45 protein-coding genes (1 of these 45 running past the window's edge) are annotated in these 57,671 nt (G+C 59.5%); 25 read left to right on the forward strand and 20 right to left on the reverse strand.

All coding sequences use genetic code 11. The features are described 5' to 3' along the window. Positions 1-215: 215 nt before the first annotated feature. The 4 genes from rimM to GSQ91_RS13530 form a co-directional block, all read right to left on the reverse strand. The gene (gene rimM, locus GSQ91_RS13515; RefSeq protein ID WP_158822290.1) at positions 216-851 is read right to left on the reverse strand and encodes a ribosome maturation factor RimM; all 636 of its coding nucleotides are present in this window, start codon (positions 849-851) and stop codon (positions 216-218) included. A gap of 131 nt (positions 852-982) precedes the next feature. Then, positions 983-1,291, reverse strand: a complete 309-nt coding sequence (locus GSQ91_RS13520; protein WP_371417111.1) for a KH domain-containing protein — start codon at positions 1,289-1,291, stop codon at positions 983-985. Positions 1,292-1,346: 55 nt separating this feature from the next. Continuing rightward, entirely contained in the window at positions 1,347-1,664 is a 318-nt protein-coding gene (gene rpsP, locus GSQ91_RS13525; protein WP_158822291.1) for a 30S ribosomal protein S16, read from the reverse strand. A 220-nt stretch (positions 1,665-1,884) separates the two neighbouring features. Further along, a complete protein-coding gene (locus GSQ91_RS13530; RefSeq protein ID WP_158822292.1) occupies positions 1,885-4,053 on the reverse strand; it encodes a TlpA disulfide reductase family protein in 2,169 nt (722 codons plus the stop codon). A gap of 196 nt (positions 4,054-4,249) precedes the next feature. Between GSQ91_RS13530 and GSQ91_RS13535 the strand changes: the two genes are divergently transcribed. Continuing rightward, a complete protein-coding gene (locus GSQ91_RS13535) occupies positions 4,250-4,909 on the forward strand; it encodes a hypothetical protein (protein WP_158822293.1) in 660 nt (219 codons plus the stop codon). A 185-nt stretch (positions 4,910-5,094) separates the two neighbouring features. On the opposite strand, the gene GSQ91_RS13540 is transcribed toward GSQ91_RS13535, so the two are convergent. The 3 genes from GSQ91_RS13540 to GSQ91_RS13550 all read right to left on the reverse strand — a co-directional run bounded on the left by GSQ91_RS13540 (position 5,095) and on the right by GSQ91_RS13550 (position 12,268). After that, a complete protein-coding gene (locus GSQ91_RS13540; protein WP_158822294.1) occupies positions 5,095-7,092 on the reverse strand; it encodes an NHL repeat-containing protein in 1,998 nt (665 codons plus the stop codon). A 243-nt stretch (positions 7,093-7,335) separates the two neighbouring features. Beyond that, on the reverse strand, positions 7,336-10,713 hold the full coding sequence (locus GSQ91_RS13545) for a TonB-dependent receptor domain-containing protein (RefSeq protein ID WP_158822295.1): 3,378 nt from the start codon (positions 10,711-10,713) through the stop codon (positions 7,336-7,338). A 655-nt stretch (positions 10,714-11,368) separates the two neighbouring features. After that, positions 11,369-12,268, reverse strand: coding sequence for an alpha/beta hydrolase (locus tag GSQ91_RS13550; protein ID WP_254064577.1), 900 nt, complete (start codon positions 12,266-12,268; stop codon positions 11,369-11,371). A 57-nt stretch (positions 12,269-12,325) separates the two neighbouring features. Here GSQ91_RS13550 and GSQ91_RS13555 point away from each other — a divergent pair, with 57 nt between their 5' ends. From GSQ91_RS13555 to GSQ91_RS13580, 6 genes are all read left to right on the forward strand, one after another. Next, on the forward strand, positions 12,326-13,036 hold the full coding sequence (locus GSQ91_RS13555) for an esterase family protein (RefSeq protein WP_158822296.1): 711 nt from the start codon (positions 12,326-12,328) through the stop codon (positions 13,034-13,036). Between the two features lie 65 nt (positions 13,037-13,101). Next, positions 13,102-14,133, forward strand: a complete 1,032-nt coding sequence (locus GSQ91_RS13560; protein ID WP_158822297.1) for a hypothetical protein — start codon at positions 13,102-13,104, stop codon at positions 14,131-14,133. Continuing rightward, complete coding sequence (locus tag GSQ91_RS13565) at positions 14,134-14,517, forward strand: hypothetical protein (protein WP_158822298.1); 384 nt, start codon at positions 14,134-14,136, stop codon at positions 14,515-14,517. It begins immediately after the preceding gene. A 21-nt stretch (positions 14,518-14,538) separates the two neighbouring features. Next, positions 14,539-15,642, forward strand: a complete 1,104-nt coding sequence (locus tag GSQ91_RS13570; RefSeq protein WP_158822299.1) for a carboxylate-amine ligase — start codon at positions 14,539-14,541, stop codon at positions 15,640-15,642. Positions 15,643-15,904: 262 nt separating this feature from the next. Beyond that, positions 15,905-17,017, forward strand: a complete 1,113-nt coding sequence (locus tag GSQ91_RS13575; protein WP_158822300.1) for an aminopeptidase — start codon at positions 15,905-15,907, stop codon at positions 17,015-17,017. Between the two features lie 39 nt (positions 17,018-17,056). After that, on the forward strand, positions 17,057-18,280 hold the full coding sequence (locus GSQ91_RS13580) for a hypothetical protein (RefSeq protein WP_158822301.1): 1,224 nt from the start codon (positions 17,057-17,059) through the stop codon (positions 18,278-18,280). 113 nt (positions 18,281-18,393) lie between these two features. On the opposite strand, the gene GSQ91_RS13585 is transcribed toward GSQ91_RS13580, so the two are convergent. Beyond that, on the reverse strand, positions 18,394-18,903 hold the full coding sequence (locus GSQ91_RS13585) for a GNAT family N-acetyltransferase (RefSeq protein ID WP_158822302.1): 510 nt from the start codon (positions 18,901-18,903) through the stop codon (positions 18,394-18,396). A gap of 187 nt (positions 18,904-19,090) precedes the next feature. Between GSQ91_RS13585 and GSQ91_RS13590 the strand changes: the two genes are divergently transcribed. The 3 genes from GSQ91_RS13590 (at position 19,091) to GSQ91_RS13600 (ending at position 21,412) form a co-directional block, all read left to right on the forward strand. After that, positions 19,091-19,660 (forward strand): RNA polymerase sigma factor, encoded by a 570-nt coding sequence (locus GSQ91_RS13590; RefSeq protein WP_158822303.1) that lies wholly within the window; start codon positions 19,091-19,093, stop codon positions 19,658-19,660. 10 nt (positions 19,661-19,670) lie between these two features. Continuing rightward, a complete protein-coding gene (locus GSQ91_RS13595) occupies positions 19,671-20,015 on the forward strand; it encodes a hypothetical protein (protein ID WP_158822304.1) in 345 nt (114 codons plus the stop codon). Positions 20,016-20,341: 326 nt separating this feature from the next. Then, positions 20,342-21,412 (forward strand): IS5 family transposase, encoded by a 1,071-nt coding sequence (locus GSQ91_RS13600; RefSeq protein ID WP_158822305.1) that lies wholly within the window; start codon positions 20,342-20,344, stop codon positions 21,410-21,412. A gap of 259 nt (positions 21,413-21,671) precedes the next feature. Here the strand turns inward: GSQ91_RS13600 and GSQ91_RS13605 are convergent, their stop codons facing one another. Next, positions 21,672-23,531, reverse strand: a complete 1,860-nt coding sequence (locus GSQ91_RS13605) for an APC family permease (RefSeq protein ID WP_158822306.1) — start codon at positions 23,529-23,531, stop codon at positions 21,672-21,674. An 88-nt stretch (positions 23,532-23,619) separates the two neighbouring features. Here GSQ91_RS13605 and GSQ91_RS25700 point away from each other — a divergent pair, with 88 nt between their 5' ends. Beyond that, positions 23,620-23,808 carry a hypothetical protein gene (locus GSQ91_RS25700; protein WP_216845245.1) on the forward strand — a complete coding sequence of 63 codons (189 nt, stop codon included), beginning with the start codon at positions 23,620-23,622 and terminating at the stop codon, positions 23,806-23,808. A gap of 18 nt (positions 23,809-23,826) precedes the next feature. Here GSQ91_RS25700 and uvrB read toward each other — a convergent pair whose 3' ends face one another. After that, positions 23,827-25,818 (reverse strand): excinuclease ABC subunit UvrB, encoded by a 1,992-nt coding sequence (uvrB, locus tag GSQ91_RS13610; RefSeq protein ID WP_158822307.1) that lies wholly within the window; start codon positions 25,816-25,818, stop codon positions 23,827-23,829. Between the two features lie 32 nt (positions 25,819-25,850). On the opposite strand from uvrB, the gene GSQ91_RS13615 reads away from it, so the two are divergent. From GSQ91_RS13615 to GSQ91_RS13625, 3 genes are all read left to right on the forward strand, one after another. Then, the gene (locus GSQ91_RS13615) at positions 25,851-26,450 is read left to right on the forward strand and encodes a histidine phosphatase family protein (protein ID WP_158822308.1); all 600 of its coding nucleotides are present in this window, start codon (positions 25,851-25,853) and stop codon (positions 26,448-26,450) included. Beyond that, a complete protein-coding gene (locus GSQ91_RS13620; protein ID WP_158822309.1) occupies positions 26,451-27,248 on the forward strand; it encodes an ABC transporter ATP-binding protein in 798 nt (265 codons plus the stop codon). A 572-nt stretch (positions 27,249-27,820) separates the two neighbouring features. After that, positions 27,821-29,338, forward strand: coding sequence for an FAD-dependent monooxygenase (locus GSQ91_RS13625; protein ID WP_158822310.1), 1,518 nt, complete (start codon positions 27,821-27,823; stop codon positions 29,336-29,338). A gap of 77 nt (positions 29,339-29,415) precedes the next feature. On the opposite strand, the gene GSQ91_RS13630 is transcribed toward GSQ91_RS13625, so the two are convergent. The 9 genes from GSQ91_RS13630 to GSQ91_RS13670 all read right to left on the reverse strand — a co-directional run bounded on the left by GSQ91_RS13630 (position 29,416) and on the right by GSQ91_RS13670 (position 38,013). Continuing rightward, positions 29,416-29,976 (reverse strand): GNAT family N-acetyltransferase, encoded by a 561-nt coding sequence (locus GSQ91_RS13630; protein ID WP_158822311.1) that lies wholly within the window; start codon positions 29,974-29,976, stop codon positions 29,416-29,418. Continuing rightward, complete coding sequence (argH, locus tag GSQ91_RS13635) at positions 29,969-31,453, reverse strand: argininosuccinate lyase (protein WP_158822312.1); 1,485 nt, start codon at positions 31,451-31,453, stop codon at positions 29,969-29,971. The genes GSQ91_RS13630 and argH overlap by 8 nt, the downstream gene beginning before the upstream one ends. 99 nt (positions 31,454-31,552) lie before the next feature. After that, complete coding sequence (locus GSQ91_RS13640; RefSeq protein WP_158822313.1) at positions 31,553-31,858, reverse strand: H-type lectin domain-containing protein; 306 nt, start codon at positions 31,856-31,858, stop codon at positions 31,553-31,555. 82 nt (positions 31,859-31,940) lie between these two features. Next, positions 31,941-33,281, reverse strand: a complete 1,341-nt coding sequence (gene argG / locus GSQ91_RS13645; protein WP_158822314.1) for an argininosuccinate synthase — start codon at positions 33,279-33,281, stop codon at positions 31,941-31,943. Between the two features lie 26 nt (positions 33,282-33,307). Further along, a complete protein-coding gene (gene argF / locus GSQ91_RS13650; RefSeq protein ID WP_158822341.1) occupies positions 33,308-34,375 on the reverse strand; it encodes an ornithine carbamoyltransferase in 1,068 nt (355 codons plus the stop codon). 61 nt (positions 34,376-34,436) lie between these two features. Beyond that, a complete protein-coding gene (locus GSQ91_RS13655; RefSeq protein ID WP_158822315.1) occupies positions 34,437-35,702 on the reverse strand; it encodes an aspartate aminotransferase family protein in 1,266 nt (421 codons plus the stop codon). Beyond that, a complete protein-coding gene (argB, locus tag GSQ91_RS13660; RefSeq protein WP_158822316.1) occupies positions 35,699-36,481 on the reverse strand; it encodes an acetylglutamate kinase in 783 nt (260 codons plus the stop codon). Before argB ends, GSQ91_RS13655 begins: the two co-directional genes overlap by 4 nt. Positions 36,482-36,503: 22 nt before the next feature. Continuing rightward, entirely contained in the window at positions 36,504-37,580 is a 1,077-nt protein-coding gene (argC, locus tag GSQ91_RS13665) for an N-acetyl-gamma-glutamyl-phosphate reductase (RefSeq protein ID WP_158822317.1), read from the reverse strand. Then, positions 37,573-38,013: an arginine repressor gene (locus tag GSQ91_RS13670; protein ID WP_158822318.1), complete on the reverse strand. Its 441-nt coding sequence runs from the start codon at positions 38,011-38,013 to the stop codon at positions 37,573-37,575. The genes argC and GSQ91_RS13670 overlap by 8 nt, the downstream gene beginning before the upstream one ends. A gap of 202 nt (positions 38,014-38,215) precedes the next feature. Here GSQ91_RS13670 and GSQ91_RS13675 point away from each other — a divergent pair, with 202 nt between their 5' ends. Both GSQ91_RS13675 and GSQ91_RS13680 read left to right on the forward strand, forming a co-directional pair. After that, positions 38,216-42,763: a glutamate synthase-related protein gene (locus GSQ91_RS13675; protein WP_158822319.1), complete on the forward strand. Its 4,548-nt coding sequence runs from the start codon at positions 38,216-38,218 to the stop codon at positions 42,761-42,763. Positions 42,764-42,937: 174 nt separating this feature from the next. Further along, positions 42,938-44,089 (forward strand): PLP-dependent aspartate aminotransferase family protein, encoded by a 1,152-nt coding sequence (locus tag GSQ91_RS13680; protein ID WP_158822320.1) that lies wholly within the window; start codon positions 42,938-42,940, stop codon positions 44,087-44,089. Positions 44,090-44,211: 122 nt separating this feature from the next. On the opposite strand, the gene GSQ91_RS13685 is transcribed toward GSQ91_RS13680, so the two are convergent. Then, on the reverse strand, positions 44,212-46,380 hold the full coding sequence (locus GSQ91_RS13685) for a hypothetical protein (protein WP_158822321.1): 2,169 nt from the start codon (positions 46,378-46,380) through the stop codon (positions 44,212-44,214). 209 nt (positions 46,381-46,589) lie between these two features. Here GSQ91_RS13685 and GSQ91_RS13690 point away from each other — a divergent pair, with 209 nt between their 5' ends. From GSQ91_RS13690 to GSQ91_RS13730, 9 genes are all read left to right on the forward strand, one after another. Then, positions 46,590-47,738 carry an acyl-CoA dehydrogenase gene (locus GSQ91_RS13690; protein ID WP_158822342.1) on the forward strand — a complete coding sequence of 383 codons (1,149 nt, stop codon included), beginning with the start codon at positions 46,590-46,592 and terminating at the stop codon, positions 47,736-47,738. Between the two features lie 289 nt (positions 47,739-48,027). Further along, a complete protein-coding gene (coaD, locus tag GSQ91_RS13695) occupies positions 48,028-48,519 on the forward strand; it encodes a pantetheine-phosphate adenylyltransferase (protein ID WP_158822322.1) in 492 nt (163 codons plus the stop codon). Next, positions 48,519-49,145: a bifunctional 2-polyprenyl-6-hydroxyphenol methylase/3-demethylubiquinol 3-O-methyltransferase UbiG gene (locus GSQ91_RS13700; RefSeq protein ID WP_158822323.1), complete on the forward strand. Its 627-nt coding sequence runs from the start codon at positions 48,519-48,521 to the stop codon at positions 49,143-49,145. The genes coaD and GSQ91_RS13700 overlap by 1 nt, the downstream gene beginning before the upstream one ends. Positions 49,146-49,224: 79 nt before the next feature. Beyond that, the gene (locus GSQ91_RS13705) at positions 49,225-50,421 is read left to right on the forward strand and encodes a pyridoxal phosphate-dependent aminotransferase (protein WP_158822324.1); all 1,197 of its coding nucleotides are present in this window, start codon (positions 49,225-49,227) and stop codon (positions 50,419-50,421) included. A 56-nt stretch (positions 50,422-50,477) separates the two neighbouring features. Then, entirely contained in the window at positions 50,478-51,626 is a 1,149-nt protein-coding gene (locus GSQ91_RS13710; RefSeq protein WP_158822325.1) for a mannose-1-phosphate guanylyltransferase, read from the forward strand. 36 nt (positions 51,627-51,662) lie between these two features. Further along, positions 51,663-53,105: a phosphoglucomutase/phosphomannomutase family protein gene (locus GSQ91_RS13715; protein WP_158822326.1), complete on the forward strand. Its 1,443-nt coding sequence runs from the start codon at positions 51,663-51,665 to the stop codon at positions 53,103-53,105. After that, positions 53,102-53,770 carry an HAD-IA family hydrolase gene (locus tag GSQ91_RS13720; RefSeq protein WP_158822327.1) on the forward strand — a complete coding sequence of 223 codons (669 nt, stop codon included), beginning with the start codon at positions 53,102-53,104 and terminating at the stop codon, positions 53,768-53,770. Before GSQ91_RS13715 ends, GSQ91_RS13720 begins: the two co-directional genes overlap by 4 nt. Positions 53,771-53,898: 128 nt before the next feature. Next, positions 53,899-55,260 (forward strand): hypothetical protein, encoded by a 1,362-nt coding sequence (locus GSQ91_RS13725; RefSeq protein WP_254064578.1) that lies wholly within the window; start codon positions 53,899-53,901, stop codon positions 55,258-55,260. A 231-nt stretch (positions 55,261-55,491) separates the two neighbouring features. Then, positions 55,492-57,671 carry the 5' portion of an alpha-N-acetylglucosaminidase gene (locus tag GSQ91_RS13730; protein WP_158822328.1) on the forward strand. It continues 88 nt past the right edge of the window, so the window shows 2,180 of its 2,268 coding nt (coding positions 1-2,180); the start codon lies at positions 55,492-55,494; its stop codon lies beyond the right edge, outside the window.

The raw sequence follows: 57,671 nt of genomic DNA on the forward strand, positions 1-57,671 counted from the left end.
GTTGGGAAAGCTTAGCTTCTCCCCCGAGACCAGCCGTCTCATCCCATCTGAAGGGGCGATCTATTGGTGGTACCCGTGATAGATCGCCCTTTCAGGGCTCCATCTCTCTATGGCCCTATAACCCAGGGTTTCACCCTGGGCTTTGATGAAGCCGTCCCTTCGGGACTAATTCCGCGTTCTAGACCGGCCCTTGAGTAAGTCCTATTCATTTCTCTCTATTCACTCTCTTCTAGTGATCCTTCCGGAAGATTCATCACGATACGTTTTGCGGCTACATCGACGGATTCCAGATGAGCGCGGACGAAGGGAATCAACACGGGGTCGGCGTCCTCGATTGTGTTGCCGGAGAGATCGACGCAGAGCAGGGGAGCGGCATCAGGCAGGCGCGTCTTGCCGTCGGGAGTCGTTGCAAACTGCACATCGACGATGGTGCCGACTGCGTGGTCGCCGTCGAAGAGCGTACAGCCGAGCAGGTCGGCGACGTAGAAGGTGTCGGCGTCCAGATCCGGCAGTTCTGCGGCGGGGACCATCACCTGCTGCCCCGCGAGAAGCTCGGCCTGCGAGATGCTGTCGCAACCGGCCAGCTTCAGCACGATGCGTCCAGCATTTTTGCCGACAGGAAGCCAGTGGCCTTCGATCGCTACGGGAACGGCATCGGGCGGCGGAGACTTCGCCTCCTTTTTCGCCAGAGTAACGAGGCGCCCCTCCCGGAACTGATCCGTGAGATCGGTCAGAAGGTCGGAGAGCAACTCGCCTTTGCGCCCTTGCGGGCGCAGAAGGGTGGCGATTGCGACCCAGTCAGATTTGGAGGGGTTCGGTTGTGAGGGGTTCTGCTGCGAGTGATCCGTCATAGGGCATTTTTACTGTTACTGCGATCCAGCAAATATTGTGCAGTGTGGTTTTCCTTGGGAGAAAACCACGCAAACGCCGTTCGCTCCGGCTTCCACCCACAGTAAAAATGCGTCCTTATAGAACCTGAGGATTACTCTTCATCGGAGTTCTCAGCGTCTTCCGCTTCAATGATATCGAGCGAAAAGCGATGCCGATGCTTCATGCTGGCGGCGCCAAGGATCGTGCGCAGACATCGTGCGGTGCGGCCTTGCTTCCCGATCACCTTGCCGATGTCGCTGGGGGCCACGCGGAGACGAAGCACCGTTGCGCCCTCAGCTTCGGACGCTTCGACCTGAACCGCTTCGGGTTCATCTACCAAAGAGCGCGCAATCTCCAACACCAGGGTTTGCATGTCGGAGACGGCGGTATGGTTCGAGTTGGGCTCTGATTTTTCGGTCACTCAGTCACCTCTGGGAAGTCGACGTGTGCGACAAAATAGTCCATCGAAAGGGGCCCTAAGCAGCGGTGACCGGCTCAACAACCTCGGCGACCGGAGCAGCAGCAGGAGTGAGAGGCTTGGTGGTGTCGGTGACGGACTCTGTGGCGGGCTTGTACTTGGCCACCAGCTTACCGACGGTCTCGGAGAACTGTGCTCCCTTGCCGGTCCAGTAAGCGATGCGGTCTGTCTTGAGAGAGACGCTTGCTGGATTGGTGCGGGGATTGTAGGTGCCGACCACCTCGACCGAACGGCCGTTGCGGGCGCGGTCCTTTTCAATAACGACGACGCGATAGTGGGGCTGCTTGCGGGCGCCAACGCGCGCCAAACGGATCATCAACACAGGGGTAAATCCTCTCAAAAAACTCGAATGTCGTTCAGGGTTAGCCGCTGAAGCCGTGGATTTCAATCGACACAGCCGGCGGACGTGTAAGTCCGAACATCTAAGTATCTCGGATTTCAGGCAATTCCGCAATGGAAAAGCGAAAGAGCAGGGATTAGGGAACAGGGATTAGGGGCTAGAAGTGCCAGAAACCGGTCGCATAAACCTCGCTTACTTATTTGTTGGCAGGCACAGGGCTCAGCCGGGTCAGCATATCTTTCGAAAAGTCATCATAGCTCTCTGGTCCATACCCGATCTGTCGCCACAGCGAGGTTCCGCTGCGATCCAGGACCCAGTTCTGCGGGATGCCGTTGTCATTCACCGCATCCTCGATCTGTGCGGCGCTCACGATCGGCAATACCGGAAACGTATAGCCTTTGTCCTTCAGATACGGTCCAACCACGCCTGGATTGCTGTCGTAATCGAAGGTCAGTATCTGGATATCGTCACGGCCTTTCACCTGCTCATAAAGCTTCTGGAGATTTGGCAGCTCCGCCTGGCACGGACCACACCACGTGGCCCACACGTCGATCAGCACCGACTTTCCATTCAACTCCTTCAGCCGCCATGTCTTTCCTGAAAGGTCGGTAAGTTCGAAGGCAGGAATGGATTTCTTCGGTTTCTCCCACCGGCCCTCGGCCAGGATGGTCTTATCTGCGGCCGGCAACCTGCTCCAGGTGTCCCAGGCTGTTTCTGTTCCGCCCTGCTGCTTCCAGAGCACATGGGCTTCATCGCCTAAATCATCACGAAGCTTCCCCTCGGAGAGCTTTGGCGTTTCCTGGCGCGTCTGAAGAGCCATTTGGTAATACGCAAGCGCGTCGATCCTGTTGCCCGTCAACAGCGCTACGCGTGCGTGGTTCGTCCAGTACCCCTCCAACAGCTTCTTATCGTCTGGTGGCGGCGCTTCCACGGCAGTGCGCAACTCCGCCGCGATCTCGGGCTTATTCGCCTGTATCGCAGCCTTCAGCATCAGCCCATTCAGGTCCTGCCTATGTTGCCTCTTCCAGTCAAGACTTCGCTTCACTTCCTCATCGCTAAGGTTGTCGCTTTTTCCCTCGCGCGCCCAATTGGTCTCATACGTTGACTTCGCCTGTTTCAGCAGGTCGATCGCCCGGTCCGGCTCCAAGCCTCGCTCTACCAGAAGCTGAGCCGCCAGCGGGTAAAACGCCCATTGCCAATAGGGTCCAGAGTAGATATCGATCGCGCGCAGGTAAGCATCCAGCGCCGCAATGGTGTCTTCTTTTGAAATCGTGTCATCGTCCCGAACCGCAAAGAACCAGGCATTGCGCTGCATATAGGTGTCGTCCGGATAATCGCGAATCCATCCCTGCAATGCCGCCTCATAGTCTTTCCGATGTTTATTCCATGCGGCGACATCCGTCTGGTCCTGGGGGTCTGGGTGGGCCTTATCCCACCGGTCACTGACAATGTCGTATGCCTGATTGGAGTGGGGATGTTCCGCGATCAGCTTGTCCTCCAGCGCCACGATCTTTTCCTTCGGCGCACCGCTCTGCTTGTAGCCCTTGATCAGCAGAGCCTGCCACTCCGCATCTCCCTTCGGATGGATCTTCTCCATCCTCGCCAGGTCCTGGGTAATCTGCTGCCTCTCCGCCTCGTACTCCTGTGGCTTGCGCGTCTGGAACTCAAGAGTCCACAGTGCGCTATAGCCCTTCAACTCCTTCGGAGCGGTCTCTTTTTCAAGCCTGGTCCGCGACGCCACGACTCTGGCCGCTGCCACCTTCGGCTGCAACAGAGCGTCTGCTTTTGAAAGCAGATATAGTGCGTATCCATCTGAGGATGTAGGGCAAATCGCAAAAAAGGCGTCGATATTCTCCTTCGCCTTGGCCGGGTCCGCCAGCTTTCCATCTGAGTAGATGCCGGCCAAGTGCCTCGCAGCCCATGGAAACTGCGGAGCCTGCGCCCTGGCCGACTGCAGCAGGCGAATACTTTCCGGTGTATCTACCCCATTGAGCGCCTCGCCTGCCAGCAGAAGCATCAGTGGATCGTTGGGATGATCTTTTCCCACCTGTATCCAGCTGTCGCGCAGCTTCGGGTACTCATCGGGAGAGAATTGACGGAGCAAGTCTCGCAATCTGGTGTAGGGCTCAAGCTCTCGGGGATATTGGGCTATCAGCGCTTCCAGCGTCTTGCGTTGCAGCGCCAAGCGATCGACAAAGGTCATCCCGTCCAGCAGTTTCGAATCGAGTTTCTGGTCGATCACGTTCTGAACGTCTGGATTGACTTCGCATCCTGGAAGACGCGATGAGGATTGGGCCTTGAGTACAGGCGATAAGCCAGACAGAAGAACCAATAGCGGCGGCAACAGCGAAAGCGAACGATGCATTGTCCACACTCTTCAGATGAAGTTCACAACCTGTGAGGGTGTGAGCAAGCGATTATAGTTCTCCGGGTGTATCGTTCGCCCTCAGAATGCGGGATTGACGCAGAGCGCGCCACGCACATCTGCGCTACCAACTTAGAATCACTGCAATACAGCGCGAGATGCGAAGATTCGCCAGGGAGATACCGTGGCTACAACGATGAAAGAAAGATTAGCCTGTACCGCAGCCATTGCTGCTTTGGCGATCGGTTGTGTCACGTTTTTTTACCTGGGCCTTGGCTTGGTGCCCGTGTACATCATTGGTGGTCCAGGGCTTCTCGCAGTCTTCTTTTGGTATCGAACCTATCTAAAGCGTCCGACTGAACCGGCGATCATTGTGCCGCTGTTTCTGATGACCGCCGCCGGATTCGAGATTCACCTGATGGAGGAGTACCTCGGGCATTATGGGCCCGCGATCAGCCGTCTTTTCAATATTGGATGGACAGATCGGGTGTTTGTCGTGATTTGTTTCCTGCTTGCAGCCGCATTGTGTCTTGTCTCTGTAGGTCTCTACTACCGCAAGCCGGTGGCTGGCTTTGTGGCGTCGTTATTCCTCTTCACCCGCGTGGCTGAGCTGGGTTTGTTTGTCTTTCCTCTGCTCCGTCCTGCGCTTCGGCCAGAGGCAGCTCATCCGATCTCGCAATCGGTTGCGTCGGGAACTTTTGTGGCCGACATGCCAAACCACTACTGGCGGATAACCGGGAGCTATTACTTTCCCGGCATGTACACCGTAGCTTTGGCCATATTGCCCGCGCTCTACGCGCTCTACCGCGTCTGGCAAGCGCGGCCCGCTGTTAGCATCGCAAGCGTTAGTCCGTAGACCTGGAGTGTGCCATCCAACTCGGCTAAAGCATCGAGCCAAGTTGGATGACACACCCTAGAGCAAATCTCCTGTTACTGGGTAGTTGAATCGGGCTTGCAGTACCGTTTTCTAAAAAAAACGGCCATAAGCGTCGTGGCTTCGCTATACACCCACAGAAGATTTGCTTTGGCCCAGCGAAGCAGCTACGGGCGTGTGCCAAGATTGCTGGTTCCGTCCGTCGTTGGAATAACGGGCAGACCGGCAGCGATTGGAGTAATCACGGGGGTAGCGATGCCGATCATCTCGGTAACGGAGTTACCACTTTGATTCGCCACCCAGACGTTGCCCGAACTGTCGACCGCGATCCCAATTGGGAAGTTCAAATTACCGCCGGTATAGCCGTTGGATCCGGAGAGGCATGCTCCGGTGCTGGAAAGCTCGGTCACGAAACTGCCTCCGTAATTACTCACCCAGGCGTTACCCGAGCCGTCGATCGCGGTCGAGAACGCAAAGGCCTCGTTCAGGCAGCCGGTGTAGCCATTGGTACCGGATAGGAGTACCCCGGCGCTGGAGAGTTCAGCCACGGAGTTAAGGTTATCTGCCACCCAGGCGTTGCCGGAGCTGTCGACCGCGATCCCCTGTGGTCCGTTGTTCAGGCCGCCGCCGGTATAGCCGTTGGTTCCGGAGAGGGCTGTCCCGCTGCTGGAGAGCTTGCTCACGGAGTTAGTCGAATTCGACACCCAGGCGTTGCCCGCACCGTCGATCGCGATCTCTTCGGGATCATTCAGGCCGCCGCCGGTATAGCCGTTGGCTCCGGAGAGGATTGCTCCAGTGCTGGAGAGTTCCGTCACGGAGTTCTCATCGCCAATCGTCACCCAGGCGTTGCCCGAGCCGTCGATGGCGATCCCAAAGGGCGAGACCATGCCACCGCCGGTATAGCCGTTGGTCCCGGAGAGGATTGCTCCAGCGCTGGAGAGTTCCGTCACGGAGTTAGCTCCGTGATTCGTCACCCAGGCGTTGCCCGAGGCATCGATCGCGACCCCAACGGGCCGGTTCAGGCCGCCGCCGGTATAGCCGTTGGTCCCGGAGAGGATTGTTCCGGCGCTGGAGAGCTTGATCACGGAGTTACCGAAATTCGTTGTCACCCAGACGTTGCCCGCACCGTCGACCGCGATCCCAAATGGTTCCGTCAGTCCGCCGCCGGTGTAGTTGATACCGAGGGAGAGGTCGTTGGGAGAGCTAAGGGTCCCCTGGAAGGGACTGGTTGTCGTTACCAGGCCGAGCAGAGCGGAGACATTGGCTCCCGGATGTTGCGCGATGTTGATGGCCGCCGTTGCCGTATCGGTGGGCGCGGTGCCGTAGGTCGTATTGGTGAAGAGTGTGCCGCATCCAGACGAGCCGACACCGGTGGAGTTGACGCAGGCCGCCAGGATGTCCGCCATAGTGTTGATCGTGGTCACGGGAACTACGGCGTTGCTGTTGAGCGGCAACGTTGCATTGGGCGCTCCACTAGCCTGATTCACGATATTCAACGCGGTATTGAACGCATTGGCAATACCGGTTCCGGAGAGCGCATGGCCCGTTACCGCGCTGGGCGCTCCGATGTGCAGTGGATCGGTGGCAAAGCCTGCCAGAGCATACGCGGTCACAGCCGTGCTGACTTCATTCATTGCCACGAACGTAACTCCCGGGAACGCGCTGCTGGCAGTCGCGCTGGCGCAATCGCCCACCACAGCCAGCAGAGTTGCCGCGAGATTTGGTGTGCCGGCAACGCCTACGCCGCCCAACTGCGGGTCTCCGCCAGTCGAGTACAGGTAGACCTGTGTATTCGGAGTGCAGGAAAAAGCCCCATTGATATCGAAGTTGCCCCCTGTATCCGTAGTGACGTAGAAGTTTCCGTTCCCATCCGCGGGGTTCCCTGTTGCGGAGGTCAGCAATGAGGTTGCCGCGTTGCCGGTCGCACCGGAAGTAGGAGCAATGCCCTGGCCTCCATAAGCAGCCGTGCTGGCGGCATACATATACACATGCGCGCCATTGAGCGGCTGCTGGCCCCCATGAACCGCGCCCTTAATGTGCACCGCGGTCTGCGTCGAGGAATTGGTCGCGTCCCCGAAGTTCGCCGAGCAGCCGCTTAGCCCAAGAGCAAAAGCCACGCTCAGTACGCTGGCCACAGACGAGAAAGATAGACGATGGTCTCTCATTGGTCTCCCACACCGGAATGGTGGTTTTTATGCTGAAACGTACCGGGATTAAAGCTTCAACCCCAGATAGCTTAACAGTCGATGGACCGTTCTTTGAACATCGAGGGGTAAAGTTACCTCGGAAAGTTTGGCCCGTGTGTAACAAACGATGACGCCCCACTCCTGCGCAAAAGAACGGGCAGGAGTAGGGCGCCATAGGGGTTACCGATTGCAACAATCCAACAACAGCAGCCGCGAAGATTCTTAGAAGAGAATCTTCAGGGCAAGCTGGGTGTTGTACGGTTCGCCGGAGCCGATGCCGGGTGAGCCGGTGTAGACGCCGATGGTGGAGGTGCTCTGGCCGAAGCTGCCCGAGGCGAGGTTGTTGACCGGCGGTGCCAGATTGACGTGGTTGAGGACGTTGAACATCTCTACGCGAAACTGCGCGCGGATGCGGTCCTTGTAGAGGGGGATATTTTTGAGCAGCGACAGATCCACGTCTTCGAAGCCGGGTCCGGAGACCTGATTGCGGGCCAGATTGCCGTAGGTGCCAGCTGCCGGCAACGTGAAGCTGTTCGGGTTGAGGTACTGCGCATCAGAGTACTGCTGCACCGAGCGGTCCTTGTTGAGCGCAGGGCCCGTGATACTGGCACGGTCCTCGTTCTCGCCGGTACCGCTGTTGTCCTGGCCGGAGAGGATGTTGACCGGCTCGCCGTCCTGGAGTTTGAGGATGCCGTTGACCTCCCAGCCGTGAGTCAAAGCCGCTGGGCCGTGCGCGAAGCCAGGAATGGAGTAGTTGAGATAGGCGGTGAAGTGGTTGCGGATGTCATAGTTCGAGTTGCCCCAGTCGCCAGCCAGATTGGCCGAGTTCTGCGGGATGACGTTGAAGACGGTGGAGTCATCCAGATTGTGGCTCCAGGCATAGGAGAACTGGCTGGTAAGCCCATGCCACGCGCTGCTGCGCAGCGTGACCTGCAGCGAGTTGTAGCTGGCCGAGGCGGCGGAGTTGATCTGGTTGATGATGCCGAAGTTGGGGAACTTGTTGAAGTAGGGACGTGAAGCCTGCTGCGCTGTGAATATGTTGCCGGTCGCGGTGGTCACTGTCGCAGTGCTCTGGTCGAGTTGTTGTCCCGGAACTACAGCCGACTGGTTGATGTCCTGCAGAACGAGATTGTGGCGGCTGGCCGATCCAACGTAGCCGATATTCAACTGCCACGCCTTGCCCAGACTCTGCTCGACGTTCAGGCCGAAGAGTTCGAGATAGGGTGTTTTGAAGTTGCGGTTGACCGAGTAGATGGAGACCACGTTGCTGCCCGTGGGCTGCCCCTGGCTGGCCGTGAAGATAGGAGTTGTCTGGTTGTAGCTCCAGATGGGCGTCGGAGTACTGGTCGAGTTGATAACGATGGATTCGTTGGGCAGGGTGCCTGCCGGGTTGTTGTTGACGCCGCCGGCGCCGCCGTTGGGGATGCCGATATTGCCAAAGAAGGCCTGGCCGGCCGGCTGGTCGAAGTAGATGCCGAAGTTGGCGCGGATGACGGTGCCGGTGCGCGCCTGGTAGGAAGCTCCGATGCGCGGCGAGAAGTTGAGCTTGTTGCTGTTGTAGAAGTACTGCGGTGTACCTGAGCCCGAACCGGCTACCACCAGGCCCTGGTTGGGGTCGAAGAAGGATAGATTGGGGTCGTTGGTGTAGAAGGGCTGCTGGTAGTCATAGCGCAGGCCGAGGTTGACGTTCAGCTTCGACGTGGCCTGCCAGGAATCTTCCGCGAACGAGGTTCCAGTGTGGGTGTAGATGAAGCGTTCCTGGTTGCCGAGGGTGATGGTGGATTGGAAAGAGTAGCCGGCAAGGTAGTCGGCGAGGTTCTGGAGGTTGGTGTCGAGGTTTGCATCGTAGTACGGATTGGGAGTGCTGGTAGTAGGCGCAGTCGAAGCGATTGCCCAGGGCCCGAGTATGCCGCCGGTGCCGAAGTTGAAGGCGCCACGACCGGCAAAGTTGTAGTAAAGGTCGATGAAGGCGCGGCGATACTCAAGACCGAAGCGTATCTGGTGCTTGCCGACCACCCAGGAGATCGTATCGGCGATATGGCCGGTGATGTCATTGCGGCCTGAGGTTGGCGTGATGCCGATAGAGTCGAAGCCGTTGATGGCGATCTGCGGAGCGCCGGAGAGTGAAGCGCCGGTGTTGAGGCCGGCCAGCGTCAGGGGATTCTGGGTGTGCACCGCATCGGCAAAGCCCTGTGTGAAATAGCTGACGCCGGCAGCCAACTGGTTGCTCAGGTTGGGGCGGAGGCTGTAATTCCAGACCACATCGTAGTTCTGGATGTGCGAGGGAACGGTTTGGAAGTACTCCGGCAGATAAGAGCAGACAAAGATGCAGTCAGGAGCATCGGCGTAACCCTGGCCGAAGTACCAGCGTGCCGACAGATGGCTCTTCTCGCTGAAGTTGTGGTCGAGCTTGGCGACGATGTTGTGGCTGTAACCGCTTTGCGGTGCGCTGCTGGAGTAGTTGTTTGGCGTGCCGGGAAGACCGGCAATGACGCTCGGATCCCACATCGTGTTGAGGACCGCCTGCGAGACTTGGCTGGGCGCGACCGCAGCATAGGTGCCGTAGGGCTTGCCGGTGTCCGGGTTGGTGCCGTTGGCCAGAAGCGCGAGTGCCTCGTTTACATAGGCTGGTGAGGGTTCAGTGACTTTATTGGAGGCTCCAATGACGAACTTCTGCTCCTCGTAGGTAAGGAAGAAGAAGGTGTGGTCATGCCAGATGGGACCGCCGAGCGAACCGCCCCAGTTCTGGTTGCGTAGTGGGTTTGACGGCGAGCCGGGAGTCACAAAGGGTGAGGCTACGGCCAGTGCCTCATTACGGTTGAAGTAGAAGGCGGAGCCGTGGAATTGGTTGGTGCCGGACTTGGTGGTGACGTTCAGGTTGCCGCCTGGGCTTCGGCCGGCTTCGGCGTTGCCAGTGGTCTGTAGCGAATATTCCTCGAGCGCTTCGACGGGATAGATGACGCCGGCGATGCCGCTGATGCCGCCCTGGTTAACGGCGTCTGCGTTCAGGTAGAGATCGTTGTTATCCGTACCGTCGATGGTGTAGTTGATCTGGTTGTTGCGCGCACCGTTGACGGAACCGGTGTTGTTATAACCGGCAAAGGACGCGGAGGTGCCGAGAAGCTGCGTGAAGTCGCGGCCGTTCAACGGCACATCCTGCAGCGCCTTCGACGATAGGGTCGTGGTCTGCGTGACGGTGGTTGTGTCGAGTGAAAGAGAATCGGCGGAGACTTCGATCGTGGTTGACTGATTTGCGACAGCCAGTTTCACTGGAAGCGTATAGATCTTGCCGGCCAGCACCTGTACGTTTGCGATCTGGGTGAGCTGGAAACCGGAGACTACGACCTTGATGGTGTAGTTGCTGAGCGGGAGATCGCTGAATGAAAATTCGCCCGCGGCTGTGGAAACGGTATCGCGAACAGCCCCCGTGGCCACGTCAAGGGCGGTTACCTTTGCGCCAGAGACAATCGCGCCCGTGGGATCCGTGACGGTGCCGTTGATGCTGCCGCGAAAGGTTTGGGCCAGCGATGGCAAGGAATGAAGTAGCAACAGCGAAAACATGACGAAGACTATTCGCCGCCAGAATACGTTTTTTTGCATAAATACCCCCTATTGAAAAGTGAAGCAGATGGTGTGAGCTGTAGCGGGAACCGGCCGTAGCCGGAACAACCGCGGTTGAGTGTGTATATACAGAAGCGATCCGGAGGTCATCCTGGAGGCGCTTTTGGGAGACGCTTTTTGCGGGTACCGCTTTGTTGAAAGTTGCAACTACAACCGAAAGGCTTCTTCCCAGGGGAACGGCGGCTGGAATACCGCTGTCATGTCAACACTTGAAAGGAAACCGCGAAGAAACCAGGTTCGTTCAGAATTTCGGGATTTGAAGATGGCCGCCGGAGGGCTGACGGCAAAGGCATAGGCGTGCAGCAGCTAACGTTAACAGAAGTAACAACAGCGCGAAATTGTGGCCTTATTTAACACAAATTTGAATCGATAGTAACACGCAAAATGCGCTTGTCCGCAACAAGAACGCACTTTGTGATTGACGAAAGATTTTTGGACAGCGCGGAGTACATGTGAGTGCCCCATGATTTAGGTGGTGGGACACGCATCTGCGAAATACAGGGGTTTCTAGACGCAAAGCGCGCCACAAACATTTGCATCACGCTCTGCATCAAGGGGTTTCTCTGCTCCCGTTGGTCGGTCGAAATGACAGGCTTGTGGGCGAGGCGGAGCGGGTAGACCTAATCCCTGCTCCCTAATCCCTGCTCTTCGGGAACAGGAACCGGAGCACCTGGTCGAAGCGTGTGGCCCAGGACTCTTCGTCGTGCTGACCGCCGGGGACGCGCAGGTAGCTGAGATCGATACCATCGCGCCAGCCGCGCTGGAGCAGCCGTCGGTGCAGGAGATCGGTGTCGCGCAGGTGCCGCAGCCCTTCGGCCATGCCCATATCGAGCCAGATGCGCAGGTCCGGTTTGGGTTTGGCTTCACCTACCAGTGCCAGGATGCTCCGCTTGTTCCACCAGACGCTCGGGGAGAGTACGGCGATCTTCCCAAAGACCTGTGGATATTTGAGGCCGAGTGCCAGGGAGATGAGGCCTCCCAGCGAGGAGCCGCCAAGTGCCGTATGGGCGGGGTCGGGAAGGGTGCGGAAGCGGCGATCGATCAGGGGCTTCAGCTCTTCGACCAGGAGTCGGCCATAGAGATAGCCTTCGCCGCCACCGAGCCGCGCGTCTCGCGTTGGGGTGTACTCGGCCATGCGCCGCGCGCCGGTGTTGGCGATGCCTACAAGGATGACGGGTTCGATCAGTTCCTCGCGGGTGAGCCAGTCGGCGGTGGTATGGGCGCGCCAGGTGCGGTTAGCGGCGAAGGAGGTGCGGCCATCGAAGAGGTTCTGGCCATCGTGCAAATAAAAGACGGGAAAGCGCTTCCGGGGCTCGGTGCGGTAGGCTTCGGGGAGGTAAATTGAGATATCTCTGTTATCAGGCAGCAGTTGCGAGTGAAAGCCGCGGAGCACGCGATACCGTGGATTGCTGTCGAGGTCGTAGGGTGGGGTATCGGCGTCCGGCTCAGTCGAGGCGCCGTCAAAACGCAAGCCGAAGTCGTCAGCGGCAAGAGGCATGAAGTCGGGGGGAACAGTGATGAGTGAATCGTTCAAATCTAAAACACAACCCTGGTGTAGAAGTAAGGCCTCAGAGTATCAGAGGGCCAGGGCATGAAACGGGAATATCACAAGAGGTACTCGAGCGAACTCGGCCGCGAGATGGAGATGCTCGTGTTCGGGCACGACGGTCTGCCGGCGATTGTGTTTCCCACCTCGTGCGGGCGTTTTTATGAGTTTGAAGACCGCGCGATGGTCTCGGCTGTGCACGAAAAGATCGAAACGGGCCGTCTGCAACTCTTCTGCGTAGACTCGGTCGACGGCGAGAGCTGGTACAACCGCAATGTTCCGCCACGGTGGAGGATTGCGCGGCAGGTGCAGTATGAGAATTACATCCTGCGCGAGGTGTTGCCGTTTGTGCGCCAGCAGAACCGCCAGCCGCACCTGGTGTCGCTGGGCTGTAGCCTGGGCGGCTACCATGCGGCCAATATCGCGTTCCGGCATCCGAATCTTTTTACGGGCATGCTTTCGATGAGCGGTGCGTTCGACATGAAGAGCTTTCTGCGCGGTTACTACGACGAAGACTGCTACTTCAATCTGCCGCTGGATTACCTGCCCAACCTGCACGATGCGGGCATTCTGGATCGCATGCGGCGTAACACTTATGTTCTTGCCACGGGCGTTCACGACCATTGCTGGAACGATAACGAACGGCTCGCCACAGAGCTGCGGGCGAAGAATATTCCCGTGCGGCTGGATGTATGGGGCGACAATGCCGAGCACGACTGGCCCTGGTGGCAGCGCATGGTGCAGGTTTATTTATAAAGAGAACAAGCACGTTATTTCTGGATGGGAAATGAAATCGAGCGGTTCAACCTGGAGATAGGAACATGGCAGTGAAGAAGATTGGCGTGTTGTTTGGGATGGAGAACACCTTTCCCGGAGCTCTGGTCGAGCGCATCAACTCGTTGGATATCGAGGGGATTCGCGCTGAATTTGTCGAGGTCGGTGGCGTGGAGATGGCCAAGCCGAGTCCCTATGCGGTGATCATCGACCGCATCTCGCACGATATCCCCTTTTATCGCGCGTACCTGAAGAACGCTGCGCTGACGGGAACGCAGGTCATCAATAATCCGTTCTGGTGGTCGGCTGATGACAAGTTCTTCAACTACGCGCTGGCGGAAAAGCTCGGCGTGGCCGTGCCGCGTACCGTGCTACTGCCGCACAAGCACTATCCGCCGGACACCAATCAGCGCTCCATGCGCAACCTGCAGTATCCGCTCGACTGGGATGCGGTCTTTGAGTATGTGAAGTTCCCGGCGTTCCTCAAGCCGCACGACGGCGGCGGCTGGCGCGATGTCTACCACGTGCACAACCGCGATGAGTTCTTCCACGCCTATGACCAGACGGGCGAACTTTGCATGACGCTGCAGGCAGCCGTGAAGTTCAACGAGTACTTCCGCTGCTACGTCGTTGGGCAGGAGGAGGTGCGCATTATGCCGTACGATCCTCGGAGGGAGCACGCGCATCGTTACGTGCTCGACCCGCCGGAGTATCCGAAGGCGCTGCTGGCGCGCGTGAAAAAAGATGCGCTGACGCTCTGCCGTGCGCTGGGCTATGACCTGAACACGGTGGAGTTTGCGGTCGAGGATGGTGTTCCGTATGCGATCGACTTCATGAACCCGGCGCCCGATGCGGATCGGCACTCAGTTGGCGAAGAGAGCTTTGAGTGGATCGTGGACCGCGTCGCCAAGCTCGCGATCAAGAAGGCGAAGCTTGCCGGTGAGCCGCTGCAGGAGATGCGCTGGTCGAGCTTCCTGGGGGCTGAGCCGGCGAAGAAGGTTGCGCCGAAGAAGAGTGCTGCGAAGAAAGCTCCAGCGAAGAAGAGTGCTACGAAAAAGGCTGTAACGAAAGGGACGTAAATGACAGTACGTATGAAGTGGATGCCGGGACTATGGATTGCTTGCCTGCTTGTGACGAGTGCTTCCTGCTTTGGTCAGGCAAGCCCAACCACCAGCACGCAGCAGCGGGCTGAGAATCTGAGTGGAGTCGTTTACTCCGCGGATGCCGACGGAACGAAGCATGTGATGAGTGATGTTATCGTCGCGGAGTGCCTGTCCGGTTTCAGGAACTGCGTGATGGAGACTAAGACGGATGCAGAGGGACAATTTTCGGTCTCTTCGAAACAGAACACGAGAGTTCATTACCTGCAGTTTTTGTCGCCGGGCTGGAGTGAGTCCCAGGTGACAGTGAGACTGACCAAGGATGCCGGCAGGCTCAGTGTCACGCTTGTAGCTCGTTATTAGGTTCACCTAGAGGCATGAATCATGCGACCGACCTTTACGCTTGGAATCGAAGAGGAGTACCAAACGATTGATCCGGTGACGCGCGATCTCCGCTCGCATATTGCGACGGAGATGCTGGCCAAGGGCAAGCTGCGGCTGGAAGAGCGTGTGAAGGCTGAGATGCATCAGTCCGTCATCGAAGTCGGCACACGCATCTGCCACAACATCGGCGAGGCGCGTGAGGATATCTACGACCTGCGCCGGAACATGATCCGTCTTGCCGAGGAGCATGGACTGGTGCTGGTCGCGGGTGCGACGCATCCCTTCGCCGACTGGCGTTCGCAGGAGATCTATCCCGACCCGCGTTATGCGAAGGTGGTGGAGGATTTGCAGCTTGTCGCGCGGTCGAACCTCATCTTCGGCCTGCATGTGCATGTGGGGATCGAAGACCGCGAGGCGGCGATTCGCATCATGAACTCGCTGCGTTATTTTTTGCCGCATATCCTTGCGCTCTCGACGAACTCTCCGTTCTGGCTGGGGATGGAGACTGGCTACAAGAGCTATCGTGCGAAGGTCTTCGAGAACTTTCCGCGTACCAACCTGCCGGACACGTTCAATAGCTACTCGGAGTTTGAGAGTTATGTGAACCTGCTGATCAAGACCAACTCTATCGACAATGCGAAGAAGATCTGGTGGGATGTGCGCCCGCATCCGTTCTTCAACACGGTCGAAGTGCGGGTGTGCGATATCCCTCTGCGCGCGGAAGAGACGGTCGCGATTGCGGCGCTGATTCAGGCGACGGCGGCGAAGCTGTGGCAGCTTCATGAGCGCAATCTGGACTTCCGCCAGTACTCGCGCGCTCTGCTGATGGAGAACAAGTTTCGTGCCGTGCGCTATGGCCTGGAGGGCAAGCTCATCGACTTCGGCAAAGAGCAGGAGGTGCCGGAGAAGGAGCTAATTCTCGAGTACCTTGCGTTCATTGACGATGTGCTGGATGAGCTGCAGTGCAGGGATGCGATTGGGTACATTCACACGATGCTGAAGCAGGGTTCGGGGGCGGATAGGCAGCTCCGCGTCTTTCGGGAGACCGGGGATTTGAAGGCGGTGGTTGACTACATGGCTGCTGAGACGAAGGTTGGACTCTAGGGAAGCAGGGGTGGGACATCATTGAGCCAACTTGGAGAAATACAAGGGATAGATCTGGTGCAGCTTCAGGCGAAGAGCCTTTAACGCAGAGGTCGCTGAGGTTTCGCGGAGGCCGCCACGAATGCCGTCGCGGCCTCCGCGAGACCTCGGCGGCCTCTGCGTTAGAGATTTTTTCTCGTTGCTGCAAATCTTTTCTTGCGCAGATTAATCGCGCTTAACCGCTCATAGACACGTTATTCTAGTGTTAATGGTGGGTGAAGAGATGAAGACACTGGATCAACTGCAATCAGCCGGGATCGTAGCTGTGCCTGAAACTGCGCCCGTAGCCAAACCCAAAAATGGAACCGACTTGCGCACCGTGGCCTTTCCGGCGGAGTTCGCCGCCGGTGCACGCAATGCGGTCGTTACGTGCCTTAAGATCAAGCCGGATGAGAAGGTCACCCTCATCACGGACGAGTGCTGTCTCGAGATTGCGGCTTCGCTGGCCAGTGAACTCGACCGCACAGGCTGTGCGTGGAACGCCTTTGTACTCGACCAGATTGCGACACGACCGCTTGTGGGTATGCCTGAGGTAGTTCTCGCCGACATGGAGAGCTCGCAGGTCAGCATCTTCGCCGTGCAGGTGCAGCCGAATGAGCTGCGCAGCCGCATGGAGATGACCGACGTCGTAAACCGCCGCCACATGCGCCATGCGCACATGGTGAACATCACTCCCGAGGTGATGGTCGAAGGCATGCGCGCGGACTTCAACGCGGTCGATCGCCTGAGCCAGGTGGTGCTCGACAAGGTGCGCAAAGCGACCTATGTGCGGGCGACGACAACTGCCGGAACCGACATCCGCGCGGAACTCAATCCTGAGTACAAGTGGTTCAAGACCTCCGGCATCATCAGCCCGGAGAAGTGGGGCAACCTGCCTGGGGGTGAGTGCTTTACCGCGCCGGGTGAGGTCAATGGCGTCTTCGTTGTCGATGGCGTCGTCGGTGACTTTCTCTGCGCGCGCTACGGTATTTTGCGCGATACCCCGCTGACGGTGAAGATCAGTGAGAACCGCATCACATCGGTGTCGTGTGCGAACAAGGATCTGGAGCGCGAGTTCTGGAGCTACACTCACACGGACGAGAACTCGGACCGCGTGGGTGAGTTTGCGATCGGCACCAATATTGGTGTCTCGCAGGTGATCGGGAATATTCTGCAGGACGAGAAGTTTCCGGGGATTCACATTGCATTCGGCGATCCCTATGGGGCTCATACCGGAGCGCCGTGGAAGTCGACGACGCACATTGACGTGGTGGGACTTTCGTTCAACATCTGGCTGGGTGGGAGCGACGGAGAAGAGCAGATCATGCGTGAAGGCAAGTTTCTTGTCGCCGCGTAACGAAGCGTAAAAGCCCGCAAAGCCTATTCGGAAAGCCCGATGATCGAGCCTCTTCGCAGTGACTTCAATGCGCGTTTTACGCAGGCTAAGTATGCCGAGCTGTTGCAGCAGCTCAACCTGCGTACACGCACGCAGGTTGAGTTTCGCGTTGCGGAGACGCCGTGTTTTTTCGCGCCGGAGCTGATAGAGCGCATGGTGCGCGCGGGGATCGAGCTGACCTCGCAGCTGTTCGGCAACGTTCACTACATGCAGGAGTCGGCGTCGGCTGTTCCGGAAGCGTATCGCGTGCCCCATGAAGATGCGCACCCGCACTTCATGGCAATCGACTTCGGCCTGGTGCGCGATGAGTGTGGGGAGCTGCAACCGAAGCTGGTGGAGATGCAAGCCTTTCCTTCTGTCTTTGGGTATCAAGCGGAGTTGTCTCAGGCGTATATCGATATCTATGGTCTGGACTCAAATCTGCGCTACTTCCTAAGCGATCTGGACGAAGCGGGCTACTGGTCGTTGCTGCGCGAGACGATTGTCGGTAGGCACGATCCGAAGAACGTTGTGCTCGCTGAGGTCGCGCCGGAGACCCAGAAGACGCTGCCCGACTTTCGCGTGCATGATCAGAGGCTGGGCATCCAGACCGTCGATGTCGCGAGGTTGATCAAGCAAGGCAAGAAGCTCTTCTATCGCGACGGACACACCGGCCAACTGGTTCCGATCGACCGCATCTACAACCGCGTAATCGTGGATGAGATTGAACGGAAGGGAATCACGCTGCCCTTTGACTATCGCGATGACCTGGAGGTGGAGTGGGCGGGGCATCCGAACTGGTACTTCCGGGTGAGCAAGTTCTCCCTTCCGCATCTGGATCATCCGACGGTACCCGCGGCGGTGTTTCTGGACGACTGGTATGCGGGCGTGGGTGCCGACCGCCTGCCGGAGGATCGCAGCCAGTGGGTGTTCAAGCCGCTGTATTCCTTTGCGGGCAAGGGCATTCAGTTTGCGCCGACGGACGCGGACCTGGGGGCTGTGCCTGCTGAAGAGCGGCACAACTATCTGCTGCAGGAGCGCATGCGCTTTGAGTCGGTTATCCAGACTCCCGAAGGCCCGACACAGCCCGAGATCCGTATTCTGTACGTTTGGCCGGACGGAAAGAGCATGGTGCCCATGATCAGTCTTGTGCGGATGGGGCGCGGGCTGATGATGGGGGTCGATCACAACCGCGACCGTACCTGGGTGGGCAGTTCGGCTGGTTTATTTCTTCCGGCAACCTAGTTCAATCAAAAGCCTTGACGCAACGGGCGCAACGGTTCGCAAAGGAGCGCGACGGCATTTGTACTAAGCACTACAGCCGTTGCGTATCGTAGCGAACCGTTGCGCCCGTTGCGTCAAGGCTTTTGCAGCTGTTTTTCGTAGCAGAGAAATCGCAGGCCGGGACGGTGGGCCAGGGTGATTTCGCCTGCGAGGGTGTAGCCGAGTTTGGGGAAGAGGCGCTGGGTGACCTGGTTCTGGGTATTGGTGTCGATGCGCAGCTTTGCGATGCTGCGTTCGCGTGCGACATTCTCGGCCTGCTGCATGAGGGCTGCCGCGATGCCGCGGCCGGAGAACTCCGGGTGTACGGCGATGCGGTGCACAACGATGGCGGGCTCCGTGATGTCCCAGCCCACCTGCGCGTAGCCAGACTCTTGGTCTGTGGTGATGGCGGCCACACCGGCTACAGTGCCGTCGACTTCGGCCACCCAGAGCTGGCCGAGTTGCACGTCCTGCTGGAAGACCTCGGCGTTGGGGTAGATGTCATCCCACTGGAGATTGCCGGCGGCGCGCATAAGGGGAACAACGCCTCGTACAATCTGCATAACGTTCGGGATGTCATCGTTGGTGGCTAGTCGTATCTTCATCTTCACTAGCTTATATAGGGCGAGCCGATCCTGATTGGGCGGATAGATGTGTGGTCTGACAGCTCGTGGCCTGTAATCGGAGCGGGTCCTAAAAATTTCTCAGACTCATACAATATTTCTAAGTCCCATTCGTTAACACTGCATGACCTCGAGTGCGCACTCGTTACATCACTACGAGAGGAGCAGGATGCCCGGCAGAGAGTGGACGGTCGATGAGCAGGACCAGCTCCTTGCAGAGGCATTGAAGCGCGATGAACCACGGCTACGAAGCTTTATTCGCAAGCGCGTACTCGATACTGCGGACGCGGAAGATGTTCTACAGGATGTCTTCTATGAACTGATCGAAGCCTACCGGATGATGAAGCCGGTGGAGCAGGTGACGGCCTGGCTGTATCGGGTGGCGCGCAATCGCATTACGGATCTGTTTCGCAGGCAGAAGGCCGTATCGTTGAACGACCCTGTTGCTGACGGCGACGAATCTTTGGCCTTTGAGGACTTGCTGCCAACACCCGATGCCGGACCGGATGCGATCTATGCCCGCAACCTGCTGCTGGAGGCTCTCGAAGAGGCAATCGACGAGCTTCCCGCGAATCAGCGTGACGTGTTCGTGGCGCACGAATTGCAGGGACGCAGCTTCAAGGAGTTGTCGGAAGAGACGGGCGTGAGTGTGAACACTCTGCTTTCGCGGAAGCGCTATGCCGTGCTGCATCTGCGGCAGCGACTGCAGGAAATGGACGAAAGATTTGGAACGAAGTGAGGTGCGAGCGATGAAGGCATGGAAGATTTTGAAGATTCTGGTGATGGTTGTGCTGATATGCACAGTCGCCGGGTTTGTGGTGATGCACCTATGGAACTGGCTTATGCCCAGCATCTTTGGGCTGCGGGCGATTACCTTCGCCCAGGCCATTGGACTGTTGATTCTCAGCAAGCTGTTGCTGGGTGGGTTCCATCGGCATTCAGGTGGCCGCAACGGATGGAAGCGGCACATGAAGGATCGCTGGGAGAAGATGACGCCCGAGGATCGCGAGCGGTTTCGCTCTGGCATGCGTGGGCGCGATTGGTGCCGGTTTGACAGCTCGGATGTGACGGGTGCGGAACAAAGTGCGCGTTAGGCGCGTAAAGGATCGTAATGATTGTGAGCAGCATGAAGCTGGAGTTTTCGGATGCCAGTTGGGCTTTGCCTAGCAGGCCGAGTGAAAGTGTACGACGGATATTCGATCGCGTGGTTGGACGCGATGAGGTAAGGGCTATGGAGAATGTAGTGGAGCGGATGTCGTTAGCAGAGTTGTTGTATTACGTGCTGTTGGGTGAGGGCGCGTAGTTCCTGGGAGTAGCAGCGGCCTTTAGGCCGCGGAAACAGAGCAAATATTTCCTGGGCTGAAGAGGGTGCTGAAAAAGTCTCTAGGTTTTAAACAGGGTGATTTGGTAGGAAGGAGTCATGCGTGGAGACGAGCAGTGTCAGGAAGAGATGTTCAGCTACAGGAGCCTGAGTCAGCGAGTGCCGTTGGATCATCCATTGCGGCGAGTGCGAGCGATGGCCGATGAGGTGATGGGGAGCCTGGAGACGCGATTTGAGGGAATGTATTCGCGGATGGGGCGTCCGTCTGTTCCGCCGGAGCAGCTGTTGCGAGCGCTTCTTTTGCAGATGCTGTACTCGGTGCGCAGCGAGCGGATGCTGGTGGAGCAGCTGGAGTACAACCTGTTGTTCCGCTGGTTCGTGGGTCTGGGCATGAACGACCGCGTGTGGGACGCAACCAGCTTCACCAAGAACCGGGAGCGGTTGTTGTCGGGTGAAGTGGCACAGGTGTTCTTCTCTGCGGTGGTGGCGTCGGCGCGGCAGCTGCGGATGTTGTCCGATGAGCACTTCACGGTGGACGGCACGCTGATCGAGGCGTGGGCTTCGGAGAAGAGCTATCAGCCCAAGGCTGGACCTCGGCCGCCGAAGGGGAAGGGCTCAGGCCATGGTGGCAGCGTGTTGAAGTCTGACACCCACGAGTCGAAGACCGATCCGGAGGCGCGGCTGTATCGCAAGGGTATGGGGATGGGCTACCGTCTGCGGCACATGGCGCATGTGGTGAGCGAGAACGAGCATGGGCTGGTGGTGGCCACCGAGGTCACAACCTGTTCTCCCGCCCAGGAGCGGGTGGCCGCTGTGCGGATGATGCGGCGGCTGAAGCAGACGATGAAGCCGAAGATCGTGGCTGCCGACAAGGGCTACCACGAGCAGGACTTCGTAGGCGCGATGCGACAGATGGGAGTGGAGGCTCATGTGCCGAGATACAGGTGCAAACGGCCTTGCCTGGTCGATCCAGCGCTCTATGAACAACCTGAGTACGCCGTGAGCCAGAAGAAGCGGAAGTGGGTGGAGCGCTTCTTCGCATGGCTCAAGACCACCGCGAACCTGAGCAAGACGCGCCACCGAGGTCACCGCAAGCTGCACTGGAACTTCACCCTCGCCGCTGCCGCTTACAACCTCGTACGCATGGCCAATCTCACCGCGGTCAGCTGAGCTCCAACCGCACCAAACACCGCTCTCGAAAACACCCAAGCGGCAAACTCAGCAAAAATAACCCTCAAATCCTCAACCCCAAAAAGCCGTCAGCCATCTTCGATAAAGAAAAAGCCACTTCTTCAGCACCCTCTAAAGCCCCGGGCTTTTCGCCACTATAGGCAAGAGTCCCAGGGCTAAAGCCCTTTCTGGTTGGACCTTGTTTCCGCGGCCTAAAGGCCGCTGCTACTCCGAAGAGCAACAACAAAGGCAATACCCGCTACAGATACCAAGGGATATTGATCACCATGATCCGCTGATTGCCACGAAGGAGTAGCAGCAGCTTGAGCAGTTGCGAGCGCTGGTTGTGGAGGGGTGTCTGCCACCAGTTCTTGACGACCAGTTCAGGAATCAGGACGGCGATCTGGCGTTCCGGGTGGTTGCGCTCGAGCTGGAGAATGTGGTCGACCAGCGGAAGCAGGACGAAGCGGTAAGGCGATTCGACGAAGACGAGTTCGGGGACGATGTGTCCGGCGCTGCGAAGCGGAAGAGCGACATCGCGCTCCCACAGTTCGGCGACCTGCTCGCGGCAGTCCTCGGCATCGACATGCACGGCCTCAACGTGGTCGCTTAGTTTCAGGGCAAAGCGCAGGCCCTTTTCAGAGATGCGGGTCCAGCCATCGAGCGGAAGAACGACGAACGGATGGGCAAGGTTGTCGATATTGAGCGGCCTATCGATGGCGATCTCGCTGCGGACGCTGCTGTAATGGCGCTTGATGGAGACCATCAGCAGGATGAGCGCGGGGACGAGTAAGGCCGTGATCCATGCGCCATCCTTGAACTTGGCCACCAGTACCACGATGAGCGTGATGCCGGTGGCGAAGGCCCCGATGCCGTTTACGATCATGCGGTGGAGGTGATTGCCGGGCTGACGCTTCCAGTGGACGACCATGCCGGCCTGCGAGAGTGTGAAGGCCAGGAACGCACCGATGGCGAAGAGCGGAATGAGGCGGTCGGTGACACCTCCGAAGACGATCAGCAAGGCGGCGGTAAAGCCGACCAGCGCGACGATGCCGTGGGAGTAGAGCAGGCGGCGGCCCCGGATCTGGAAGACGTGCGGAAGATAGTCGCGCTGGGCGATGGCGCGGGTGAGGCGAGGGAAGTCGGCGAAGGAGGTGTTGGCCGAGAGCGCCAGCACGGCGAGAATGGAGCCGATGCTGACGTAGTAGAACCAGCCTCGTCCCATGACGGCGGATATGAGTTGCGAAAGAATGCTTTGGTAGCCTGCGCCAGTAGGATCGGTAGCGCCGATGTTGTAAGCGCGGCAGAGAAGAGCGATGCCTGCGAGGAAGATCATCAGCAGAACGATGATGATGGTCAGGGTGCGCTTTGCATTTTTCTGGATGGGCTCGCGAAAGGCGACGACGCCGTTGGAGACGGCCTCGACGCCGGTCATGGCGGTGCAGCCGCTGGCGAAGACCTTGAGGATGAGCCAGAGCGAGATCATCGAGGTAGCTGCAGGAAGGTGTGGCGGCACGATGACCGGCACGGGGTGGCCGTGGGCCGTGATCGCACGGAACGCGCCCACGCCGATGACCAGCAAAAGAGTCCCGAGGAAGAGATAGGTGGGGATGAGGAAAGCTGCTCCGGCGTCCTTAGTGCCGCGCATGTTGATGAGCGTGAGCAGGGCAAGGATGACGAGGCAGAGAGCGAGCGTGTGGGGCTGGAGTTTGGGGAAGGCCGAGACCAGCGCGCCGACTCCGGCGGAGATGCCGACCGCCGCGTTGAGGATGTAGTCGATCATCAGCGCCGCAGCGGCGAACAGGCCGGCCGTTTCGCCCAGGTTTTCAGAGGCCACGGTATAGCTGCCACCACCGTGGGGATACGCATCGATCGTTTGGCAGTAGGAGAAGAAGACGATGGCCAGCAACGCGATGATGGCGAGGCTGATCGGAACGATGTGGGCGATGCCCGCCATGCCGAGCGGGATGAGCAAAGTGAGTGCGGCCTCAGGGCCATAGGCGGCGGAACTGAGGGCATCCAGGCCGAAGACAGGGATGCCGGCAATAGGGCCGATACACTCAGCGCGCTCCTCAGAAGAGGCGAGAGGTTTGCCCATCAGGAAACCTAAAAACGACATCTACCACCCCGCCAGACCAGGATGCGGCTACGTTCGATCCGCACCCAAGAATAGTGGAGCGGGGGTCAAGAAGCTATAAAGATTGGTGGTGGCGATTAGTGACGCGGCAGCGATGAAAGGTGCTTTTGTTTTTCTAGTTGTCATTCCCGCAGGGAATCTGCTTCTTGCTCGCTGCCGCAAATGCCGTACCGGGGCCATCTGTAAGCAGATTCCCTGCGGGAATGACAACCAGAAAAACAACGGCAAAAAACAAAAATGCCGTCACTTTTTGACCTAATCGGCGGCACTACCCGGTTTACGTGAACAAGAACTCTTTCGTACGAAGCTCCTTGACCGTATCGCGCAGCTTGGCCGCTTTCTCGAACTCGAACTTCTTTGCCGCTTCGCGCATCTCGGTTTCGAGCTTGGAGATGTAGGTGTCGAGTTCGGCCTGATTGGCGATGTCGGGCATGCCGGTCTGGTCTTCTTCGGTGAGGTCGGCATAGTCGGCCTTGAGTACAGTTGCCAGCGAGTCGTTGATGGCGCGGATGACAGTCTGCGGCGTGATGCCGTGCTCCTCGTTATAGGCCTCCTGCTTTTCGCGGCGGCGGTCGGTCTCGTCGATGGCGCGGCGCATGGAGTCGGTCATCTTGTCTGCGTACAAAATCGCACGACCTTCAAGATGCCGCGCAGCACGTCCGATGGTCTGGATCAATGAACCTTGCGAGCGGAGGAAGCCTTCCTTGTCTGCATCCAATATGGCGACAAGCGACACCTCTGGTAGATCCAAGCCTTCGCGCAGTAGGTTGATGCCGATAAGCACGTCGTACTCACCTTTGCGCAAATCACGCAGCAGCTTGATGCGTTCGAGTGTCTCGATCTCGGAGTGCATGTAGCGGCAGCGCACGCCGACTTCGGTGTAGTAGTTGGCGAGGTCTTCGGCCATGCGTTTGGTGAGCGTGGTAACGAGCACGCGCTGGTTGTTCGCTGCGCGGTCACGAATCTCTGCCAGCAGATCGTCGATCTGTCCTTTGACGGGACGAATCTCAATCTGAGGATCGACAAGGCCCGTGGGTCGAATGATCTGTTCCACGACAACACCGGCGGACTTGGTCAACTCATACGGGCCGGGAGTGGCGGAGACATAGACAATCTGTCCGGTGCGAGTCTCGAACTCCTCAAAGCGCAGGGGACGATTATCCATCGCAGAGGGCAGGCGGAAGCCGTAGTCGACGAGGTTCTGCTTGCGCGAGCGGTCGCCGTGCCACATGCCGTGAAGCTGTGGCACCGTGACGTGCGACTCGTCGATGAAGATCAGGAAGTCGCGAGGGAAGTAGTCGAGCAGCGTCGGCGGCGGCTCGCCCGGAAGCCGCCCGGAGAAGTGCCGCGAGTAGTTCTCAATGCCGTGGCAGAAGCCGACGGACTTGATCATCTCCAGATCGAAGCGTGTGCGCTGGTGGATTCGCTGCGACTCGACCAGGCGGCCCTCTTTTTCGAGTTGCGCCTCCCAGTCCGCGAGCTCCGCGAGGATATTGGTGACGGCTGTGTTCTTGCGCTCCGGGGCGACGACGTAGTGTGACTTGGGATAGATGGGCAGTCGCGAGTACTTCTGCCGGACCGTACCGAAGAGGGGGTCGATTTGGGAGAGACTGTCGATCTCATCGCCGAAGAGCTCGATACGGAAGGCGTTCTCGTCGTAGGTCGGATAGACCTCGATCACATCTCCGCGCACCCGGAACGTTCCGCGGCGGAAGTCGACGTCGTTGCGTTCGTAGAGGATCTCGACCAGGCGACGTGTGATGTCCTGGCGTTTGATCTTCTGGCCCTTTTCGAGCAGCAGCAGCATGCCGTAGTAGGCCTCCGGCGAGCCGAGGCCGTAGATGCACGAGACCGAGCTGACGATGATCGCATCGCGGCGCTCGAAGAGGCTGCGCGTGGCCGAGAGCCGCAGCTTGTCGAGCTCGTCGTTGATCGTCGACTCCTTCTCGATGTACAGATCTCCGGCGGGGATGTAGGCCTCAGGCTGGTAGTAGTCGTAATAGGAGACGAAGTACTCGACGGCGTTGTTGGGGAAGAACTGTTTGAACTCGTGGTAGAGCTGCGCGGCGAGCGTCTTGTTGTGCGCGAGGATGAGCGCCGGACGGTTCAGCTCCTGGATGACCTTGGCCATGGTGAAGGTCTTGCCCGAGCCCGTGACTCCGAGGAGCACCTGGTCTTTTTCTCCGGCGTTGAGGCCGCTTACCAGTTCGGAGATCGCCCTCGGTTGGTCGCCCTGCGGCTTGTAGTCGGTTACGAGCTGGAAGTCCATCCCTGTAGGATAAGGCAAGGGGGTGACGAAAGATGTCAGTAGAGAAAACCGAACTATGGCTCGTGCGGCACGGCGAAACCGAGTGGAGCCTGGATGGCAGGCATACCAGCTGGACGGACATACCCTTGACCGATCACGGACGCCAGCGCGCCGTTGAGCTGAAAGAGTTTCTGGCGGGTAAGAAGTTTGCGGCCGTGTTTGTCAGCCCTCGGCAGCGGGCGCGCGAGACCTGCGAAATTGCCGGCTACGGCGATGTGGCCGTGATCGAAGACGGCCTGCAGGAGTGGAACTACGGCGAGAGCGAAGGCAAGACCACGGCCCAGATGCGTGCCCTCCATGGGCCGACCTGGAGCGTTTGGACTGATCCGATCATTGGTGGAGAATCGGTTGAAGCGGTTGGCGACCGGGCCGATGGCGTGATTGCCAAGTCCCTGGCGGCCGCACCGGAGGGAGGCGCCGTGGCGCTGTTTGCCCATGCCCATATTTTGCGGATTCTGGCCGCGCGATGGATTGGCCTGCCTGCTGTTGGCGGCAAGCTGTTCGCGCTGGGGACGGGTAGCGTCAGCGTATTAGGGCACGAGCGCGAGACGCGTGTGATTTCGAAGTGGAACCGTGGATTTGAGAACGAGTAAATGTCAGCTACGAACGATCCGATCATCCGTCTAGAGCATGTCAATGTGGCTCGGGGAAACAACATTGTGCTGCACGATCTCAGTCTTACGGTGCGTGCAGGAGAGCATCTCGCCATCCTGGGGCCGAATGGCTGTGGCAAGTCCACGCTGCTGAAGACAGTGACCTGTGAGCTTTATCCCATCGTCAGACCGGAGACACGTGTAAACATCATGGGTCGCCTGCGCTGGGATCTCACGGAGCTGAAGCGGCGTATGGGCGTTGTTGCCGCCGAGCTTCCGGGAAGACAGACGCTTACAACCACTGGCTTCGATGCGATTCTTACCGGCTTTTTCTCCAGCTCCACGTTATGGCCCAACCTCCATGTGACGGATGCCATGCGGGAGCGCGCGGAGGTGATCCTGCAACAGGTAGGGGCGGAGAACCTGCGCGAGAAGCCTGTTGGAGAGATGTCGGCAGGGCAGCAGCGGCGCATCATGATCGGCAGGGCGATGGCCGGCACCCGTGGCGAGGTCCAGATGCTGCTGCTGGATGAGCCTTCGAACGCGCTGGACCTCGCGGCCCAGCGAGACCTTCGCGAGATGCTGCGCAAGCTGGCCCAGCAGGGTGTCGCAATTCTGCTGATCACGCATCACATCGCGGACATTCTGCCGGAGATCGATCGCATTGTGATGATGCGCGATGGGCGCATCGTTGCCGACGGTACGAAGAGTGAGTTGCTCACCCCAGGACGGCTTAGTGAGCTGTTCGGTGGCGACATTCAGATGACCGAACGCGATGGGTATTGGAACGCCTGGTAGAGGCTGCTGCAAGCCCAATGCGTTCTTACCCATAGGCAGGAGTAATTTCTCCATATGTGTGAGGTCTCCTGCCTTTCTTTCCAATTTCTCCCCCAATACTGTCATTTCGACCGACCAACGGGAGCGGAGAAACCCCTTGATGCAGAGCGTGATGCAAATGTTTGTGGCGCGCTTTGCGTCTAGAAACCCCTGTATTTAAATGCCTCCAAGGGCACGCTTGTCTACTGCAAGAACAGCTTTGTGGCTGACGGCAGGCGATAGGATGACGGGTGTCTTTGACTTCTTTGTCGGTACGGGAATCCGTGAATACAGGGGTTTCTCCGCTCCCGTTGGTCGGTCGAAATGACAGATTTTTGGGGAAAGAACGGCTGTTATGAGGGCGGCTTCATTGCCAGACGGTTGTAGGGCTAGCTTGCGCTGTCGCTTCGCAAAGAGCTCATCCGTCCACCCCGGAAAAGCAAAAAAGGAGAGCAATTTCCTCTCCCCACTATTAAGGTATAGCGCACCAGGGGGCTTGCGGCAAGCCCCGGATCATGCCGTAGAGTCGGACCTTCAGGAATGGGAGGAACGGCATGAGTGTGTTGTTGACGAAGCAGGAACATGAGGTCGTGATTGCTGGCGGTGGTCCGACGGGACTGATGCTGGCGGGAGAGCTTGCATTGGCGGGCATCGACGTCGCCATCGTCGAGCGGCGCCCCAACCAGGAGCTTGCCGGTTCGCGTGCTGGCGGTCTGAGCTCACGCACTCTCGAGGTTTTCGATCAGCGCGGAATCGTGGACCGGTTCCTCGCGGAAGGACAAATAGCCCAGGTCACGGGATTCGCGGTTACGCGTTTAGACATCAGCGATTTTCCGACCCGGCACAACTACGGGCTGGCGCTGAGGCAGAAGCATATTGAGCGCATTCTCACTGGGTGGGTCAGCGAACTGGAGGTGCCGATCTATCGCAGCCGTGAGCTAACCTCTTTCGCGCAGGACGACACTGGTGTCACTGTCGAACTGTCCGATGGTGCGTCGCTGCGGGCAAGCTATCTCGTCGGGTGCGATGGCGGCCGCAGTCTGGTCCGCAAAGCTGCTGGCATTGAGTTTCCAGGATGGGATGCGACGACCAGCAGCATTCTTGCCGAGGCCGAGATGACGGAGGAGCCGCCATTAGGCGTCCATCGAACAGCACTTGGTACCCATGCCTTTGGCAGGGAGAAGTACGAAATTCGCGACGGCAAGATCATCTTTGCCAAGGAAGGTCCCATAGGCATCATGGTGACTGAAAAGAATGTCGGCGCCACGACCGAGCCCACGCTGAGCGATCTCAGCGAAGCTCTCGTCGCCGCCTGTGGAACAGATTACGGAATCCATCATCTAACTTGGATTTCCAGGTTCACCGACATGTCGCGGCAGGCGGCGGCCTATCGCAAGGGCCGGGTTTTCCTGGCTGGAGATGCCGCGCATATGCATTCTCCCGTGGGCGGACAAGGCCTCAATACGGGTGTGCAGGATGCCGTGAATCTGGGTTGGAAGTTGGCCCAGGTGGTGAAGGGAACATCGCCTGAAGGCTTGCTCGATACGTATCACTTAGAGCGGCATCCGGTTGCGGCCCGCGTGTTGCGCACGACAATGGCCCAGGTCGCCTTGCAACGTACGGATGATCGCACTGAACCCTTGCGTGAAATCGTATTGGAGCTCCTTGGCATGGAGGAGCCTCGCAAACGGATCGCTGCCGAGATGTCCGGTCTGGGCATTAATTACGACCTCGGTGCGGGACATCCGCTGCTCGGACGCCGCATGCCCGATCTCGACCTGGTCACAGTTGACGGCCCGTTGCGCGTCTTCACCTTGCTCCACGGTGCCCGGCCGGTGCTGCTCAATTTCGGCAAGCCCGGTGACTTGGACATCGCTGCGTGGGGAGATCGGGTTCCGTTGGTCCACGCCAGATACGCGGGTACATGGGAGCTTCCGGCACTTGGTCCGGTCGCTGCTCCTGCTGCGGTGCTGATTCGTCCTGACGGCTATGTTGCCTGGGTTGGAGAGGGAACCCAGCAGGGGCTCGCCGAGGCTCTAACCATTTGGTTTGGACCACCTGCTGCGGCGTAGCGAGCGGTTTCCAGGATCGTCCTCCAGACTTGTCTCAGAGACAACAGAGACAGGTCTGGGGACGCGGTGTTCCTGAGTTATCGTCCAGTGCCTGTCGATGTCAGTTGCAGCGTGACTAATTCAGGTCGCTGCAGTTTGCTCGGGCCGAGCACGGCAACCTTCGGCAAGGGGCCACGCACCATCGCGACTTCGTCGCAGGCATAGAGGCGTGGACAGGTCTGGCAGTCCTTGTAGATCTTGTCCGGCATCGCCGTACGGTCGGCCACGCGGAAGCCGTAGTGATCGAAGAACTCCGGAATGCGCGTGAACAGGCAGACCGACATCACTTCGTGATCCGCGGCCTCTTCGATCAGCGCCTTGAGAAGAAGCCCACCTGCTCCGAGGCCTTTGGCCTCAGGTTTCACCACGATGGAGCGTACTTCGGCGAGATGCGGCCCGTAAAGATGCAGCGCGCCACAGCCGAGGAACTCGGTGCCTTCTTCACCGTCGCGCTCGGCGATGGTGAAGTCGCGAATGTTCTCGCAGATCTCCGCGTAGCTGCGGCGCAGGAGTGTGCCGTCGCCGGAGAGCGAGTTCACGAGATCGAAGACGTTGCGAGCATCCTGTACATGCGCCTTGTGGACGCGAATCTCAGCCATGCGCAGCCTCCGCAGGAGGAAGAGCTGCTACACGCCGCTTGGCTTCGGAGAGCGCTTGCGCAACGCGCGAGGTTGCGGTGCCTCCGGTGACATCGTGGCAGTCAAGCGTGGCGCGCAGCGAGATGGCTGCATAGAAGTCTTCGGCGAAGTGCTCGCTGAGGGCCTGCAGCTCCGCGAGCGGCAGGGCGTTGAGCTCAAGGCCTTTGTCGAGCCCCAGACGTACGGCGTTGCCGATGATCTCGTGGGCCTTGCGAAAGGGCACTCCCTTGTTGGAGAGGTAGGTTGCTGCCGCCATTGCATTAAGATAGCCCGTCTGTGCGGCGGACTCCATGCGCTCGAAGCGAAACTTGAGCGAGCGGGTGAAGCCGGGCAGCACACTGAGCAGGCCGCGGAGCGTGTCGGCGACGTCGAAGATCTGCTCCTGGCCTTCCTGCAAGTCCTTGTTGTAGGCAAGGGGCAGTCCCTTGATGAGCGTGGCGAGCGAGGTCGCTGCGCCCAACAGTCGCGCGGACTTGCCGCGAGCTAGCTCAGTGAGATCGGGGTTCTTTTTCTGCGGCATCGCCGAGGAGCCAGTGGAGTACGCCTCAGGTAGATCGACGAAGCCGAACTCGGCGGTGGCGTAGAGCGTGAGCTCTTCCGCAAAGCGCGAGATGTGGATGCCGAGCGTCGACGCGGCCTGTGCGAAGTCGAGCATGAAGTCGCGGTCGCTGGTGGCGTCCATGCTGTTGGGCGTCGGAGCGGTGAAGCCGAGTGCCTTTGCGGCGATGCTGCGATCGAGTGCCAGCGTGGCACCGGCGACGGCGCCGGAGCCGAGTGGGCAGAAGTTCATGCGGGTGCGGGCATCGGTGAAGCGTGAGAAGTCGCGCTCAAGCATGCTGACGTAGGCCAGCAGCCAATGCGCTACGAGTACGGGCTCGGCGCGCTGGAGATGGGTGTAGCTCGGCATGACAGCGGTGCCGGAGGTTTCGGCAAGGGTGAGAAGAGCGGCAAGCCACGCCTGTAGTCCGGCGAGCGTCGCGTCGATGGCATCGCGCACGAACAGGCGCATGTCGGTGGCGATCTGCTCGTTGCGGCTGCGGCCGGTGTGGAGCTTGAGTGCGAGCCCGCCGACCTCGCGGGTGAGCTCGAGTTCCACGTAGTGGTGGATGTCCTCGGCCTGCGGGGCGCTGGCAACGATGGCCGCACCAACCTGCTGGGTCGAGGTCTCGTAGTCGGGTTCGCCGGAGGTGGCGGAGATGCGGTGGGCCCAGTTGGAGGTGCGCAGGCCTACGGCTTCCAGGCCGCGCAGCATCTTTTCGAGCTCTTCCGGCGTGAGGATGCTGGCTGCTGCGATGGTGTGCGCGTGCGCCTGGCTTGCAGCTACTTCTTGCGGGAGCAGGCGCCAGTCGAAAGGGAAGCTGCGCTGCCACTGTTCGAAGGTGCGGTCGAGTGGTTCGCGGAAGCGGCCGGACCACATCTTGGGGGATTCGTTAGACATTCTTCCTCGGTTCTACAAAATACAAGAAACTTTGAACGCGGAATACGCGAAGGTTAAGCGTAGCAGTAAGACTGCTGGACGATGCATGGTGCATCCGGTTTATGCGTCGGTGGCGAGCCATTGGAATTTGAGCATGATGCCGGCGTTTTCGGCGGTGACCGTGCAAACGAGGTCGAAGCCGGAGGGAGTGATATTTTCCGCTTCGGCGCCGAACGAGAGGCTCTCCTGCCGTGTATAGATCCCTGCGATGCCGACGGAGACTACTGGAGTCGAGTTAAAAGGCTGCGGGAACGTGATGGGCAAGTGCACTGACTTGCGGCTGGTGAGTTCGCTCCAACGGAAGTGGAGCGCTTCCTTGACTGAAACGTCCGTGAAGTTGATCGATTTTGTGCCAGTCTGGGTCATGTTTGGTTAAGAAGACAGGCCGGGATTAAAGCCACAGTTTTAACTTTGTGAGACCCGAAGCTTCAAACGATCGGTGATGCATTTATTCCTTGTCGCTCCCGTTGTTTAGTTGTGGCATCTCCGAACCCTTGCTTAGCGTGAGCAGTCCGCTCTGAGCATAGGTCAGCAACTTCGCGCGGGTATCGGTGATGTCGAGATTACGCATGGTGAGTTGGCCAATACGGTCGCGTGGGCTGAAGGTAGATTCGCCCTTCTCCATGGTGAGGCGCTCGGGCTTGAAGGTGAGATTCGGCGAATCGGTGTTGAGGATCGAGTAGTCGTTCCCGCGGCGCAGCTCCAGGGTGACTGTCCCGGTGACGGGCTTGGCGACCCAGCGCTGTGCGGCTTCGCGCAGCATGATGGCCTGGGGGTCGAACCAGCGGCCCTGGTAGAGAAGACGGCCCAGCTTGCGGCCGCTGTCGCGGTACTGCTCGATGGTGTCTTCGTTGTGGATGCCGGTGATGAGGCGCTCGTAGGCGATGAACAAAAGCGCAAGACCGGGTGACTCGTAGATGCCGCGACTCTTGGCCTCGATGATGCGGTTCTCGATCTGGTCGCTCATGCCGAGGCCGTGGCGTCCGCCGATGCTGTTGGCTTCGAGCAGTAGGGCTACAGGATCTGCATAGTCCTTGCCGTTGAGGGCGACCGGGAAGCCTTCTTCGAAGCGGACGGTGATCTCTTCGCGCTTGATCTCAACGTCGTCGCGCCAGAAGGCGCTACCCATAATGGGAACAACGATCTTCATGCTGCTGGTGAGCAGTTCGAGGTCCTTGGCTTCGTGAGTTGCGCCCAGGATGTTGGAGTCGGTCGAATAGGCCTTCTCGGAGGACATCTTGTAGCTGAAGCCGGACTTCTGCATGAATGCCGACATTTCGGCACGGCCCCCGAGTTCGTCGATGAAGGCGTCGTCGAGCCACGGCTTGTAGACCTTGAGGTCGGGGTTGACGAGCAGACCGTAGCGATAGAAGCGCTCGATGTCGTTGCCTTTGAACGTCGAGCCATCGCCCCAGATGTTGACGTCGTCTTCCTTCATGGCGGTCACCAGCATCGTTCCGGTGACGGCGCGGCCGATCGGGGTCGTGTTGAAGTAGGTGACGCCAGCGGTGGTGATGTGGAACGCACCGGACTGCAGCGCAGCGATGCCTTCGCGAACCAGCGGGCCGCGGCAGTCGATCAGGCGCGCCTTTTCAGCGCCATACTCCAGCGCCTTGCGTGGGATCTCGTCATAGTCGGCTTCGTCAGGCTGGCCGAGGTTGGCGGTGTAGGCGTAGGGCAGAGCCCCCTTCTGCTTCATCCAGTGCAGCGCGGCGCTGGTGTCCAGCCCGCCGGAGAAGGCAATACCAACCTTCTGGCCGACGGGGACTGTTTCGAGAATTACAGACATAAATAATCTTTCCTGGCAGGCTGCGTTTAGCGTTTGCTGCGGGCCTGCAGGCCGCCGCGATTGCGATGAGAGGGAATGCGCTTGGCGCCGCCGAGCAGCATCAGGATGATGGCCTTCTGCGCGTGCAGGCGGTTTTCCGCCTGGTCGAAGACGATCGACTGCGAACCGTCGAGTACAACATCCGTGACTTCGGCTCCGCGGTGCGCGGGTAGGCAGTGCATGAAGACTGCCGACGGCTGCGCGAGCGCCATCAGCGCCTCGTTGACCTGGAAGGGCTTGAAGATGGGCGCACGCTTGGTGGCTTCATGCTCCTGCCCCATGCTGGTGCAGACATCGGTATAGATAGCGTCGGCGCCGGTTGCGGCTTTGATGGGATCGTGGGTGAGTGTAAGCGAGCCGCCGGTGTGCTCGGCGATCTCGATGGTCTTGTGGATGATCTCCAGCTTGGGGCCAAAGTTTTTCGGAGTCGCAATGGTGCAGTGTGCTCCGAGCAGTGCCGCCGTCAGCATCAGCGAGTGGCAGACGTTGTTGCCGTCGCCGACGTAGGTGAACTTGAGCCCTACGACCGAACCGAAGCGCTCTTCGAGAGTCATGAAGTCCGCGATGGCCTGACAGGGATGCTCGAGGTCCGAAAGGGCATTGATGACGGGGACTTTGGCGTTCGCCGCCATTTCGGTGACCGTGTCGTGAGAGTACGTGCGCAGGACGATCACATTCATCCAGCGCTCGAGGTTGCGTGCCACGTCCGGAATGGACTCGCGCTCCCCAAGCGGCGAGCTTACCTGGTCGACGAACACTGCATTGCCGCCGAGAGTGTTTATCGCTGCTTCAAAGGTCAGCCGCGTACGCAGCGAGGCCTTCTCGAAGAGCAGCACCATCTGCTTGGCGTCCAGCGCATGGCGGAAGTCTTCCGGCTGAGTCTTCACGGCATGCGCCAGCTCCATGATGGCTGCCATCTCCTGCACGGAGAGGTCGGCGATAGAGCAGAGATCGCGGCCCGAGAGTCCCTTCGCGGTTTCGGTGAAGGCGCTGTCGGACTGAATGCCGAGAGTGGGGGTTGGCTTGGGGACGTCGGTGATGTTCTTCGAATTCATGGCGATAGTCTGGCCTTCTGTTGTTTCCACTGTTTGGTTATCTACTTTTTCAAGTAATTGGTTATCCATTTACGACCTCCCCTGCCAACGCGGCATTCGGCTTGCTTTGCAGCGTGAGTAGCTCGTCCAGCGCTGCGATGGCCTGGTCGACGTGCTCGCGCTGGAGGATAAAGGGTGGGAGAAAACGCAGCACGGTCTCATGTGTGCGGTTGAGGACGATGCGGCGGGCAAACATCCCGCTCAGGATCTCTTTCGCTAGATCGGCTGAGTCCAGTTCGATGCCGATCATCAGGCCACGTCCGCGAACTTCCTTAATAGCACTGTGCTTGTGTTGTAGCTCCTGCAGGCGCGAAAGGAAGTAGCCGCCTACCTCCTCGACATGGCTGAGCAGCTTCTGCTGTTTCATCGCGTCGATCACGGCAATAGCAACAGCGATAGCCAGCGGATTGCCGCCGAAGGTGGTGCCGTGCATTCCCGGAGTGATGGCGCGGCCTGCCTCTTCGGTGCAAAGCATCGCGCCGACGGGCACTCCGCCACCGAGAGGCTTAGCCAGCGTTGTGACATCGGGATGAATGCCGTAGTGCTGATACGCGCACCATTTGCCAGTGCGGCCCATGCCGCTCTGAATCTCGTCGAGCAGCAGCAATGCTCCGGTGGAGTCGCAAAGCTCACGCGCCGCAGCGAGGAACTCCGGCGAGACGGGGTTGATGCCGCCCTCACCCTGAATGACTTCGATCGCAATGGCGCAGACATCGCTGGAGAACGCAGCACGAAGAGCGGCGACGTCATCGAAAGGAACGAACTCTACATCAGGCATTACCGGAGCGAACGGCGAACGGTACTTCTCTTTGTGCGTCGTAGCGACCGAGCCCATGGTGCGGCCGTGGAAGCTGTGCTCGAGCGCCAGGAATTTAGTGCCAATCGTCTTGCCTTCAGAACGCAGCAGGCCTGCATGAGCGCGGGCGAGCTTCAGCGCCGCCTCCCAGGCCTCGGTACCGCTGTTGCAGAAGAACACTCGGTCCATTCCGGTGATCTCGGTCAGGCGCAGTGCAAGCTCGGGGGTGCCGCGATGGAAGAAGAGATTCGACGTGTGCAGAATCTGCCGGCTCTGCGTGGCGATGGCTTGCGTGATGGCCGGATGGTCGTAGCCCAGGGCGCAGACGCCGATGCCGCTCAGCAGGTCGAGATAATCGTTGCCCTGTTCGTCGCGCAGATAGACACCCTCACCGCTGATAAAGAGCAGTGGGTTGCGTTCGTACGTCTGCAGCAAAAGCTTCGACTCCGCTGCCTGTAGGTCTTTGAGCGAACTGCCTGTTGCGATGTTCATGCGACCATCACCTCCGTTCCGTGGTTCACGCGCGAGTTTAAAAGATCGGGAAGAACTTCAGCGCACTCTGCGGGAAGAATACGCACCCGTTTGACACCATGCGTTAACGCTTCCTTACAAGCGTTAAGTTTAGGCAACATGCCGCCGGAGACGACAGCCTGTTTTTCGAGCGCCGGAATCTCTTTGAGTGAAAGCCAGCGCAGAACGTTGCCATCTGCTCCTTTGACGCCTGGTACGTCGGTAAGGAAGACGAGTGCGTCAGCCTTTGTGGCGATGGCGCACGCCGCTGCCATCTCGTCGGCGTTGATGTTGTAGTACTCGCCGTCGAAACCAAGCGCTATAGATGAGATGACAGGAACGGCACCCATGGTCCAGATGGCGTCGAGCCATTTGGGGTCGGTAGAGGCAATCTCGCCCACAAAGCCGAGGTCCGGCTTGGTCTTTTTCTTGCGCGCGCGAAAGACATGGCCGTCGCCGCCGGTCAGGCCGACTGCCGACTGGCCGCACTGGTCAAGGGCCGCGACGAGTGACTTGTTTACGCGGCCGCCGAGTACCATCAGCGCGGCGTCGCGAGTCTCTGCATCGGTGATACGCAGGCCGGCGACGAACTCGCTCTTCTTACCCATCTGTGTGAGCAGCTTGGTGAGCTGCACACCGCCTCCGTGGACGAGCGCGACCTGGTGGCCGTCCGTTGCGAGGTTCGCAACGGCCTTAGCGCAGCTTTGCAGCAGCTCAGGTTTCTCAAGCGCTGCGCCGCCGAGCTTGACGACGAATTTCATAGAAGCCCCTTCATCCAATTCTTCATAAAAGACCTTCCGACTCATGCCATCCGGCCATAAGGTTCATGTTCTGCACGGCTTGTGAGGCCGCGCCTTTCAATAGGTTATCCAGACAGGAGATGACGATGAGACGCCGTCCGTCGGGTGCAAGTTGAAATCCAAGATCGCAGAAGTTATTGCGAACCACATGTTGGATCTGCGGCAGCATCGGCGAGCGGCGAACGCGGACCATCGGGCTGCTGATGTAGAACTCGTCGAAGCAGTCCTGAATGCGTTTGATGCTGCCCACTTCATTCAGGCGCACATAGATTGTGGACAGGATGCCGCGCGGGATCGGGAGCAGATGTGGCGTGAACTGAATCTGATCGTTCGTCAGGTCGAGCTGCTCCAGCATCTCTCCCATGTGGCGATGTCCAAAGACGGCGTAAGCCGAGAGGTTGTCCGCGGCATACATGAACTGGTTTGTCGCGGTCGGTCCTTTGCCCGCGCCGCTGACGCCGGACTTCGAGTCGCACACGATGCCGTAGTCGAGATCGACGAGGTTCGCCCGCAGCAGGGGAGCCAGCGCGAGGATGATCGAGGTCGCATAGCAGCCGGGGTTCGCGACCAGGCGGGCGTCTGCGATCGCAGGGCCGTGCAGCTCCGGTGAGCCGTAGATAGCCTCAGCCTGCAGCAATGCTGCGGTGGCGGGGTCGGAGTCTTCAAGCTTGTAGATGGCGCGGTTGCTTGACTCCTGCAAACGCCATGCGGCGCTGAGGTCGACGACCTTGATGCCGTGCGCGAGCGCGATAGGCGCCCACTCCCGCGCCTGTTCGTGCGGTGTGGCGAGGAAGAGCAGCTCGATACCTTCGCGCTGCAACTGGTCCCAGTCGAAAGGGGAGACGCTGAGGTTATCGGCGTTCAGCAGACTGGAGAGCTGCGGATGCAGGCTGGTCAACGCGACAGACAATCCCCCTGCTTCGTCCATGCGTCCGAGGAAGAGCGGGGGAGTGACGAGCAGACGAGGATGGGTGAGCAGCAGACGCGCGAGTTCGCCGCCGGCATATCCGCTGACGCCGGCCACCGCCGTGCGCAGCGTGTTGGCAATTTGCTTAGGCAATGTACGCCTCGATTCGGTTTTTCAAGATCTCTGCCTTACGAGCATCGGCGCAGATGATCAATACAGTGTTATCGCCGGCGATGGTCCCGACAACTTCGTCCCACTCTTCATAGTCCATCCCCGCGGCCACAGGCTGCGCGCCGCCAGTCGTCGTAAGGACGACCAGCAGGTTTTGCGCCTGGCGAACTTCGAGGCCGAAGTTCTGCAGAACGTCTCCCAGCATGGGAAGGTCGTCATCCTCGTCCCCGCCGTTATTGGGCAGAGCGTAGCCGCTGGGCCCCTTCATCAGCTTCATCTCGCGGATGTCGCGCGACAATGTCGCCTGCGTTACATGAATGCCTTTGCCGGCCAGTTTGCGCCGCAGCTCATCCTGGTTGGTGACAGAGGTCTTCACCAGGAGGTCTTTGATCGCGCTGTGCCGTTGGTTTTTCATGCAATATGCCTTCTTTTCCGCCGAATTTTTAAGCAGAGAAATGCGTGACCGGAAATCCGCCACGCACACTGCATAAAAATCCAAACACTATGTATAAATATACATAGGTCTCGCGTCAAGGCGCTACCCCGCGACGCACAAAATTACTTGTGGAGAAACTTCCAAACTTTCCTCTGGTGAGTTTACGGACGTATATTGAACTATGGCCTTAGTCTTTTCAGAACGACAAGGGCGTGCTCCCAGCGAGCGCGTCCAAGAAGAGCAGTCTCCGCAAAGCTCCACCAGCATGGTGGCAAGCTCGCTGATTGATGCTCGTTTCGACCACGACTCCTGCGGTGTTGGCTTTGTTGCCTCTGCTCTTGGCAAGGCGGACCACAAGATTTTGCAGGACGCCCTGACTGCCTTGTCGCGCCTGGCGCATCGTGGCGCGGTGGCTGCAGATGGCGCAAGCAGTGATGGTATTGGACTTATGTCCGGCGTGCCGCGCGAGCTTTTGTTGAGTGCGACCGGCGTTGAGTTGAATGACTCCGCTCTGCTGGGTGTCGGCATGCTGTTCCTCCCGCCGGAAGAGACGCGGGCTGAGTCTGTCATCGAGAGCTGCCTGGCCTCGCAGGGCCTGGGCATATTGGCCTGGCGCGATGTTCCAACGCGTCCTGAAGTGCTGGGCGCGATCGCCCTGAGCACCATGCCGAAGATCCGTCAGGTGCTGGTTGCCGACGTTACAAGAGATGCGGACGCCGATCCCATGGAGCGCAGGCTCTATCTGGCACGCAAGCAGTTTGAGCGTGCCGTCGAACTGAACGAAGTGACCGGCTATGTCTGTTCGCTCTCCTCTACGACGCTGGTCTACAAGGCCATGTGCATGGGCCTTCTGCTGCCCGAGTTCTATCCCGATCTCGCTTCGCCAAAATACATTACGAACTTTGCTGTTTTTCATCAGCGTTATGCGACGAACACGCTGCCTACATGGCATCGTGCGCAACCCGGCCGCAAGCTGGGACACAACGGCGAGATCAATACCGTATGGGGCAACCGCGCCCGCATGGATGCCCGCGACTCCACATTGCCGGTAGAGTGCAAGCCGGTATTGACCAAGGACGGCACGGATTCCACGTCGCTGGACGAGACGATTGAACTGCTCTCGCAGAATGGACGCACCATCGCCGAGAGCGTGCGCATGTTGCTGCCGCCGGCGATCGTGAAGCGCGTGCATCCGTTCCTGAAGTACCACAATGATTGCGCCGAGCCGTGGGACGGACCAGCTGCGATCTCTTTCAGCGATGGCGTCGTCGTAGGCGCTGCGCTGGATCGCAATGGTCTGCGGCCTTGTCGATACGCAATCACGAGCGATGGGCTGTTGGTAGCGGGAAGTGAGGCTGGTCTGGTCGATCTCGATCCGGGGACGATCATCGAGAGCGGACGCCTTGGACCGGGCGAGATGATTGCCGTTGATATGGCGGAGCACAAGATTTACCACAACGAAGAGATGCTGGACGCGTTCGACGCCAAGGCGACTTACGCCCTACTGGTAGAAGACACGCCGCTCGAGCCGATCGAAGCGCCTGCGATAAGTGCTGATCTGGCCGGATTGCAGCGCGGTTTCGGATACACCAAAGAAGACGTCAACATGATCCTGAAGCCCATGGCTGGAACGGGCAAGGATGCCGTGTGGTCCATGGGCGACGACACGCCGCTGGCCTTCCTGGCACGCTCGCCGCGGCCGCTCTACGCGTTCTTCCGGCAGCGGTTTGCGCAGGTCACCAACCCTGCGATCGATCCTCTGCGCGAGGCGATCGTCGTCTCGCTGCACACTCGTCTCGGCCCCTGGCCGCACATGCTGGATAAGAACGCGCCGCTGCCGGGCATCTCGCTCAGCACGCCTTTCCTGTCGTTAGGCCAGGTTGCCGCCCTGCGTGCGGGCCAATATCCGCACCCTGAAGCTCTGCGGCTCAAAGAGCTCGCGTGCCTGTACTCTCCGGAGATCACTCTGGAGGAGGCGATCACTGACCTCACCGGGCAGGCTGTTGATCTTGTGCGTTCCGGGGCGAAGCTTCTTCTTCTGACCGACCGTGGCTCCAGCGCCAGCGCACTTCCCATTCCAATGGCGATGGCTACCGGCGCAGTGAACGAGGCGCTCGTCGTCGCTGGCCTGCGCACACTCTGCGGACTGGCGGTGGAGGCAGGGGACTGCCGAGACATCCATCACGCCGCGGTGCTGATCGGCTATGGCGCGGGCGTGGTCTGCCCGTGGCTGGCGCTTGAAACGGCGAAGAGCCTGCAGCCTGAAGGCGTCGACGGCGAAAAGATGATGCTGAAGGCGCTGGATGCGGGCCTTGCCAAGGTGATGTCCAAGATGGGCATCTCGGTGGTGGATAGCTACCGCAGCGCGCATCTATTCGACATCCTCGGATTGCACTTAAGCGTGGTCAATAGCTGCTTCCCCGGAACCCCTGCGCCGCTGTCGGGCATCGGTTTTGCTGAGCTGGATCGCCGCCTGCGTCTGACCTGGCTGCCTGCTGCGGAAGCGGCACCGGCTGCCGACCTGCCTGACTTTGGCTGGGTGCGCTTTCGCAAGGCCGATTCGGCCGAGCCGCACATGTGGCAGCCGCCTAACGTTAAGGCCCTGCAGACCGTTGTGGGCAGCGCTCGCGGCGTTGCGGCCAGCACTGATCCGGCCGGCGCGTTCGCGATCTTTAGCCGCAATGTGGACTCCGCCGAGGCAGCTACGCTGCGCGACCTGCTGGAGATTCGTCCCGCTGGGGCGGAGCTTACGCTCGACGAAGTCGAAGCTCCTGAGAGCCTCTGCAAACGCTTCATCGCAAGCGCCATGTCGCTAGGCTCGCTGAGCCCGGAGGCCCACCAGACCATCACCCAGGCGATGAACTCGCTGGGCGCTCGCTCGAATACGGGCGAGGGCGGGGAAGATCCCGCTGTCTATCGGCCGGCAGGAGCCGCTCCGCTCGGTGGCCCCGATGGCGGCGGCGCGATGCAGGCTGCTTCTTCCAATCACGGTGGCGGCGCAGCGGTCGCGGAGCTGGTAGCTGCTCCCGCCGTCCACGGCTCGCTGAACAACAAGATCAAACAGATCGCCTCCGGACGCTTTGGCGTTACGGCGGAGTATCTCGCGCACGCCGAAGAGATCGAGATCAAGGTGGCTCAGGGAGCCAAGCCCGGTGAGGGCGGACAGCTTCCAGGACACAAGGTCTCCGGGCTGATCGCACGGTTGCGTCACGCGCAGCCGGGAGTTTCGCTCATCTCGCCTCCACCGCATCACGACATCTACTCCATCGAAGACCTCGCGCAGCTTATCTATGATTTGAAGCGCGTTAGTCCGAAGGCTGCGGTCGGCGTCAAGCTGGTCTCGAGCTGTGGTGTGGGTACGGTGGCTGCGGGTGTTGCAAAGGCCTACGCGGACTACATCGTGATCGCCGGAAACACCGGCGGAACAGGTGCGGCGGCGTTGTCGAGCATCAAGTACGCGGGCAATCCGTGGGAGCTTGGGCTCGCCGAGGCGCAACAGTTGCTGCGCGCCAACGGCATGCGCGACCGCGTTCGCCTGCGCACCGATGGCGGCATCACCACGGCCCGCGATGTGCTGGTGGCGGCGTTGCTGGGGGCGGATGAGTACGCGTTCGGTACAGCTGTGCTGGTTGCACTGGGTTGCGATATGGCACGGCAGTGCCATCTGAACACCTGTCCTACGGGCATCGCGACGCAGAAGCCCGAGTTGCGCGCGAAGTTCCGCGGCAAGCCGGAGCACGTCGTTCAGTTCTTCCGCCAGCTCTCTGCGGACCTGCAGCGCCTGCTCGCGAAGTTCGGCCTGCCGAGCCTCGAAGCCGCCATTGGTCGCGTCGATCTGCTGGAGCAGGTACGGTTCGACGGCAACCTCGATCTCACGCCGATGCTCTCTACCGTAGGCGAAGGCCCCACGCGCTGGACGGGCGTACGCAATGTGCGGCCCGGCGAGGACCATCCTCTGGATGAGCCCTGGACGGCTCCCGCGATTGCAGCTGCAAGGGAGGGCAAGCCCTATTCGGTGAGCGCGACCATCTGCAATGAGCATCGTGCGGTTGGTGCAAGGCTTGCGGGTGAGCTGGCAGTCCTGCGGGCCAAAGGCGAACTCGACGAGGCGGACGTGACCTTTGAACTCGAAGGCACCGCAGGGCAGTCGTTCGGAGCGTTTGCTGCGACTGGCATGAAGCTCGTGCTCACAGGGCAGGCAAACGACTTCGTCGGCAAGGGACTCTCGGGTGGCGAGCTAGTGATGCGCGCCGTTGGCCGCGCCGCCGAACGCAGCGACGAGCACGTGTTGCTGGGCAACGTCGCACTCTACGGCGCCACAGCGGGCAAGCTGCTGGCTGCGGGCCGTGCGGGCGAGCGTTTTGCCGTGCGCAACTCCGGCGTGACGGCCGTCATCGAAGGCGTGGGTGACCATGCCTGCGAGTACATGACCGGCGGGCAGGTAGTGGTCCTCGGCGGAGTTGGCATTAACTTTGGCGCGGGCATGACCGGCGGCACGGCGTGGGTACTGGACGACGCGCAGACCATGATTAGCGACGTTCGCTATCACACGGAGTTCCTCGAAGCGCAGGAGTTCGGCCAGACCGAACCGGCGCAACAGGCCGCTCTGCGGACGCTGATCGAAGAGCATGTACAGCGTACGAAGAGCGTTCTGGGAGCGCGGCTGCTGCAGGATTGGGCAACAGCTTCCGCAAACTTCGTACTCTTTACCCCCAAGCCCCAGGCTTAAAGCAACAACTTTTAACGCAGAGGGCGCGGAGGTTTCGCGGTGGTCGCAACGGTATCCGTGGCGGCCTCCGCGAGACCTCCGCGCCCTCTGCGTTAAAGCTTTTCAGGGTTTCGATGGAACGGTTCGATACCATGGTGACGTGCGCGCTTTCTGGCCCGCCGAGAAAGAAGACCCATGTCCGAACCAAAACACGGCTTTGCCACACGCGCCATCCACGATGGACAGCAGCCCGATCCACTGACCGGCGCGGTCAACGTACCGATCTACCTGACCTCGACCTATCAGCAGGAGGCGATCGGCAAGAACAAGGGCCACGAGTACGCGCGGCTGACCAATCCCACGCGCGACGCCCTCGAAGAAAGCCTGTGCTCGCTCGAAGGCGGCACCTCGGCTCACTGTTTTGGCTCGGGTATGGCGGCGATCACGGCGCTCTGCACCATGATGAAGTCCGGCGATCACGTCGTCTGTTCGGACAACGTGTACGGCGGTACGTCGAGACTCTTCGACAAGATCCTTGTGCACTATGGCCTGACCTTCACCTACGTCGATACCAGCAACGCTGAGAATGTGCGTGCCGCGATCCGTCCTGAGACGAAGCTCGTCCACATAGAAACGCCGACCAATCCAATGATGTCCGTCACGGACATTCGCGCGGTGGCTGAGATATGCCACGCAAAGGGCGTTGAGTTGAGCGTCGACAATACCTTCCTGTCACCCTATCTGCAGCAGCCCATCGAGCTGGGTGCGGACATCGTGATGCACTCGACGACGAAGTTTCTCAACGGCCACTCGGACGGACTCGGCGGCGTGTTGGTCTGCACCAAGCCGGAGCATGCGGAGCGTTTCCGCTTTGTGCAGAAGTGCACCGGCGGAATCCTCTCTCCGTTTGATAGCTACCTGCTGCTGCGCGGCGTGAAGACGCTGGCCGTTCGCATGAAGCAGCACGACATCAGCGGCCGCGCCGTCGCGGAGTTCCTGGTCAAGAAGCTCGGCGCGGACAAGGTGTTCTATCCCGGCCTCGCGACGCATCCGCAGCATGAGTTGGCGAAGCGGCAGCAACGCGGTTTTGGCTCCATGCTGTCCTTCGAACTCGGCTCGCTGGAGAATGCCAATGCCTTTGCGACGCGGCTGAAGCTCTGCTACCTCGCCGAGTCGCTCGGTGGCGTCGAGACGCTGATATGCCATCCGGCAACGATGACGCATGCGGCGGTAGGTGCGGAGGGGCGTGCGAAGCTCGGCATCACCGACGGGCTGATGCGGATCTCGGTCGGCATCGAAGAGGTAGAGGACATCATCGCGGATCTGGAGCAGGCACTGGCAGCGTAAAAACTTTGACGCAAAGTACGCAAAGTGAGCCAAGTTTCGCCACGGCTGCCGTGGCGAAACTTGGCTCTTTTCTTTGCGCACTTTGCGTCAAGGCTCTTTGCTCGTAGCTGTCCAACCGTTCTTTACAGCGTCTCCTGAATCTGAAAAGCCTCAATGCGGTTGGCAAGCTCAGCTTTCGCCGTATCCAGTGCCGCCGTACGCGTCGCCAGCTCCTTCTGGCCCGAGGCAATAGCATCCTCGGTCTTGTTCAAATCGCCGACGAAGCGATCGCGTGAGCCTTTGTCGGCGTTTTGAAGCGCTGTGATGTTCGCCCGCTGGCGCTCCTCATCGTTGTGTAGCGCCGTGAGCTTCCCATTCGTCTGGTCGACGGCCGTCTGCGTGTCGGCCACCTGGCGGCGAGCCTCCAGGATCGGCTGCAGTGCCTGTTCCAGGGCCGGATTGTGGTCGGTAGAGTTCAGGATCATGGTGAGCTGATCGTCGTCCGAGTGTGTGAGGTGATATGCGGTGTATCCCTCATGTTTGCCGCCGACATGCAGACGCACGGTCTCTCCCGGCCCTGCCTCCACGCGGAAGCGATAGACGGTCGGCGTCGTCTCCGTGGGCTTGGGATCAGAGTCCAGCGTGAAGCCTTTGACGACCGGGTGTTCCAGCACAACCGTGCGCCGGTCGGCGGCCGAGTTGTGGATGACGTAGGTGATCTCGCTGACATCAGCGCGATGAATATTCAAAACACCCTTGGAAGCACTGATACGCGTGATGTGGTTGGAGTTCAGCTGGCTCTCCGTGGTCACATGCACGGCCTGGTCGGCGGCGTAGGAGAGCAGGCGCTTCTCCCCGGCATGGATCGGGTCGAGCAGACCTTCGCCTCCGAAGTTGCCGTTCTCGACGATCGAAAAGCTGCCTCGATCGAGCGTCAGTCCGCTCGTATTGGTGATCCAGAGCGCGCGTAGCGGCTGCGAGACGTTGTTGCCATTAGAGGAAACCAGCGTGACGCGGTCGGCATCGACCTTGGCTTGCAGGATGGGCACGAGCGCAGACTCGTTCTTGCGAATCGTGATGGGTTCGCTGAGCTTGTACTCGAAGAAGTCGTCAAAGGCGGCGGCCTTGGCCTGTGGCTCGACCGAGGCTTCGGCAGCTTCTTCATACGAAGGCGGCGGTGGTGCGGGCGGAGCAGCCGCTACAGCTCCAGCCATAATGCCGCCCGCTGCCCCACTTCCAAACCCACCAGCTATTCCCGCGGCAAGCATGGACCTTGTGGCCCTACGACCTTGCGATGGCAATGCCGTCACCTTGTCTTCTTCTATGCTGCTGTCGAAGGTCTGCGGCGTAAGCTGTGCCTCCTGCGCAATAGGGATCTCCGGACGCCGCGAGTAGATAGGATCGGACAGCGGTTGGATAAAGCTCTGCGGCGAACCTGCGATCAACGAGAGTTGCACGTTCACCCAATCGGTCCCGACGGTGTTGTCCACGACCGCCCAGCCTTGTAGGGTCGCGGTTTGCGTGGCGGCTGCGTTCGCGGAGTCCGTAAACAGGATGCGGTACGTCGACTTCCATATCGGAACTTCCGAGATGTAGCTCACATGCAGTTCGCGCGTTCCGGCGCCATGGTCGTCGAGTGTGAGGTGGCGAAGACCCTGCGAGCGATTGCCGGCGAGAAGCTCGAGATAGCGGCTGACGTCTTGATGCAGCGCCGTGTCGAGCAGGTGAACACTGCTGGTGGAGGTTAGTTCGACCGTGCGAACTTCGCCGCTGTCGGAGACAACGGTAAGGAAGTAGTGGTCGATGGAGGGTCGCGAATCATTGTCACCCTTTTCTGGAACGCTGCGAATCTCGATCGAAAGCAGCCGGCCTGTGATGGAAGTGCCGGCGGAACTCACTGCAATGCGAGCGCCACGAATCGCCGAGTAGAAATCGGCAGCGGTTGCGTCGGTGCCGAGCGCAAGTGGCAGGTTCTTGAGCTGCTGCTCCAAAGGCGTGGTTGAGTTATAGTCCGCGCCGGAGATGCGCCCGCCATTCAGGTCGATGGCGGTCAGCGATTGCAGCACGTCGTTGAGTTGGGTGGTGGTGAAGTTGATGGTGACCTCGGCATTGCCAGTCACGTGGCCCGTGTGCTCGAAGAACCCGACGCCGTTCTTGTACAGCGAAACATGGGTGACGGGCAGATCGATATTGTGTTCTGTAGCCGCCGAAGCTGCAGGAGGATGTGGGCTTGAGCTCTTCTGGGCGAAGACAAACGTTGAAAACAGCCCAAGTTGGAGTGCGAGGACGGTGCTAAGTGAGGACGCGCGCATGGGTTTCCTTTGCTGAAACATGCTGGAGCTGAAACTCCGCTGCTGATAGAACGAGGCCTCTGGGAGATCTTGCAATAAAAATCTTCAACTCAGGAAATAGACACCGCTGGCCGAAAATCGGACCGGGATCCAGGCAAAAACCTTTGGAGGCACGACTGTGGTAGGGTAGTGAGTTTTCTGAATGGAGGGTTTTTGTGGCGGTATCTGGGTTGGATTTTGGACTGAACGAAGAGCAGGTGCAACTTCGGCGTGAGGTGCGTGCGTTCGCGGAGCGCGAGATCGCGCCGCATGTCTCGGAGTGGGACGAGAAGAGCGAGTTCCCGCACGCGGTGGTGAAAAAGCTCGGTGAGATGGGCCTGATGGGCGTCATCTTCCCAGAGGAGTTCGGCGGCTCGGGCATGGGGTACGTGGAGTATGTGCTGGCGATCGAGGAGCTTTCGCGGGTCGATGGCAGCATCGGCATCATCGTGGCTTCGCACAACTCGCTATGCACCAACCACATCATGCTGGGTGGCAACGATGAACAGCGCAAACGCTGGGTGACCAAGCTCGCCAGCGGCGAGTGGCTCGGCGCCTGGGGGCTCACCGAGCCGGGTTCAGGCTCCGATGCGGGCGGCATGCGCACGACGGCCGTCAAGGTCGATGGCGGCTGGCTGCTGAACGGTTCGAAGACCTTCATCACCAACGGCACCTACGCCGACTGCGCGCTGGTGCTCGCGATTACCGACAAAGAGAAGGCGACGCACGGCGGCATCTCGGCGTTTCTTGTCGAGAAGGGAACCAAAGGCTTCCGTCCGGGAAAGAAAGAGAACAAGCTCGGCCTCCGCGCCAGCGACACGGCGGAGCTGATCTTCGAGAACTGCCTGATTCCCGAAGAGAACCTCGTTGGCAAGCTGGGTGAAGGCTTCAAGGATGCGATGCGTGTACTCGACGGCGGCCGCATCTCCATCGCCGCGCTCTCGCTGGGCATGGCACGTGGGGCTCTCGATGCCGCGACGAAGTATGCGCAGCAGCGCCGTCAGTTCGGCAAGGCCATCAGCGAGTTCCAGGCGATCCAGTTCAAGCTCGCGGACATGGCCACACAGCTCGACGCCGCATGGCTGTTGACCATGCGCGCCGCTCGGATCAAAGACGCCGGGCAGAAGGTAACCATGGAAGCCGCGATGGCCAAGCTCTACGCTAGTGAGGCCGCCTGCCGCATCTGCGACGAAGGCGTGCAGATTCACGGTGGCTACGGCTTCATCAAGGACTACCCGGCAGAGAAGTTCTATCGCGACGTGAAGCTTTGCACCATTGGCGAGGGAACCAGCGAGATTCAGCGTATCGTGATCGCCCGGGAGCTCTTGAAGGGGCGGTAGGCCTATTTCTTCAACGGTGTTCGGAGAAGCTGAGCCACCCCTACTTTGTCATCTCGACCGGAGGCGGCGTTCTTTGCCGCCGTAGTGGAGAGACCTACATGTTGCAGAGCGCGATGCAAATGTTCGTGGCGCGCTTTGCGTCAAGACCTGCAGCTTGCCTGGCGGGCAATCGTGCCTGCTCGGACAACCTGCAGGTCTCTCCGCTACGCATGACGATAAAACCATCATGCTCCGGTCGAGATGACAATATTTGGGTAGGTTGAGATGAAAGCGGTATCCTCACTGTGCGATGCACACTAAGGCAATCTATCCGGGCACCTTCGATCCTCTGACCAACGGCCACCTCGACCTGATCGCGCGCGGCGCCAAAATCGTCGACGAACTGGTTGTCGCGATCCTGCGCAACTCGGAAAAAGGGACGCCGCTCTTTACTGTTCCCGAGCGTGAAGAGATGATTCGCGAATCCACGCTGGGCCTTGGCAATGTGTCGGTGGCTACGTTCGACGGCCTGTTGGTGGATTTTGCCCGCTCGCAGGGAGCGAAGGCCGTTCTGCGCGGCATTCGCGCCATCTCCGACTACGAGTATGAGTTCCAGATGGCCATGATGAACCGCAAGCTCGATCCCGAGTTGGAGACGCTGTTCATGATGCCTGCGGAGAAGTACACCTATGTCAGTTCGCGGCTGATTAAGGGAGTGTTTCACCTTGGCGGAGATGTAACCTCGCTGGTGCCCCCAAACGTGGTGGAGCGTCTGAAGAGCAAAGTGCCGGGGAAGATTTAGTGACAGAGCCTCGCGAGAGCGCGCTTAGCGTTCAGGAGCAGTTCGGGCAGATCGACATCTACGTCTTCGATCAGATCCTGCGCGGCAATATCGGGCCGGGGATGCGCGTTCTGGATGCGGGGTGCGGGTACGGACGAAACCTGGTGCATCTGCTGCGGGAGGGAACTGAAGTCTTCGCGCTGGATGCAGATCCGGCGGCGGTGCAGCATGTGCGTGCGTTGGCCGCCGAGCTGGCTCCAGACCTTCCGGCTGAGAACTTCCAGGTGCGCGCGATTGAGAAGATGAACTTCCCTGATGGGTTTGCGGATGTGGTCCTCTGCAACTCGGTGCTGCATTTCGCACGCGATGAGGAGCATTTTCTCGCCATGGTGCAGGAACTGTGGCGCGTGCTCCGCCCCGGCGGGATGCTCTTCTGCCGCCTGGGGTCCAGGATCGGTATGGACTTCGAGCGCGTGCGGCGGAATATCTATCGGATCGGAGATGGTTCCGAGTGGTTTCTAGTGGACGAGCCGGTCCTGCTGCGAATGACCGAGCAGATGAACGGGCTCCTGGTCGATCCCCTGAAGACCACAATTGTGCAGGATTATCGCTGCATGACGACATGGGTAGTGCGGAAGAGGAGATGATCGCACTAGATCGTTTTTCCCGCATGCGATCAGCCAAACTAAACTTTATCTCCACCGCTAAATCTGAAAGACTGGAAGCATGAGTTCTGAACCAAGCAGGAAGGTCCTGTCTGACCGCATTGGCCGCATTGAAGTATCGGCAACGATGGCCATTACCGCCGAAGCTCTAAAGATGAAGGCTCAGGGAATAGATCTGGCTGACTTTGGCGCAGGAGAACCGCACTTCGCCACCCCGCAGCACATCAAGGATGCCGCGATCGACGCCATCCAGAAGAATTTCACCCGCTACACCGCCGTCGCGGGCATTCCGGAGGTCCGCAAGGCCATCATTGATCGCCACGCCGCGGACTTCGGCTCCAACTACACGGTCGAAGAGTGCGTCTTCACCACAGGTGGCAAGCTGGCGCTGTTCAACGCGGTCCAGGTCCTCGTCGACCACGGGGATGAGGTCATCCTGCCGGTTCCATACTGGGTCAGCTTCAAGGACATCATCCAGTACGCAGGCGGCAAGGTCGTCTACGTAGAAAGTTCGGAGAGCGAGAACTTCCGCATCACCGCGAAGATGATCGAAGCGGCCATTACGCCGAAGACCAAAGCCATCATCCTCAACACGCCGTCGAATCCCTCCGGTGCCGTTGTCAGCCCAGAGGACCTCGAAGCGATCGTACGGCTGGCGCACGCGCGCGGCATCTACGTGCTCCTCGACGAGTGCTACGTCTACCTGACGTTCACCGGCAAAGTAGTCAGCGGTGGCTCGTTTACGGATTGCAAGGAGCACATCGTCGTGCTGGGCTCGCTTTCGAAGACCTATGCGATGACCGGCTGGCGTGCGGGCTTTGCGCTGGGGCCGAAGCCGATCATCTCGGCCATGAGCAAACTGCAGTCGCAGAGTACGTCCAACACGGCGAGCATGGTGCAGCAGGCATCCATTGCGGCTCTCACAGCGTCGCAGGATTGTGTCTCCGAAATGCGTGCCGATTACATCAAACTCCGCGACCGTGTGTTGGAAGGCTTCAAGACCATTCCAGGGCTCACCTGTACTGTTCCTGAAGGTGCTTTCTATGTGTATCCGAACATCAAGGCTTTCCTTGGTAAAGGAGAGGTCAAGACCGCTTCGGATCTGGCAGCGAAGTTGCTGAGCGAGGCGCACGTTGTGGTAGTCCCCGGTGAAGCGTTCGGGACGGCGGAGCATATCCGGCTCTCCTATGCTGTCTCGGCTGATGTGATCGACAAAGGTGTTCAGCGGATTCGGGAGTATCTCTCCAAGCTCCAATAAAACAAACGCGCGGCCTGCACCTATAGGTCGCGCGTTCTGCTATGAAAAGGAACACCATGTCTTCTGAGAAGTTAAAGACTAAACCGGCGTTTGCAGCAGTAATTCTTGCGGGTGGCAGTGGAACCCGCTTCTGGCCGCGCAGCCGGCGTGCGCGTGCCAAGCAGGTGCTTCCGCTCGATGGCGAGCGGACGATGATCCAGCAGACAGTCGCGCGCCTGGAAGACATGATGCCCGACCACGACGTTTGGGTCATCACCAACGATCTGCTCTCCGGCATCATCACCGATCAACTTCCGGAGGTGCCAGCGTCGCGCATTCTGCGCGAGCCCGAGGCGCGCAACACAGCCCCAGCCTGCGGCCTGGCCGCATTCCTGCTGGAGCGTGAAGCGCCCGAGACGATCCTTGGCATATTTCCCTCCGACCATACGATCGGCAACGTTGCCCGCTTCCATATGATTTTGCGCGCGGGCATCAAACTCGCCTCCCACGGGCCCAATATGGTGGTCCTGGGCGTTCCGCCGACTCGTGCAGAGACCGGATACGGCTACATCGAAATGGGCGCCGCCGTTACGCCGACAACGGTTGGTGGCGAGGCGATCCCCGTACGCCGCGTTCGCCGTTTCACGGAGAAGCCCGACGCTGCACACGCCAGGACCTTCTTACGCTCCGGCAACTACGTCTGGAATAGCGGCATGTTTCTGTGGAGTGCACGCACCCTGGCCGATGCTATCCGCGAGCATGCCCCTGCTATGGCGCCCCTGCTGGAGAAGATCGCGGCGGCCTTTGGAACGCCCGAATTTGAGCAGGTCTTTGCCGAGCTTTATCCGCAGTGCGAGTCCATCTCCATCGACTACGCGGTCCTTGAGCCGCGCTCGGCGAAGGGCGAGGTAGCGTCCGAGCTCTACTGCCTGCCCGCGGACTTTGCCTGGAACGACCTCGGTTCCTGGGCTGCACTGCATGAGTTCGTCTCTGAGAGTAAAGAGCCCAAGAACTGCAACGTCATCGAAGCCGGCCACGATGTGCAGATAGGCTCTTCCGGCTGCTATGTCTACGCTCCCAGCAAGGCTGTAGCTTTGGTAGGCGTCAAAGACCTGGTGGTTGTGGAGACCGGCGATGCGCTTCTGATCACCACGCGCGACGGATCGCAGGATGTTGGTCGCGTCGTAGCGGAACTGAAAAAAGCTGGAAGGCACGATTTGATTTAGCCAGACGCTACAGTTTGGTTTAGGAAATCTAAAAAGATGAGCGATTTAAAGACAGTTGTGAAGTTCGGGACCGATGGTTGGCGTGGCATCATCGCCGACGATTTTACGTACGAAAATGTTCGCGTAGCTTCGCGCGCGATTGCGCTCTACGTGCTGGAGCACGAAGATGCGAAGGCCGGTGTCTGCGTCGGCTACGACACGCGTTTCGGCTCGCGCTCGTTTGCGCGGGTTGTTGCGGACACCCTTGCTGCCGCCGGCGTGCCCGTGTTTCTGGCGAACAAAGTGACCCCAACGCCGGAGCTCTCCTTCGCCGTGCGCGAGCGCAAGGCCGCTGGCGGCGTCATGATTACCTCGAGCCACAATCCCGCCGAGTGGAATGGCGTGAAGTACAAGGCCAGCTACGGTGGCTCGGGCAAGCCTTCCATCATCAGCTCGATCGAAAGCTATCTGCTGCAGCCTGTGTCCCACGCCGCAGTCCCCGCAAAAATCGAAGAGGTAGACTTCGCTCCGGACTACGTTGCGGCGCTGGAGTCCTTTGTCGATCTCAAGGCCATCAAGGCCTCCGGCTATCGCTTTCTGATCGACACCATGTATGGCGCAGGCCGCGGATACATCGCCGGAATCTTCGAGCGCGCAGGCATTCCCTACGTTGAATTCCGCAACGAGCTGAACCCCGCATTTCCGGGCATCAATCCTGAGCCCATCCTGCCGCACATCGCGGCCACACAGAAGGCGGTCGTCGCAGAGAAGTGCGCGGCGGGCCTTATCACTGATGGCGATGCTGACCGCATTGGTGCGGTCGATGAACACGGTAACGTCGTCGACGCGCACAAGATCTTCGCTGTCATCTTGCAGTGGCTGCTGGAGCGCAAGAAGTGGCCCGGCGATGTAACCCGCGCCTTCAACACGACCAAGATGCTCGACCGCATCGCAGCGAAGTACGGCCGACCGCTGCATGAGCACGGCATCGGCTTCAAGTACGTGGTTGACCTGATGCTTGAGAAAGACATCCTGATCGGCGGCGAAGAGTCCGGCGGAGTGGGCGTCTCGAAGCATCTACCCGAGCGCGATGGTTTATTGAACAGCCTGCTGCTGGCCAACGTGATGGCCGACGAGAAGAAGACCCTCGGCGAGCTTGTCGCGGCCTTGCAGCAGGAGTACGGCGAGCATCAATACGGACGCGTCGATATGCACATCAACGAAGAGTTGAAGCAGTCCGCAATCCGCCGGGCTCAAGCCGGAGTGACAGATGTTGCCGGCCTGAAAGTGTTGCGTGTCGAGACGCTCGACGGCATCAAGTTCTTCCTCGAGAACCCAGCTTGCACGGGCAAGCCCAACGCTGCGGAGACCTGGCTGCTCCTGCGTGCCAGCGGAACCGAGCCGCTGCTGCGTGTCTACTGTGAAAGCTGCAGCCAGGAGAGCGTCCAGCAGGTGCTAAAGGCAGCGCAGGCGTTTGTGCTGCAGGGAGACGGGAAGTGAGCCATCAGATTTCAACCGAAGTTGCAGGCCTGCTCTTCGACAATGACGGTGTTCTCGTCAGCTCCATCGCCAGCGTGAATCGTTGCTGGAAGCTCTGGGCTGCACACTATGGCATTCCGAACGCCGATCAGGTGAAGGTTGCGCATGGCACACGCGCGACCGATATGATGCTGGCGTTGAAGCCGGACGTCGATCTGGTTGAGGGGTTGCGGCTGATCGAGGACCTGGAGATCGCCGATATCGCGGATGTAGAAGTGCTGCCCGGGGTTCGGTCGCTGTTGACCAGCCTGCCCTCCAACCGCTGGGCGATCGTCTCCTCGGCAACCCGCCGCCTGCTGGTGGCTCGGCTGGAAGCCGCGAAGCTGCCTCTTCCCAATTGGATCGTCAGCGCCAACGATGTTGTAAACGGCAAGCCCCACCCTGAGCCCTACCTGCGCGGCGCGGAGCTCATCCACGCCGCACCGTCAGATTGCCTGGTCGTGGAAGACGCGCCGAGCGGCATACACGCCGGCAAAGCCGCAGGCTGCCGCGTTCTTGGGGTGCTTGGAACACATACCGCTGAAGAGCTCCTTGCAGCCGGAGCGGACTGGGCCGTCGCCTCGTTGGAACATGTGCAGGCGCAGGCTTCATCAAACGGACTCACACTCACCTTCGAGACGATCTAGTGTCCTGAGTTATTAGTTCGTTGAATAATGTTGGTCTGTTCACCACAGCGCGAAGCGCGTTCCTATCTATCTGCCCCGCCGGCTGTTTGTGGAGTGGGTATCGGCTATCATCTTGATAGGAACCAAATGTGATAGAGACCAATGCCAAGCCGGAACAGGGCTTTTCCCCCGCAGAAGAAAAATCTGCGGGGATGGTCGACGCGCGAATGGAACTCCTCCAGCGCGTCTTGGCCTCTCGCACGTTTGCCAAGTCCGTCCGGCTCACCCGGTTCCTTGAGTTCATCTGCCTGCGTACCATCGAGGGCAACGCCAGAGAGCTCAATGAGCACGAGATCGGCATCCACGTCTTTGCGCGTTCGCCGGCCTATAGTGCCTCGGATGACAGCATTGTCAGGACACAGGCGCGCCTCCTCCGCCAGCGGCTGGAAGAGTACTTTGAACACGAGTGCCCAACCTGCCCGATGGTGATCTCGATTCCGAAGGGTGGGTATGTTCCGGTCTTCGAGCCGCGCAATACCGCTTCCAAGGCGCCTGTCTATGCACCGTTAGCGCCCATTCAGACAGACGAATCTCCAGCCATCCCTTCTGTCAGGGAGAACGCGGATAAGGACTCCCCTGACGCGAGATCTCGCCGTAAATGGATCTACGGCACCCTTGCCGCAGGGGTGACAGGCGTTCTTCTGGGGCTGTTCCTCTCGTATCTCTGGTCCACGAGCCGGAATCAGGGCCCGTCCGACGCGCTCTGGTCGAGCATCTTCAGCCGTGGACGCTCCGTTGTCATCGTTCCGTCGGACGACGCTCTGGTCCTCTTTGAAGAGCTGACACAGGCCTCCGTACCGCTCGACGAGTATCTCAGCGGAAGCTACTTAGGCAAGTCAAACCTTCCCCACGCGGGCACAGCGCCTCTCACCTCTGACTGGTTTGCCGCGCATCAATATACAAGCAGCGCAGACCTCAACCTCGCCATGCGGCTCGGCCAGTTGCCCGAAGCCGTCAACGGAAAAGTTGCGACACGCAATGCACGCGTCCTGCGCATCGACGATCTCAAGAGCAATAACGTCATTCTGATTGGTGGAATCGCATCGAATCCCTGGGTTGGCCTGTTCTCCGATCGTTTGAACTTCGACGTCAACTACGACTGGAAGTCCTCCGAGGGGTATGTCTTAAATAAGCACCCGCTGCCGGGCGAGGCCACGATCTATCGGGACGCGATCTCCGCCGACGGGACCAGACGCAGCTATGGGGTGCTGGTCTTCCTGCCCGGGATAGAGGATAACGGCCAGGCGTTGCTCTTCGAAGGAACGGGCATGGCCGGGACAGAGGCGGCGGCAGACTTTCCGTTCAACCCCACTTCTTTCCGGAGCTTTGCCCAGCAGATCGGAGCCACCTCAGGCAAGATGCCCTACTTCGAGGCTCTGATTGAGACCACCAGCATCGCCGGCAACGCTCCTGAGGCTCGCTTGATAGCCTACCGCCTGATCAAACCTTAATCCTTCGTGACAATCCAGTGCTCCTGGACGATGAACCGCCCCTTCTCTTGCTTCGGGCGAGTTTTGGCTCGCCAATTTTTTGGCATACACCGGACTATATCCGTCTCACATTTGCTGAAAATTGCCGTAAAACGTCAGTTTGACGGTGAAAACGGAGCTCGAAACGGTGAAATCGCTTCACAGTTCCGTTATGGGTGTGAATACTCGGCACATCGAGGCACTCTCCTATACATGTGGACACGACGTAAATTTATTGGGGCATCCTGCGCCGGCGTAGGGGCAGCACTGGCTACAGCCGACCTGAACGCGAGCTCTCTGGAGCCTACCGCCCCAGCCCGTCCACGAGTTCCTCGTCCCACCCATTCCGTTCAGCAGACGGCAGTCTCGTCCGCGCGAGATGTACTGACTCGCCAGCTCGGTACCCGGGCCGCCGAGTTCGATCTGGCCTGGATTCCCCTCGCCGACGGCCGGGAGGTTTACGAGATTGAAGCGTCGGCAGGCCGAGTCAAGATCTCGGGCAGCAGTGGGAGCGCGCTCTGCCGGGGGGCCTATAGTTATCTGCGGGAGGCCTGCCATGCCATGATCACCTGGAGCGGGCGCCACGTTGAGCTTCCTTCCAGCCTGCCTGATTTCGCGCATCGGCGCGTTGCCTGCCCGTACAAGTTCGTCCAATATCTGAATCCCTGCACCTACGGCTACACGATGGCGTTCTGGGACTGGGCACGATGGGAGCGCGAGCTCGACTGGATGGCCCTGCACGGCATCAACATGCCGATTGCCATGGAGGGCCAGGAGGCGATCTGGCAGAGAGTATGGCTTTCGCTCGGACTCACTCAGGCGGAGATTAATCAGTTTTTTACAGGCCCTGCCTATCTGGCTTGGCATCGCATGGGCAACATCGACAACTTCGGCGGTCCGCTGCCGCAGAACTGGATCGACGAAAAGCGCGTCCTGCAGGGAAAGATCCTCGATCGGATGCGCGAGTTGGGAATGAAGCCGGTAGCTCCAGCCTTCGCCGGATTCGTCCCCATGGGTTTCAAGCGGCTACATCCCGAGGTCGAAACCTTCACGCTGCTCTGGCTGCAGAAGGAGTTCAAGACAATCCCGCGCAGCACCCGAACGTTCATCCTTCATCCCGGTGAGCGGGCGCTCTACCAGCAGATCGGCAAGAAGTTCATCGAGGAGTACAAAGCCGAGTACGGTGAGGTCGAATACTACCTGGCGGACACCTTTAACGAGCTTGCCGTGCCGGTCAGCGAAGACCATCGCTATGAGGATCTGGAACGTTTTGGGCGGACGATCTTCGAGAGCATACAGGCCGGCGACCCGAACGGCACCTGGGTCATGCAGGGCTGGCTCTTCGTCTACGACTCTGTCTTCTGGGACAACGCCTCGGTCGAAGCTCTGCTGCGCGGCGTACCCAACGATCGCATGCTGATCATCGACTACGCCAATGACCTCACGCCTGCCCTGCGTGACAAGTATTCTCCGGGCCAATGGAAGCTGCAGAAGGCGTTCTTCGGCAAGCAGTGGATCAATGGCATGGCCCATACCTTCGGCGGCAACAACAACATCAAGGGAAACCTGGCGTTGATGGCGTCCGAACCGGCGGCCGTGCTCGCGAGTGAGCAGCGCGGAAACCTGGTTGGTTGGGGCATGTGTCCCGAGGGTATCGAGACCAACGAAGTTGTGTATGAGTTGATGACCGACGCCGGATGGAGCAGGGAACCCATCGACCTTAACGTGTGGATTCCGCAATACTGCATCGCGCGTTATGGAGCCTGTCCCGCTGCCATGCAGCAGGCGTGGACACTGCTGCTCAAGAGCGCCTACAGCTCGCACATCTGGATAACCAAGCAGGCATGGCAGGCAGAGCCTGGCGATCATCTTGTTGCATCCTCCATTGACTCAGGCCCGACGTTCCAGAAGGCCGTAGAACTCTTCCTCTCCTGCGCGCCTGAGCTATCGCACAACGAACTCTATCGCAACGATCTGATTGAGCTGGTAGCGCAGTCCGTGGGCGGACATGTCGACCAGGAGTTGGCTCTGGCAGTTCAGGCGGCTGATTCCGAGCAGCACGAGGTCGCTGACGAGAGTTCGACTCGGGCGATCGCGTGGATGAACCGCATCGACGCGCTGATGAATCTGCGTCCCGACCGTCGCCTCGAAACCTGGACCCAGGCCGCGCGCTCGTGGGCGAAGAGCGACGACGAGGCCGCTCATTACGATGAGAACGCCCGCCAACTCATCACCACGTGGGGATGGCCGGAGCTTTCGGACTATGCCTCCCGCGTGTGGTCTGGGCTGATTCGCGACTACTATGCCCCACGCTGGTCGGCCTACTTCAAGAGTCGCCGCTCGAACAGCCGTTTCTCGCTCGATCTGTGGCAGCAGACCTGGTTGTCGTCGCC

This window comes from Granulicella sp. S156, assembly GCF_009766105.1.
GTDB lineage: Bacteria > Acidobacteriota > Terriglobia > Terriglobales > Acidobacteriaceae > Granulicella.

Bases quoted from the DNA above. Each gene is read 5' to 3' on its own strand.
- rimM (WP_158822290.1), bottom strand. From the start codon at position 851: ATGACGGATCACTCGCAGCAGAACCCCTCACAACCGAACCCCTCCAAA.
- rpsP (WP_158822291.1), bottom strand. From the start codon at position 1,664: ATGATCCGTTTGGCGCGCGTTGGCGCCCGCAAGCAGCCCCACTATCGC.
- GSQ91_RS13530 (WP_158822292.1), bottom strand. From the start codon at position 4,053: ATGCATCGTTCGCTTTCGCTGTTGCCGCCGCTATTGGTTCTTCTGTCT.
- GSQ91_RS13535 (WP_158822293.1), top strand. From the start codon at position 4,250: ATGAAAGAAAGATTAGCCTGTACCGCAGCCATTGCTGCTTTGGCGATC.
- GSQ91_RS13540 (WP_158822294.1), bottom strand. From the start codon at position 7,092: ATGAGAGACCATCGTCTATCTTTCTCGTCTGTGGCCAGCGTACTGAGC.
- GSQ91_RS13545 (WP_158822295.1), bottom strand. From the start codon at position 10,713: ATGCAAAAAAACGTATTCTGGCGGCGAATAGTCTTCGTCATGTTTTCG.
- GSQ91_RS13555 (WP_158822296.1), top strand. From the start codon at position 12,326: ATGAAACGGGAATATCACAAGAGGTACTCGAGCGAACTCGGCCGCGAG.
- GSQ91_RS13560 (WP_158822297.1), top strand. From the start codon at position 13,102: ATGGCAGTGAAGAAGATTGGCGTGTTGTTTGGGATGGAGAACACCTTT.
- GSQ91_RS13565 (WP_158822298.1), top strand. From the start codon at position 14,134: ATGACAGTACGTATGAAGTGGATGCCGGGACTATGGATTGCTTGCCTG.
- GSQ91_RS13570 (WP_158822299.1), top strand. From the start codon at position 14,539: ATGCGACCGACCTTTACGCTTGGAATCGAAGAGGAGTACCAAACGATT.
- GSQ91_RS13575 (WP_158822300.1), top strand. From the start codon at position 15,905: ATGAAGACACTGGATCAACTGCAATCAGCCGGGATCGTAGCTGTGCCT.
- GSQ91_RS13580 (WP_158822301.1), top strand. From the start codon at position 17,057: ATGATCGAGCCTCTTCGCAGTGACTTCAATGCGCGTTTTACGCAGGCT.
- GSQ91_RS13585 (WP_158822302.1), bottom strand. From the start codon at position 18,903: ATGAAGATACGACTAGCCACCAACGATGACATCCCGAACGTTATGCAG.
- GSQ91_RS13590 (WP_158822303.1), top strand. From the start codon at position 19,091: ATGCCCGGCAGAGAGTGGACGGTCGATGAGCAGGACCAGCTCCTTGCA.
- GSQ91_RS13595 (WP_158822304.1), top strand. From the start codon at position 19,671: ATGAAGGCATGGAAGATTTTGAAGATTCTGGTGATGGTTGTGCTGATA.
- GSQ91_RS13600 (WP_158822305.1), top strand. From the start codon at position 20,342: ATGCGTGGAGACGAGCAGTGTCAGGAAGAGATGTTCAGCTACAGGAGC.
- GSQ91_RS13605 (WP_158822306.1), bottom strand. From the start codon at position 23,531: ATGTCGTTTTTAGGTTTCCTGATGGGCAAACCTCTCGCCTCTTCTGAG.
- uvrB (WP_158822307.1), bottom strand. From the start codon at position 25,818: ATGGACTTCCAGCTCGTAACCGACTACAAGCCGCAGGGCGACCAACCG.
- GSQ91_RS13615 (WP_158822308.1), top strand. From the start codon at position 25,851: ATGTCAGTAGAGAAAACCGAACTATGGCTCGTGCGGCACGGCGAAACC.
- GSQ91_RS13620 (WP_158822309.1), top strand. From the start codon at position 26,451: ATGTCAGCTACGAACGATCCGATCATCCGTCTAGAGCATGTCAATGTG.
- GSQ91_RS13625 (WP_158822310.1), top strand. From the start codon at position 27,821: ATGAGTGTGTTGTTGACGAAGCAGGAACATGAGGTCGTGATTGCTGGC.
- GSQ91_RS13630 (WP_158822311.1), bottom strand. From the start codon at position 29,976: ATGGCTGAGATTCGCGTCCACAAGGCGCATGTACAGGATGCTCGCAAC.
- argH (WP_158822312.1), bottom strand. From the start codon at position 31,453: ATGTCTAACGAATCCCCCAAGATGTGGTCCGGCCGCTTCCGCGAACCA.
- GSQ91_RS13640 (WP_158822313.1), bottom strand. From the start codon at position 31,858: ATGACCCAGACTGGCACAAAATCGATCAACTTCACGGACGTTTCAGTC.
- argG (WP_158822314.1), bottom strand. From the start codon at position 33,281: ATGTCTGTAATTCTCGAAACAGTCCCCGTCGGCCAGAAGGTTGGTATT.
- argF (WP_158822341.1), bottom strand. From the start codon at position 34,375: ATGAATTCGAAGAACATCACCGACGTCCCCAAGCCAACCCCCACTCTC.
- GSQ91_RS13655 (WP_158822315.1), bottom strand. From the start codon at position 35,702: ATGAACATCGCAACAGGCAGTTCGCTCAAAGACCTACAGGCAGCGGAG.
- argB (WP_158822316.1), bottom strand. From the start codon at position 36,481: ATGAAATTCGTCGTCAAGCTCGGCGGCGCAGCGCTTGAGAAACCTGAG.
- GSQ91_RS13670 (WP_158822318.1), bottom strand. From the start codon at position 38,013: ATGAAAAACCAACGGCACAGCGCGATCAAAGACCTCCTGGTGAAGACC.
- GSQ91_RS13675 (WP_158822319.1), top strand. From the start codon at position 38,216: ATGGCCTTAGTCTTTTCAGAACGACAAGGGCGTGCTCCCAGCGAGCGC.
- GSQ91_RS13680 (WP_158822320.1), top strand. From the start codon at position 42,938: ATGTCCGAACCAAAACACGGCTTTGCCACACGCGCCATCCACGATGGA.
- GSQ91_RS13685 (WP_158822321.1), bottom strand. From the start codon at position 46,380: ATGCGCGCGTCCTCACTTAGCACCGTCCTCGCACTCCAACTTGGGCTG.
- coaD (WP_158822322.1), top strand. From the start codon at position 48,028: ATGCACACTAAGGCAATCTATCCGGGCACCTTCGATCCTCTGACCAAC.
- GSQ91_RS13705 (WP_158822324.1), top strand. From the start codon at position 49,225: ATGAGTTCTGAACCAAGCAGGAAGGTCCTGTCTGACCGCATTGGCCGC.
- GSQ91_RS13710 (WP_158822325.1), top strand. From the start codon at position 50,478: ATGTCTTCTGAGAAGTTAAAGACTAAACCGGCGTTTGCAGCAGTAATT.
- GSQ91_RS13715 (WP_158822326.1), top strand. From the start codon at position 51,663: ATGAGCGATTTAAAGACAGTTGTGAAGTTCGGGACCGATGGTTGGCGT.